General features: G+C 60.2%; 47 protein-coding genes and 1 tRNA gene (2 of these 48 running past the window's edge). 33 read left to right on the top strand and 15 right to left on the bottom strand.

Features of this window, described 5'->3' with window-relative positions:
• A protein-coding gene (locus AD666_RS21405; protein WP_053156369.1) for an aminoglycoside phosphotransferase family protein crosses the window boundary here: on the bottom strand, positions 1-45 show its 5' portion. The gene continues 981 nt to the left of window position 1, outside the view; the window shows 45 of its 1,026 coding nt (coding positions 1-45); the start codon lies at positions 43-45; the stop codon falls past the left edge of the window.
• Positions 46-175: 130 nt separating this feature from the next.
• On the opposite strand from AD666_RS21405, the gene AD666_RS21400 reads away from it, so the two are divergent.
• The 11 genes from AD666_RS21400 (at position 176) to AD666_RS21350 (ending at position 14,234) form a co-directional block, all read left to right on the top strand.
• Complete coding sequence (locus AD666_RS21400; RefSeq protein ID WP_053156366.1) at positions 176-2,941, top strand: LPS-assembly protein LptD; 2,766 nt, start codon at positions 176-178, stop codon at positions 2,939-2,941.
• Positions 2,922-4,238 (top strand): peptidylprolyl isomerase SurA, encoded by a 1,317-nt coding sequence (gene surA, locus AD666_RS21395; protein ID WP_156315972.1) that lies wholly within the window; start codon positions 2,922-2,924, stop codon positions 4,236-4,238. Before AD666_RS21400 ends, surA begins: the two co-directional genes overlap by 20 nt.
• Entirely contained in the window at positions 4,235-5,224 is a 990-nt protein-coding gene (gene pdxA / locus AD666_RS21390; RefSeq protein ID WP_053156364.1) for a 4-hydroxythreonine-4-phosphate dehydrogenase PdxA, read from the top strand. The genes surA and pdxA overlap by 4 nt, the downstream gene beginning before the upstream one ends.
• Positions 5,221-6,039 carry a 16S rRNA (adenine(1518)-N(6)/adenine(1519)-N(6))-dimethyltransferase RsmA gene (gene rsmA, locus AD666_RS21385; protein WP_053156361.1) on the top strand — a complete coding sequence of 273 codons (819 nt, stop codon included), beginning with the start codon at positions 5,221-5,223 and terminating at the stop codon, positions 6,037-6,039. The genes pdxA and rsmA overlap by 4 nt, the downstream gene beginning before the upstream one ends.
• 114 nt (positions 6,040-6,153) lie before the next feature.
• The gene (gene apaG, locus AD666_RS21380) at positions 6,154-6,534 is read left to right on the top strand and encodes a Co2+/Mg2+ efflux protein ApaG (protein ID WP_053156358.1); all 381 of its coding nucleotides are present in this window, start codon (positions 6,154-6,156) and stop codon (positions 6,532-6,534) included.
• Entirely contained in the window at positions 6,534-7,409 is an 876-nt protein-coding gene (locus tag AD666_RS21375) for a symmetrical bis(5'-nucleosyl)-tetraphosphatase (RefSeq protein ID WP_053156355.1), read from the top strand. Before apaG ends, AD666_RS21375 begins: the two co-directional genes overlap by 1 nt.
• Positions 7,410-7,440: 31 nt before the next feature.
• Positions 7,441-7,770, top strand: coding sequence for a thiosulfate sulfurtransferase GlpE (gene glpE / locus AD666_RS21370; protein WP_053156354.1), 330 nt, complete (start codon positions 7,441-7,443; stop codon positions 7,768-7,770).
• A gap of 300 nt (positions 7,771-8,070) precedes the next feature.
• On the top strand, positions 8,071-9,993 hold the full coding sequence (locus AD666_RS21365; protein ID WP_053156351.1) for a PrkA family serine protein kinase: 1,923 nt from the start codon (positions 8,071-8,073) through the stop codon (positions 9,991-9,993).
• A 117-nt stretch (positions 9,994-10,110) separates the two neighbouring features.
• Positions 10,111-11,382: a YeaH/YhbH family protein gene (locus AD666_RS21360; protein WP_053156348.1), complete on the top strand. Its 1,272-nt coding sequence runs from the start codon at positions 10,111-10,113 to the stop codon at positions 11,380-11,382.
• Entirely contained in the window at positions 11,379-12,944 is a 1,566-nt protein-coding gene (locus tag AD666_RS21355; protein ID WP_053156345.1) for a SpoVR family protein, read from the top strand. The genes AD666_RS21360 and AD666_RS21355 overlap by 4 nt, the downstream gene beginning before the upstream one ends.
• A 63-nt stretch (positions 12,945-13,007) precedes the next feature.
• The gene (locus tag AD666_RS21350; RefSeq protein WP_053156342.1) at positions 13,008-14,234 is read left to right on the top strand and encodes a multifunctional CCA addition/repair protein; all 1,227 of its coding nucleotides are present in this window, start codon (positions 13,008-13,010) and stop codon (positions 14,232-14,234) included.
• Positions 14,235-14,373: 139 nt separating this feature from the next.
• Here AD666_RS21350 and folK read toward each other — a convergent pair whose 3' ends face one another.
• A complete protein-coding gene (gene folK, locus AD666_RS21345; protein ID WP_053156339.1) occupies positions 14,374-14,901 on the bottom strand; it encodes a 2-amino-4-hydroxy-6-hydroxymethyldihydropteridine diphosphokinase in 528 nt (175 codons plus the stop codon).
• Positions 14,892-15,245 (bottom strand): dihydroneopterin aldolase, encoded by a 354-nt coding sequence (gene folB, locus AD666_RS21340; protein ID WP_053156336.1) that lies wholly within the window; start codon positions 15,243-15,245, stop codon positions 14,892-14,894. The genes folK and folB overlap by 10 nt, the downstream gene beginning before the upstream one ends.
• Positions 15,246-15,319: 74 nt before the next feature.
• On the opposite strand from folB, the gene plsY reads away from it, so the two are divergent.
• Complete coding sequence (gene plsY, locus AD666_RS21335) at positions 15,320-15,889, top strand: glycerol-3-phosphate 1-O-acyltransferase PlsY (RefSeq protein ID WP_053156333.1); 570 nt, start codon at positions 15,320-15,322, stop codon at positions 15,887-15,889.
• A 7-nt stretch (positions 15,890-15,896) separates the two neighbouring features.
• Here plsY and tsaD read toward each other — a convergent pair whose 3' ends face one another.
• Positions 15,897-16,922, bottom strand: a complete 1,026-nt coding sequence (gene tsaD, locus AD666_RS21330) for a tRNA (adenosine(37)-N6)-threonylcarbamoyltransferase complex transferase subunit TsaD (RefSeq protein WP_053156482.1) — start codon at positions 16,920-16,922, stop codon at positions 15,897-15,899.
• Positions 16,923-17,120: 198 nt separating this feature from the next.
• Here tsaD and rpsU point away from each other — a divergent pair, with 198 nt between their 5' ends.
• The 16 genes from rpsU to AD666_RS21250 all read left to right on the top strand — a co-directional run bounded on the left by rpsU (position 17,121) and on the right by AD666_RS21250 (position 39,232).
• Complete coding sequence (rpsU, locus tag AD666_RS21325) at positions 17,121-17,336, top strand: 30S ribosomal protein S21 (RefSeq protein WP_002551877.1); 216 nt, start codon at positions 17,121-17,123, stop codon at positions 17,334-17,336.
• Between the two features lie 480 nt (positions 17,337-17,816).
• Positions 17,817-19,772, top strand: coding sequence for a DNA primase (gene dnaG, locus AD666_RS21320; protein ID WP_053156330.1), 1,956 nt, complete (start codon positions 17,817-17,819; stop codon positions 19,770-19,772).
• Positions 19,773-19,839: 67 nt separating this feature from the next.
• Positions 19,840-21,687 carry an RNA polymerase sigma factor RpoD gene (gene rpoD, locus AD666_RS21315; protein ID WP_053156327.1) on the top strand — a complete coding sequence of 616 codons (1,848 nt, stop codon included), beginning with the start codon at positions 19,840-19,842 and terminating at the stop codon, positions 21,685-21,687.
• Positions 21,688-21,810: 123 nt separating this feature from the next.
• Positions 21,811-25,554 (top strand): bifunctional diguanylate cyclase/phosphodiesterase, encoded by a 3,744-nt coding sequence (locus AD666_RS21310; protein ID WP_053156324.1) that lies wholly within the window; start codon positions 21,811-21,813, stop codon positions 25,552-25,554.
• A 15-nt stretch (positions 25,555-25,569) separates the two neighbouring features.
• A tRNA-Ile gene (locus AD666_RS21305) sits at positions 25,570-25,646 on the top strand.
• Positions 25,647-25,785: 139 nt separating this feature from the next.
• Positions 25,786-28,176 (top strand): sulfite exporter TauE/SafE family protein, encoded by a 2,391-nt coding sequence (locus AD666_RS21300; protein ID WP_305728964.1) that lies wholly within the window; start codon positions 25,786-25,788, stop codon positions 28,174-28,176.
• A 35-nt stretch (positions 28,177-28,211) separates the two neighbouring features.
• The gene (locus AD666_RS21295; RefSeq protein WP_053156476.1) at positions 28,212-28,673 is read left to right on the top strand and encodes an Lrp/AsnC family transcriptional regulator; all 462 of its coding nucleotides are present in this window, start codon (positions 28,212-28,214) and stop codon (positions 28,671-28,673) included.
• 217 nt (positions 28,674-28,890) lie between these two features.
• Positions 28,891-30,573 carry an NAD(P)/FAD-dependent oxidoreductase gene (locus AD666_RS21290; RefSeq protein WP_053156321.1) on the top strand — a complete coding sequence of 561 codons (1,683 nt, stop codon included), beginning with the start codon at positions 28,891-28,893 and terminating at the stop codon, positions 30,571-30,573.
• Between the two features lie 25 nt (positions 30,574-30,598).
• Positions 30,599-31,393, top strand: a complete 795-nt coding sequence (locus AD666_RS21285) for a carbon-nitrogen hydrolase family protein (RefSeq protein ID WP_053156317.1) — start codon at positions 30,599-30,601, stop codon at positions 31,391-31,393.
• Positions 31,394-31,434: 41 nt separating this feature from the next.
• Positions 31,435-33,888: a pyrroloquinoline quinone biosynthesis protein PqqF gene (gene pqqF, locus AD666_RS21280; RefSeq protein ID WP_053156314.1), complete on the top strand. Its 2,454-nt coding sequence runs from the start codon at positions 31,435-31,437 to the stop codon at positions 33,886-33,888.
• Positions 33,889-34,024: 136 nt separating this feature from the next.
• Positions 34,025-34,099 carry a pyrroloquinoline quinone precursor peptide PqqA gene (pqqA, locus tag AD666_RS21275; protein WP_053156473.1) on the top strand — a complete coding sequence of 25 codons (75 nt, stop codon included), beginning with the start codon at positions 34,025-34,027 and terminating at the stop codon, positions 34,097-34,099.
• A gap of 80 nt (positions 34,100-34,179) precedes the next feature.
• Positions 34,180-35,091 (top strand): pyrroloquinoline quinone biosynthesis protein PqqB, encoded by a 912-nt coding sequence (gene pqqB, locus AD666_RS21270; RefSeq protein WP_053156311.1) that lies wholly within the window; start codon positions 34,180-34,182, stop codon positions 35,089-35,091.
• 198 nt (positions 35,092-35,289) lie between these two features.
• Entirely contained in the window at positions 35,290-36,042 is a 753-nt protein-coding gene (pqqC, locus tag AD666_RS21265; protein WP_053156309.1) for a pyrroloquinoline-quinone synthase PqqC, read from the top strand.
• On the top strand, positions 36,039-36,314 hold the full coding sequence (gene pqqD / locus AD666_RS21260) for a pyrroloquinoline quinone biosynthesis peptide chaperone PqqD (RefSeq protein ID WP_053156306.1): 276 nt from the start codon (positions 36,039-36,041) through the stop codon (positions 36,312-36,314). The genes pqqC and pqqD overlap by 4 nt, the downstream gene beginning before the upstream one ends.
• The gene (pqqE, locus tag AD666_RS21255; protein WP_053156303.1) at positions 36,286-37,437 is read left to right on the top strand and encodes a pyrroloquinoline quinone biosynthesis protein PqqE; all 1,152 of its coding nucleotides are present in this window, start codon (positions 36,286-36,288) and stop codon (positions 37,435-37,437) included. Before pqqD ends, pqqE begins: the two co-directional genes overlap by 29 nt.
• Positions 37,403-39,232, top strand: a complete 1,830-nt coding sequence (locus AD666_RS21250; protein WP_053156301.1) for a S9 family peptidase — start codon at positions 37,403-37,405, stop codon at positions 39,230-39,232. Before pqqE ends, AD666_RS21250 begins: the two co-directional genes overlap by 35 nt.
• Positions 39,233-39,295: 63 nt before the next feature.
• Here the strand turns inward: AD666_RS21250 and AD666_RS26250 are convergent, their stop codons facing one another.
• The 11 genes from AD666_RS26250 to bioB all read right to left on the bottom strand — a co-directional run bounded on the left by AD666_RS26250 (position 39,296) and on the right by bioB (position 52,215).
• On the bottom strand, positions 39,296-39,454 hold the full coding sequence (locus tag AD666_RS26250) for a YqaE/Pmp3 family membrane protein (protein WP_003177654.1): 159 nt from the start codon (positions 39,452-39,454) through the stop codon (positions 39,296-39,298).
• A 331-nt stretch (positions 39,455-39,785) separates the two neighbouring features.
• Positions 39,786-41,564: an acyl-CoA dehydrogenase C-terminal domain-containing protein gene (locus tag AD666_RS21240; protein WP_053156297.1), complete on the bottom strand. Its 1,779-nt coding sequence runs from the start codon at positions 41,562-41,564 to the stop codon at positions 39,786-39,788.
• Positions 41,565-41,755: 191 nt separating this feature from the next.
• Complete coding sequence (locus tag AD666_RS21235; protein ID WP_053156294.1) at positions 41,756-43,552, bottom strand: acyl-CoA dehydrogenase C-terminal domain-containing protein; 1,797 nt, start codon at positions 43,550-43,552, stop codon at positions 41,756-41,758.
• 91 nt (positions 43,553-43,643) lie between these two features.
• Complete coding sequence (locus AD666_RS21230; protein ID WP_053156291.1) at positions 43,644-44,933, bottom strand: GGDEF domain-containing protein; 1,290 nt, start codon at positions 44,931-44,933, stop codon at positions 43,644-43,646.
• Positions 44,934-45,184: 251 nt separating this feature from the next.
• Complete coding sequence (locus AD666_RS21225; RefSeq protein WP_053156288.1) at positions 45,185-46,990, bottom strand: phenylacyl-CoA dehydrogenase; 1,806 nt, start codon at positions 46,988-46,990, stop codon at positions 45,185-45,187.
• Between the two features lie 273 nt (positions 46,991-47,263).
• A complete protein-coding gene (locus AD666_RS21220) occupies positions 47,264-47,560 on the bottom strand; it encodes a hypothetical protein (protein ID WP_053156285.1) in 297 nt (98 codons plus the stop codon).
• Between the two features lie 108 nt (positions 47,561-47,668).
• A complete protein-coding gene (gene bioD / locus AD666_RS21215; protein WP_053156283.1) occupies positions 47,669-48,349 on the bottom strand; it encodes a dethiobiotin synthase in 681 nt (226 codons plus the stop codon).
• Complete coding sequence (gene bioC / locus AD666_RS21210) at positions 48,346-49,158, bottom strand: malonyl-ACP O-methyltransferase BioC (protein WP_053156280.1); 813 nt, start codon at positions 49,156-49,158, stop codon at positions 48,346-48,348. The genes bioD and bioC overlap by 4 nt, the downstream gene beginning before the upstream one ends.
• Positions 49,151-49,882, bottom strand: a complete 732-nt coding sequence (locus AD666_RS21205; RefSeq protein WP_053156277.1) for an alpha/beta fold hydrolase — start codon at positions 49,880-49,882, stop codon at positions 49,151-49,153. Before AD666_RS21205 ends, bioC begins: the two co-directional genes overlap by 8 nt.
• Positions 49,875-51,053, bottom strand: coding sequence for an 8-amino-7-oxononanoate synthase (bioF, locus tag AD666_RS21200; protein ID WP_053156274.1), 1,179 nt, complete (start codon positions 51,051-51,053; stop codon positions 49,875-49,877). The genes AD666_RS21205 and bioF overlap by 8 nt, the downstream gene beginning before the upstream one ends.
• A 106-nt stretch (positions 51,054-51,159) precedes the next feature.
• Positions 51,160-52,215, bottom strand: coding sequence for a biotin synthase BioB (bioB, locus tag AD666_RS21195; protein ID WP_053156271.1), 1,056 nt, complete (start codon positions 52,213-52,215; stop codon positions 51,160-51,162).
• Positions 52,216-52,305: 90 nt separating this feature from the next.
• On the opposite strand from bioB, the gene AD666_RS21190 reads away from it, so the two are divergent.
• From AD666_RS21190 to rarD, 5 genes are all read left to right on the top strand, one after another.
• Positions 52,306-53,046 carry a ComF family protein gene (locus AD666_RS21190; RefSeq protein ID WP_053156269.1) on the top strand — a complete coding sequence of 247 codons (741 nt, stop codon included), beginning with the start codon at positions 52,306-52,308 and terminating at the stop codon, positions 53,044-53,046.
• Between the two features lie 58 nt (positions 53,047-53,104).
• Positions 53,105-53,869, top strand: coding sequence for a TOBE domain-containing protein (locus AD666_RS21185; RefSeq protein WP_053156266.1), 765 nt, complete (start codon positions 53,105-53,107; stop codon positions 53,867-53,869).
• 66 nt (positions 53,870-53,935) lie between these two features.
• On the top strand, positions 53,936-55,843 hold the full coding sequence (locus tag AD666_RS21180) for a PhoX family phosphatase (protein ID WP_053156263.1): 1,908 nt from the start codon (positions 53,936-53,938) through the stop codon (positions 55,841-55,843).
• Between the two features lie 122 nt (positions 55,844-55,965).
• A complete protein-coding gene (locus AD666_RS21175) occupies positions 55,966-56,940 on the top strand; it encodes a serine/threonine protein kinase (protein WP_053156259.1) in 975 nt (324 codons plus the stop codon).
• Positions 56,941-57,074: 134 nt separating this feature from the next.
• On the top strand, positions 57,075-57,671 hold the 5' portion of the coding sequence (rarD, locus tag AD666_RS21170; RefSeq protein ID WP_053156257.1) for an EamA family transporter RarD. The gene runs 291 nt beyond the window's last position; 597 of the gene's 888 nt are visible here — the first part of the coding sequence; its start codon is at positions 57,075-57,077; the stop codon falls past the right edge of the window.

The raw sequence follows: 57,671 nt of genomic DNA, 5'->3' as shown, positions 1-57,671 counted from the left end.
GAGCCAAACTTTAAGGTGTTGCAAGCGTACATCTTGGTCGGGCATTGCAAGGGTCTCCGACGGCGCTAGCCGTCAAGCGGGTCATGCTTTATTATCCAGCATCTTTTTCAGACCATCGAGAGGCGTGCGGCCCACACCGCGGGCAGATGGCACGCAGGAAGCCCGGACTAATAAGATGGCATTGAAATCCCCCGCGTTTCGTAAAAAATTTCCGTTGCTGGTTACCGGCAGTCTGCTGGCCCTTCAACCTCTGGCCTCTTCATTCGTCGTCGCGGCGCAGCAGTATGACTGCTCCGTGTCCGCAACGGGTGCCTGGGACTGTTCGCCCAAGACGCCGGCCGCTGCCTTGCCGCCGCGCCCGGTGCATGAAGGCAGCGCCGTTTCCGACAGCAGTGAAGCCCCGACTGGCAGCAACTCGGTCGAAGAAGCCGGCGACAAGCCGATGCTGGTTACCGAAGCCAAGGGTCGTGGCCTGAAATCCCGCAGTGAAGACTACAGTCACCTTGACTGGGTTCCGCGGGAGAACCTCACCCCCGCGCAATTGGCCGAGACAGGTCCTTACTGCTCCGGTGCCTACATCGAGCCGCCCCGTCCCGGGATGAACGACAAGACGGCCAAGAGCGATGCCCCGACCTTCCTCGGCGCCAAGGCTTCGCGCTATGAGCAGGAACAACAGGTGGCGACCCTGGCTGGCGATGTGGTCATGCGCCAGGGCAGCATGCAGGTCGAAGCCGATGAAGCCAGCCTGTACCAGGCGGAAAATCGTGGCGAGCTGAACGGCAACGTGCGGGTTCGCGACGACGGCGCACTGATTGTCGGCGACCATGCCGATGTTCAGCTGGACACCGGTGAAGCCAAGGTCGACAACGCCGAATACGTCATGCACAAATCGCGTATCCGCGGTAACGCCCTGTATGCCAAGCGTGCCGAAAACGCGATCATCCGTCTCAAGGACGGTACGTACACCACCTGCGAACCGAACAGCAACGCCTGGACACTCAAGGGCAATAACATCACCCTGAACCCGGCGACCGGCTTCGGTACCGCAACCAACGTGACGCTGCGGGTCAAGGACATTCCGATCCTGTACACCCCGTACATCTATTTCCCGATCGACGACCGTCGCCAGTCCGGCTTCCTGCCGCCGACCATCGGCAGCGGCAGCGATACCGGCTTCCTGCTGGTCACCCCGTACTACTTCAACCTGGCACCGAACTACGATGCCACGTTGTACCCGCGCTACATGAGCAAGCGCGGCCTGTTGATGGAAGGCGAGTTCCGCTACCTGACCAAGTCCAGCGAAGGTCAGTTCGGCGCCGCGTACCTCAACGACGAAGAAGACGAACGCGCCAAGCAGTCCGACTACAGCAAGACCCGCTACATGTACAACTGGCAGCACAAGGGCGGTCTGGACTCGCGCGTGTTGACGGAAGTCGACTACACCAAGATCAGCGATCCGTACTACTTCCAGGATCTTCAGACCGACCAGATCGGTGTCGAGTCCAGGGAATTCGTGAACCAGCAGGGCGCGGTCAGCTATCGCGGCGACAACTACGTGGCACGCTTGAATGCCCAGGCGTTCCAGATGGCGACCATTTCGAAAGTCACGCCCTATAACCGCCTGCCTCAGATCACGTTCAACGGGGAGCTGCCGCAGCACCCATATGGTCTGGACTTCGCGTATAAAACAGAGCTGGTTCGATTTGACCGGAACTTGCGGGACGGCCTCTACAGCGATGAGAATGGCATTACCACGTCATGGCTGGATACCAATGTAAGGGGACTGGCCCGGGCAAATGGCAACCGCATGAATCTCGCACCGGTCGTCAGCCTGCCCATGGAAGCGAGCTACGGCTACGTCAAGCCAGCGCTCAAGTACCAATACACCCAGTACGACCTGGATCTGGACAGCACCGGAAGGTCTGTCGTGGGGAATGGATACGACAGCACGCCAAACCGTGCTGTTCCAATCGCCAGCATCGACAGCGGCCTGTACTTCGACCGGGACACCCAATGGTTTGGCTCCAACTATCGCCAGACATTGGAGCCGCGCCTGTTCTACCTCTATGTACCGGAAAAAGATCAGGACGACATTCCTGTCTTCGATACCAGCGAATCCACCTTCAGCTATTCCTCGCTGTTCCGGGACAACCGTTTCACCGGCTCTGACCGTGTCGGCGACGAGAACAAGCTGTCCCTGGGCGTGACCAGCCGCTGGATCGAAGAAAACGGTTTCGAACGCCAGCGCGTCAGCGTTGGCCAGGCGTTCTTCTTCAAGGACCGCAAGGTCCAGTTGCCGGGCATTGACTTCGACACCCGCGAAGATGCCAAGTCGGACGTCTCGCCGTATGCGCTTGAGTACGAATATCGCTGGAACCGCGACTGGCGCACCAGCGCCACCTATAACTGGGACCCGGACACCCACAGCCCTCGCTCGGGCAGTGCGATGTTCCACTACCAGCCGGAAGACAACCCGAACAAGGTCATCAACGCCGGTTATCGCTATCGCAACGACCAGATCCGTTACGACGAGGCCAGTGGCACATGGAAAATGGGCGGCGACTACGGTCGACCAGGCGATGAGAACTACGTGAAGGACTACTACAAGATCAAGCAGCACGACTTCTCGATCATCTGGCCGATCGTGCCGCAATGGAACGCAATCAGCCGCTGGCAGTATGACTACAACCGCAACCGTACCCTGGAAGCCTTCGGTGGTTTCGAATACGACAATTGCTGCTGGAAACTGCGCCTGATCAACCGTTACTGGGTCGACTATGAAGAATTCAGTCAAGCCGCCCCGGAAAACGAAAAAGGCGACCACGGCGTCTTCCTACAAATTGTCCTGAAGGGACTCGGCGGCCTCACCGGCGCCAAGGTAGAGAGCTTCCTCGACAAAGGCATCCAAGGTTATCGTGAACGTGAAGACCAAGCTTTCTGATTGTCTGCGCCCGCTGATGCTGGGCGCGCTGTTCCTGGGTACCGCGGCCAACGCCGCGGTACAGTCCATCGATAAGGTGGTGGCCATCGTCGATAACGATGTGGTCATGCAGAGCCAGCTGGACCAGCGCGTCCATGAAGTGCAGCAAACCATCGCCAAGCGCGGCGGCGGCCTGCCGCCACCGGGCGTGCTGGACCAGCAAGTGCTCGAACGCCTGATTGTCGAGAACCTGCAATTGCAGATCGGCGAACGCTCCGGTATCCGCATTACCGATGAAGAGCTGAACCAGGCCGTCGGCACCATCGCCCAGCGCAACAACATGACCCTCGACCAGTTCCGTGCGGCCCTCGCCCGTGATGGCCTTTCCTACGAGGATGCCAGGGATCAGATCCGTCGCGAGATGATCATCAGCCGCGTGCGTCAGCGTCGGGTGGCCGAGCGTATTCAGGTGTCCGAGCAGGAAGTGAAGAACTTCCTCGCTTCCGACCTGGGCAAGATGCAGCTTTCCGAAGAACTGCATCTGGCCAACATCCTGATTCCTACCCCGGAAAGCGCCAGCTCCGAAGCGATTCAGAGTGCTTATCGCCAGGCCATGGATGTTTACCAGCAACTCAAGCAAGGCGCCGATTTCGGCCAGATGGCCGTCGCCCGCTCCGGCAGCGAAAACGCCCTGGAAGGTGGCGACATGGGTTGGCGTAAAGCCGCTCAACTGCCGCCGCCTTTTGACCGCGAACTGAGTGCCATGGCCGTGGGCGATATCACCCAGCCTGCCCGTACTCCGGGCGGCTTCATCATCCTGAAGCTGCTGGAAAAACGGGGTGGCGGCACCCAGGTACGCGATGAAGTGCATGTTCGCCACATCCTGATCAAGCCAAGCGAAATCCGCAGCGAAGCCGAAACCAAGCGTCTGGCCGAGAAACTCTACGACCGCATCGAAGCGGGCGAAGATTTCGCCGAGCTGGCCAAGAGCTTCTCGGAAGATCCGGGTTCGGCCCTCAACGGCGGCGACCTGAACTGGGTTGATCCAAACGCACTGGTGCCCGAGTTCCGCCAGGTCATGGCGCAGACACCGCAAGGCCAGCTGTCCAAGCCGTTCAAGAGCCCTTATGGCTGGCATGTGCTGGAAGTCCTTGGCCGCCGCGCCACCGACAGCACCACCCAGGCTCGCGAGCAGCAGGCAATGACCGTATTGCGCAACCGTAAGTACGACGAAGAGCTGCAAACCTGGTTGCGCCAGATCCGCGATGAAGCCTACGTCGAAATCAAACTTCCTGGTGCAAGCCAGGCAGCGCAGTGAAACCCAAGCGTTTCGCGCTGACGCCCGGCGAGCCTGCCGGCATCGGTCCCGACCTGTGCCTTCTGCTCGCCGCGCAACCCCAGCCATACCCGCTGATCGCCATCACCAGCCGCGACCTGCTCCTTGAGCGGGCCTCGCAGCTGGGTGTGGCTGTCGACCTGTTAGCGGTATCACCCGACACCTGGCCGGACGTTCCGGCACCCGCCAACAGCCTCTATGTCTGGGACACGCCTTTGGGCGCCCCCGTGGTTACCGGGCAACTGGACAAGGCCAACGCCGGATTCGTTCTGCAAACCCTGACCCGAGCCGGCCAGGGCTGCCTGGATGGAACGTTCGCAGGCATGATCACCGCACCGGTGCACAAGGGCGTGATCAACGAATCGGGCATCGCCTTTTCCGGGCATACCGAGTTCCTTGCAGACCTGACTCACACGGCACAAGTGGTAATGATGCTCGCCACACGAGGCCTGCGCGTGGCCCTGGTGACCACTCACCTGCCCCTGCGGGACATTGCCGACGCCATAACCCCCGAACGCCTGGAGCGAGTGACGCGAATACTGCATGCCGACCTGCAGGAAAAGTTCGGCATCGCCCGGCCTCGCATCCTGGTGTGTGGGCTCAATCCCCATGCCGGTGAAGGCGGCCACCTGGGCCGCGAAGAGATCGACATCATCGAACCTACATTGGAGCGGTTGCGCAGCGAAGGCCTGGACCTGCATGGCCCGCTTCCCGCCGACACTCTGTTTACCCCCAAATATCTGGAGCACTGCGATGCGGTGCTGGCGATGTACCACGACCAGGGCCTGCCTGTGCTGAAGTACAAAGGCTTCGGCGCAGCCGTCAACGTGACCCTGGGCCTGCCGATCATCCGCACCTCCGTGGACCATGGCACAGCCCTGGACCTGGCCGGCAGCGGCCGGATCGATACCGGCAGCCTGCAAGTCGCGCTGGAAACCGCCTACCAGATGGCCGAGACCCATTTATGACTGAGCAATACCAACACCGTGCGCGCAAGCGTTTCGGCCAGAACTTCCTGCATGACGCTGGCGTGATCGATCGTATCCTGCGATCCATCAACGCCAAGCCCGACGACCGGATGCTGGAAATCGGCCCAGGCCAGGGTGCATTGACCGAAGGTCTGCTGGGCAGCGGCGCACAACTGGACGTGGTGGAACTGGACAAGGACCTGGTTCCCATCCTCAACCAGCAATTCGCCGGCAAGAGCAACTTCAACCTGCATCAGGGCGACGCGCTGAAATTCGACTTCAACAGCCTGAATGCCGCACCGAACAGCCTGCGGGTCGTGGGAAACCTGCCATACAACATCTCCACGCCATTGATCTTCCACCTGCTGAACAATGCCGGCCTGATCCGCGACATGCACTTCATGTTGCAGAAAGAAGTGGTCGAGCGCCTTGCCGCCGGTCCTGGCGGAGGCGATTGGGGTCGGCTGTCGATCATGGTCCAGTACCATTGCCGGGTGGAACACCTGTTCAATGTAGGCCCTGGCGCTTTCAATCCGCCGCCGAAGGTCGATTCGGCCATCGTCCGGCTGGTGCCCCATGCCGTCCTGCCCCATCCGGCCAAGGATCATCGGCTGCTCGAACGCGTCGTCCGTGAAGCCTTCAACCAGCGTCGCAAAACCTTGCGTAATACCTTGAAGTTACTGCTCAACAGCGCCGAAATCGAAGCTGCAGGCGTAGACGGCAGCCTGCGACCCGAGCAATTGGATCTGGCGGCATTCGTACGCCTGGCCGACAAACTCAGCGAACAGGCCGCGCCTAAAGCGGACGCCCTCTGACTGAAGAGGACCGCTATCGGGTGGTAAGCCCTCTGGTTTACTACCCGATATTTGGCCTAGACTGACCCGATCAGTCGTACCCGCGTCCCGCTTCGCATTCCAAGGCCCTTTTGCATGTCCGATCCCCGTTATCTGGTCGACGTCAGCGTCACCACCCGCTTCCTGGCGGAACAGTCGCAACCCGAGCACAACCGCTTCGCCTTCGCCTACAGCATTACCGTACGCAACGACGGCTCGCTGCCGGCCCGCCTGCTGTCGCGGCACTGGGTCATCACCGATGGCGATGGGCATATCGAAGAAGTGCGTGGAGAGGGCGTGGTTGGTCAGCAACCGTTGATCGGCCCCGGTAAAAGCCACAGCTATACCAGCGGCACAGTGATGACGACTCTCGTGGGCACCATGCAGGGCACCTACCAGATGCTGGCCGAGGACGGCAAACGCTTCGACGCTGTGATCAAACCCTTCCGCCTCGCGGTGCCCGGAGCTCTGCACTGATGGCCACCTATGCGGTCGGTGATCTCCAGGGCTGCCTCGCCCCGCTCAAATGCTTGCTGGAGCGAGTCGCCTTCGACCCGCAGAAGGACACGCTGTGGCTGGTTGGCGATCTGGTCAACCGTGGCCCGGAGTCTTTGGAAACCCTGCGCTTTCTGTATGGCATCCGTGATTCGCTGGTGTGCGTGCTGGGCAACCATGACCTGCACCTGCTGGCCGCCTGGCAGAACATCGAGCGTTTGAAAAAATCCGACACTTTGAGGGAAATACTCGACGCCCCCGACTGCGTCGAGCTGCTGGAATGGTTACGCCAACAGAAACTCATGCACTACGACGAGCACCGCAACCTGGCGCTGGTTCACGCAGGTCTTCCACCCCAGTGGTCCTTGCGCAAAGCGCTCAAGTGCGCCGGCGAAGTCGAGCAGGCCTTGCGCGACGACAACCTTTTCGCTCCCTACCTGGACGGCATGTACGGCAACGACCCGGCGAAGTGGAACAACGACCTCACCGGCGTCGCCCGTCTTCGAGTCATCACCAACTACTTCACCCGCATGCGCTTCTGCACCCGCGACGGCAAGCTCGACCTCAAGAGCAAGGAAGGCATCGAGACCGCGCCGCCCGGCTACGCCCCCTGGTTCAAACACCCGGAGCGCAAGACCCGTAACGTGAAAATCATCTTCGGTCACTGGGCGTCGCTGGAAGGTCAGTGCGACGAACCCGGGGTCTTTGCCCTCGACACCGGCTGCGTATGGGGAAGTGCCATGACCCTGATGAACGTCGACACCGGCGAGCGACTGCGTTGCGATTGCGATGAGCAGGGCCGCCCCAAATCCCATCCCCCGACCACTAAATCAGCACCGGCCGGCACCGTCGTCTGAGCGGCGCGTAGTTCAGGCCACAGGAGTCCCCATGAGCGAATTCAAACGCATCCCCCCGGAAAAGGCCCAGGCCCTGCGCGAGCAAGGTGCTGTCGTCGTCGATGTCCGTGACCCCGCCACGTTTGCCGCCTCGCATATCAGCGGCTCCAGACACCTGGATAACCACTCCCTGCACGATTTCATCACCCGCGCCGATCTCGACGCTCCCGTGGTTGTCGTTTGCTACCACGGGAACTCCAGCCAGAACGCAGCTGCGCACCTGGTCGGCCAGGGCTTTACCAACGTCTACAGCCTGGACGGCGGTTTTGAACTTTGGCGTACGACGTATCCGTCAGAAACAGCGCAAGGCTCCAACGAATAATTTTTTATGCCGCTCAAAACCCGCGTAATCCGCGGGCTTGAGCGATGGCAGACGAACGGTCTGCCATAACTTATTACGCATTCCACCTGTGCCTCTCCGATTCCGAACTATTCTTAGCCTCAGGCCATCCAAAACAGGGGAGAGCCGGTACACCGGCGCGCGGATCATCGGGAGTCAGCTTTCAAGAACCTGGATTCTTGGAAGCATTCTGGGGGGTAAACGGCAGCTGGGTTCCCAGCGGCTGGCCAGCATCGACTGATTGATCCGACACCGGCTCCACGTATCGAGCGAGGTGACGTCATGAGTATTTTTAGCCACTTCCAGCAACGTTTCGAGTCCACGCGGCAGGAGGAGTACTCGCTGCAGGAATACCTCGAACTCTGCAAGCAGGATCGCAGCGCCTACGCATCGGCTGCGGAACGTCTGTTGCTGGCCATCGGAGAACCGGAACTGCTGGACACCTCGACCAATTCGAGGCTCTCGCGGATCTTTTCCAACAAGGTGATCCGCCGCTATCCGGCCTTTGAAGACTTCCACGGGATGGAAGAATGCATCGACCAGATCGTGTCGTATTTCCGCCACGCCGCCCAAGGCCTGGAGGAGAAGAAACAGATTCTCTATCTGCTCGGCCCGGTAGGTGGCGGTAAGTCGTCCCTGGCCGAGAAGCTCAAGCAATTGATCGAGAAGGTGCCCTTCTATGCCATCAAGGGCTCGCCGGTTTTCGAATCACCCCTGGGGCTGTTCAATGCCACCGAGGACGGTGCGATTCTTGAAGAAGACTTTGGCATACCGCGGCGTTACCTCAACACCATCATGTCGCCATGGGCCACCAAGCGCCTGGCCGAGTTCGGCGGCGACATCAGCCAGTTCCGCGTGGTCAAGCTCTATCCGTCGATCCTCAACCAGATCGGGGTAGCCAAGACCGAACCCGGGGACGAAAACAACCAGGATATTTCGGCACTGGTGGGCAAGGTCGATATCCGCAAGCTGGAAGAATTCCCGCAGAACGACGCCGACGCCTACAGCTACTCGGGGGCATTGTGCCGGGCCAACCAGGGCCTGATGGAATTCGTCGAGATGTTCAAGGCACCGATCAAGGTACTGCACCCCTTGTTGACCGCCACTCAGGAAGGCAACTACAACAGCACCGAGGGCCTGGGGGCGATTCCGTTCAGCGGTATCCTGCTGGCCCACTCCAACGAGTCGGAATGGCATACCTTCCGCAACAACAAGAACAACGAAGCGTTCATCGACCGGATCTACATCGTCAAGGTGCCATACTGCCTGCGGGTCACCGACGAGGTGAAGATCTACGACAAACTGCTGTTCAACAGCTCCCTGTCCAAGGCCCACTGCGCTCCGGACACACTGAAAATGCTGGCCCAGTTCACCGTGCTGTCGCGCCTCAAGGAACCGGAGAACTCCAACATCTATTCCAAGATGCGCGTGTACGATGGCGAGAACCTCAAGGACACCGATCCGAAGGCCAAGTCGATCCAGGAATACCGCGACAATGCGGGTGTCGACGAAGGGATGAACGGACTGTCTACACGTTTCGCGTTCAAGATCCTGTCCAAGGTCTTCAACTTCGATCCCCACGAGATAGCGGCCAACCCGGTCCACCTCCTGTACGTACTGGAACAGCAGATCGAGCAGGAACAATTCCAGGCGGAAACCCGCGAACGCTATCTGCGCTTCCTCAAGGAATACCTCGCGCCACGTTATATCGAGTTCATCGGCAAGGAAATCCAGACCGCGTACCTGGAGTCCTACAGCGAATACGGCCAGAACATCTTCGACCGCTACGTGCTGTACGCAGACTTCTGGATTCAGGACCAGGAATATCGCGATCCGGAAACCGGAGAAATTCTCAATCGCGTAGCGCTTAACGAAGAGCTGGAAAAAATCGAAAAACCGGCTGGCATCAGCAATCCGAAGGACTTCCGCAACGAAATCGTCAACTTCGTATTGCGTGCCCGCGCCAACAACAACGGCAAGAACCCGACCTGGCTCAGCTATGAAAAGCTGCGGGTGGTCATCGAGAAGAAAATGTTCTCCAACACTGAGGATCTGCTGCCGGTCATCAGCTTCAACGCCAAGGCCAGCAAGGAGGATCAGCAAAAACACAACGACTTCGTTACACGCATGGTCGAACGTGGCTACACCGACAAACAGGTACGGCTGCTCTCCGAGTGGTACCTGCGGGTCCGGAAATCGCAGTGAGGCAGCTGCAAGCTATAAGCCGCAGGCCGCAAGAGAAAGGCGAATACCCTCAGTAGTCCGGGTAACGGCTTCTACTTGCTGCTTGCAGCTCACAACTTGAAGCTACCCGGAGGGCCTATGAGCTATGTGATCGACCGACGCCTTAATGGCAAGAACAAGAGCACGGTGAACCGCCAGCGGTTTCTGCGGCGTTATCGTGACCATATCAAGAAGGCCGTTGAAGAGGCGGTCAGTCGCCGTTCCATTACCGATATGGAGCATGGCGAACAGATCAGCATCCCTGGCCGCGACATCGATGAGCCAGTGCTTCACCATGGCCGCGGTGGCAAACAGACCGTCGTGCATCCCGGCAACAAGGAATTCACCAGCGGCGAGCACATTCCCCGTCCACCGGGCGGAGGCGGCGGCAGAGGCCCCGGCAAGGCCGGTAATTCCGGCGAAGGCATGGACGAATTCGTGTTCCAGATCACCCAGGAGGAATTCCTGGAATTCATGTTCGAGGATCTGGAGTTGCCGAACCTGGTCAAACGCAACCTGACCGGTACCGATACCTTCAAGACTGTACGCGCCGGTATCAGCAACGAAGGTAATCCGTCACGCATCAACATCATCCGCACCCTCCGCTCGGCCCATGCCCGGCGCATCGCCCTGTCTGGCAGCAGCCGGGCGAAACTGCGGGAAGTCAAAGAGGAACTGGCCCGTCTGAAACAGGAAGAGCCTGACAATTTTGGCGATATTCAGGACCTGGAAGCCGAGATAGAGAAACTCAGCGCCCGGATTCATCGGGTGCCGTTCCTGGACACCTTCGACCTCAAGTACAACCTGCTGGTCAAGCAGCCCAACCCAAGCTCCAAAGCCGTCATGTTCTGCCTGATGGACGTGTCCGGCTCCATGACCCAGGCAACCAAGGACATCGCCAAGCGGTTCTTCATCTTGCTGTACCTGTTTCTCAAGCGGAACTACGACAAGATCGACGTGGTGTTCATTCGCCACCACACCAGTGCCCGTGAAGTGGATGAGGAAGAGTTCTTCTATTCCAGGGAAACCGGCGGCACCATCGTTTCCAGCGCCTTGAAATTGATGCAGGAAATCATGGCCGAACGCTACCCCGCCAATGAATGGAACATCTACGCAGCCCAGGCATCCGATGGTGACAACTGGAACGACGACTCGCCGATCTGTCGCGACATCCTGATCAACCAGATCATGCCGTTCGTCCAGTACTACACCTATGTGGAAATCACACCGCGGGAACATCAGGCCCTGTGGTATGAATACGAACGCATTGCCGAAGCCTTCTCCGATACGTTCGCTCAACAGCAACTGGTCTCGGCCGGGGATATCTATCCGGTCTTCCGTGAACTCTTCCAGCGCAGGTTAGTGACATGACCGCCAAAAAAGAGCAGAAGCGCCAGCCTATTTCCACCGGCTCCGAATGGACGTTCGAGCTGATCCAGGCCTACGACCGTGAAATCAGCCGTATCGCGGACCGTTATGCCCTCGACACCTATCCCAACCAGATCGAGGTAATCACCGCCGAACAGATGATGGACGCCTATGCGTCGGTCGGCATGCCACTGGGTTACCACCACTGGTCCTACGGCAAGCACTTCCTCAGCACCGAAAAATCCTACACACGTGGCCAGATGGGGCTGGCCTATGAAATCGTGATCAACTCCGACCCTTGCATCGCTTACCTGATGGAAGAAAACACTATCTGCATGCAGGCGCTCGTGGTCGCGCATGCCTGCTATGGCCACAACAGCTTCTTCAAGGGCAACTACCTGTTCCGCACCTGGACCGATGCCAGCTCGATCATCGATTATCTGGTGTTCGCCAAGCAGTACATCATGCAATGCGAGGAGCGCCACGGCATCGACGCGGTGGAGGACCTGCTGGACTCCTGCCATGCGCTGATGAACTACGGGGTCGACCGCTACAAAAGGCCCTACCCGATCTCCGCCGAAGAAGAGCGCCGGCGTCAAAAGGATCGTGAAGAGCATCTGCAAAAGCAGATCAACGATCTGTGGCGGACCATTCCCAAGGGCGCCGACAAGTACAGCGAGAAGGACAATGCGCGCTTTCCCGCCGAACCCCAGGAAAACATCCTTTATTTCATCGAAAAACACGCTCCGCTGCTGGAACCGTGGCAGCGGGAAATCGTGCGTATCGTGCGCAAGATCGCCCAATACTTCTATCCACAACGCCAGACCCAGGTGATGAACGAGGGATGGGCCACGTTCTGGCACTACACGCTGATGAACGACCTGTATGACGAAGGCCTGGTCACCGATGGCTTCATGATGGAGTTCCTGACATCCCACACGAGCGTGGTATTCCAGCCCGGCTTCGATAGCCCTTATTACAGTGGCATCAACCCTTACGCGCTGGGCTTTGCCATGTACCGCGACATTCGGCGCATGTGTGAGAACCCCACCGAGGAAGACCGCCGGTGGTTCCCCGAAATCGCTGGCTCGGACTGGTTATCCACGATCAAATTCGCCATGAGCAGCTTCAAGGACGAGAGCTTCATCCTGCAGTATCTCTCGCCCAAGGTGATCCGGGACTTGAAGTTGTTCAGCATTCTCGACGATGACCAAAAAGATGACCTGCTGGTGCCCGCCATTCACGACGAAAGCGGCTACCGCATCATTCGCGAGACCCTCGCTGCGCAATACAACCTGGGCAATCGCGAGCCCAACGTACAGATCTACAGCATCGATCGCCGTGGGGATCGCTCGCTGACCCTGCGACACCAGGCACATAACCGTAAACCACTGGGCGACTCCACCGATGAGGTGCTCAAGCATCTGCACCGTCTGTGGGGCTTCGACATCCATCTGGAAACCCTACAAGGCGACCAGGTGATGAAAACCCACCATGTGCCCCCCAGAGCCGAGCAAGCAGAAGGAGACTATGGCCGGCTGGACCTGGCTGTCATTCATCTTTGATTTCGCTTTCGCCTCCGAAGGTCCGGTGCAAAGGTTATCCTGTCGGATCAACGGAGGTTTTTTATGCAGATTTACAAAGTCGGCGGTGCCGTTCGTGATCGCCTGCTGGGCATTCCTGTCACCGATATCGACCGGGTTGTGGTGGGCGCTACCGCCGAGGAAATGCTTGCCAAGGGGTTTCGTCCCGTAGGCGCAGACTTTCCTGTGTTTCTTTCCCCGGACACAGGGGAGGAATACGCCCTCGCCCGCACCGAACGCAAAAGCGGTCGGGGTTATGGTGGTTTCGTGTTTCATGCCAGCCCTGAAGTAACGCTTGAAGAAGATCTGGTTCGCAGGGACTTGACCATCAACGCGATGGCCGAGGATGACGAAGGCAATCTCACTGATCCATACCATGGCCAGCGCGATCTCGAAGCACGACTTTTGCGCCACGTTTCCCCGGCATTCGCCGAAGATCCTCTCCGAGTCCTGCGGGTTGCACGCTTTGCCGCTCGCTATGCGCCGCTGGGCTTCAAGGTAGCCGATGAAACCCTTGAACTGATGCGTCAACTAAGTCATTCCGGCGAGCTGGAAGCCTTGACGGCCGAGCGCAGTTGGAAGGAAATCTCCCGCGCCCTGATGGAAAATCAACCACAGGTCTTCATCCAGGTCTTGCGCGACTGTTCGGCCCTCGAGGTCCTGATGCCTGAGGTCGACGCACTGTTCGGTGTCCCCCAACCGGAAGCCCATCATCCGGAAATCGACACCGGAGTGCACACACTGAGCGTATTGGAACAAGCCGCCCTGTACCAGCAACCGCTGACCGTCCGCTGGGCTTGCCTGCTCCATGACTTGGGAAAAGGCCTCACGCCCGAGCATGAGTGGCCGCGACATATCGCTCATGAACACAAGGGATTGAAACCTATCAAAGCGGTGAGCGAGCGCTTCAAGGTGCCTCGCGACTGCCAGGAACTGGCATTACTGGTCGGCCAATACCATACCCATTGTCATCGCGCACTTGAGCTGAAGGCCTCCACGCTGCTCGAACTGTTACAGAGTTTCGACGTGTACCGTCGTCCTCAGCGCTTCGAGGAATTCATTGCGGCATGCGAGATGGATGCGCGCGGACGCAAGGGGCTTGAACAACGAAGTTACCCACAGGCTGACTACTTGCGCGGCGCGGCAGCAGCGGCTCGCGCAGTGGCGGTGCAGCCTTTGCTGGAGAAGGGTTTCAAGGGGCCGGAGCTGGGTGAGGCGATCAAACGCGAGCGGCTGAAGGCATTGAAAGCTTACAAGGGAGCCGCAAACTGACGGAACGTTGTGTCAGTTGGCAGTTGTGGGTTGATGCACCACCGCCATCGCGAGCAGGCTCGCTCCCACAGGGTTTGCGGTGAATGAAGTCCTGAGATCTACCGCAGTCAAGGTGGGAGCGAGCCTGCTCGCGATGGCGTCAGCTGCTTCGCAGAAGATCCAGCGGGGTGAGCTGCTCACCGCGCCACTCAAAAGCTACCGGCGCCAGCACCTGATCGATTTGCGATTCATCCCACAAAGCGGCGAAGCTCTTACCGACGCCCGGGTGCACCCGATCCGGTGCAATCAACGATAAAGGCCACAAGACAAAGGCATTCTTGAGGATTTCTGCGCGAGGCAGGACCAGTCCGTCGAAATTGCCTACTTGCTCGCCATACAGCAGAACGTCGATGTCCAGCGGCAGACCCTTGCGGTCCGGTGCATAGCGACCATTGTCCGCCTCGATGAACTTCAGACGACGATCCAGCTCCATCAATGGCAAGTCCGTGTAGGCCGACACGACGAAGTTGAAGAACGGTCCGCTCTTGATGCCCACCGGTTGGCTTTCGAACACGGCCGAACAGCGGATGTCCACCAGGAAGCCGGCGAGAGCTTCAAGCCCGGCACGCAAATGAGTTTCGCGCTCGATATTACTACCGAGCCCGAGAAAGACCTGTATCAGCGACATCCGCGCTCGATCTCCACGCCAACACCGCGGGCCGCCGGGACGGCGCCAGGCTTGGTCACCTTCAGCCGCAGCCAGGTAATCTTGAACTCGTCCATCAATTCCTGGGCCAGTCGTTCGGCAAATGTCTCGACCAATTGAAACCGGGCCTGCCCGGCAAATGCCTGGATACGCGACGATACGCTGGCATAATCGAGCGCAAGGTTGAGGTCGTCACCGGCGGCGGCCGGGCGGTTATCCCAGGCGAAACTCAGATCAAGCCGCAGGCATTGTCGGATGTCTCGTTCCCAGTCGTAGGCACCGATTACCGTGTCGACTTCCAGGCCTTCGATAAACACTCTGTCCAAGCACTCTTCTCCGCAGCACGACAAGGGCGCAATGCGCCGTTAGAATCAGGGCGTCCTCGCCCGGAATAGTTAGCATGTTTTGGTTACTGGCGGTCCTCGCCTACCTGCTCGGCTCGCTGTCCTTCGCCATTTTGCTCAGCCGCCTGACGGGTCGTCCCGATCCGCGAACGAGTGGCTCAGGCAATGCCGGCGCCACCAACATGCTGCGCCTGGCCGGACGCAAGCTTGCCGTCCTGACCCTGCTCGGTGACCTCTGCAAAGGCCTTGTACCGGTACTGATCGCCAACCTTGCAGGGCTTTCATTGCAGCAACAGGCCTGGATCGGCGTCTGCGCTGTCATCGGTCATCTGTTTCCACTGTACTTTCGCTTTCGGGGCGGCAAAGGGGTCGCTACCGCCGCCGGGATGCTGCTGGGACTCTATCCACCCGCCGCACTGCTGGCCGTCTCGGCCTGGCTACTGATGTTCTATCTGACCCGCACCAGCTCACTGGCCGCACTGATCGCCACGCCGCTGACCTTGCCCTTGCTGGCATGGCAGGAACCGCAGGCTCTGCTGCCGATGACCGCGCTTGTCGCGCTGATCGTCTGGCGTCACCGGGGCAATCTACGCGACCTGTTCGCCGGACGCGAACGGCATTTCTAGATACGTGTCACAGCGGCGATAGCTGCTCCATGGGCCAACGTGCCTGCACACTGATCGCCAGGCTCTCTTGCTGGCCGGCCATGAGCCGCTGACAGCCGGCATAGGCAATCATCGCGCCGTTGTCGGTGCAAAATTGTGGTCGGGCGTAATAAACGCCGCCCTTCATGTCACCGAGCATTTTCTCCAGGGACATTCGCAAAGCCTTGTTCGCACTCACCCCGCCAGCGATCACCAGGCGCTTGAGCCCGGCCTGCTTCAGGGCGCGCTTGCACTTGATGGTCAAAGTCTCCACCACGGCTTGCTGGAACGCCAGAGAGATGTCGCAACGGGCTTGCTCACTGTCGTCCCCGGCGACGATGCATTGCTGCCAGGTATTCAGGGCGAAGGTTTTCAAGCCGCTGAAACTGAAGTCCAGGCCAGGCCGGTCGCACATTGGGCGCGGGAACACGAAGCGCCCCTCAACCCCTTGGGCCGCCAGCCGCGCAATTTCCGGTCCGCCCGGATAGTTGAGCCCCATCATTTTTGCGGTTTTGTCGAATGCTTCCCCGGCGGCGTCATCAAGAGACTCCCCCAACAGCTCGTATCGGCCAATGCCATCGACCCGGACCAATTGCGTGTGCCCGCCGGAAACCAACAAAGCGACGAACGGAAATTCCGGCGGCTGCGACTCCAGCATAGGAGCAAGCAAATGGCCTTCCATGTGGTGCACACCCAACGCCGGAATACCCCAGGCAAAGGCCAGTGCCTGGGCACAGGAAGCCCCGACCAGCAAGGCGCCCACCAGGCCGGGGCCTGCGGTGTAGGCGATGGCATCGATCTCGGTCGGCACACAGCCGGCATCGGCCAGGACCTGGCGGATCAAGGGCAGCATGCGCTTGACGTGATCGCGGGACGCCAACTCCGGCACCACACCGCCATAGGCGCGGTGCAGGTCGATCTGGCTGAACAACGCATCGGCCAACAGGCCGCGTTCGCTGTCGTAAAGCGCGACGCCGGTTTCGTCGCAGGACGTTTCTAATCCCAGTACTAGCATGGCTTGCGCCTTGTGGAGGCTGAATTCGAAGGCGCGCATAATAGTCGCCGCGTTGTGCCCCGACCAGCGGTTTTCGATCAGAGGCTTTGCATTCCGAGCGTTGAGGGGTTAACATCCGCAACCCTTAAAAACCGACGTCTTCAAGCGCTCTTTTGCCGCGAGGATGTTGACCCCGGTAATGAATGAAGGTAGCTCTGGATGCCAGCCGTCAAAGTAAAAGAGAACGAACCCTTCGACGTAGCTCTGCGTCGTTTCAAGCGCTCCTGCGAAAAAGCCGGTGTTCTGGCTGAAGTTCGTAGCCGCGAATTCTACGAGAAGCCGACTTCCGAGCGTAAGCGCAAGGCAGCAGCCGCTGTTAAGCGTCACGCCAAGAAAGTCCAGCGCGAACAGCGCCGCGCCGTACGTCTGTACTGATACACAGACGTTCGTAGCAAGCTTCTGCCAAGCCCGGCCCTCAAGCCGGGCTTATGGCATTTGCGGAATAACGCTTGATGCTTCATCGTCGAAGCCGCAGACGCGACCGAGACAACTGCTTTACCGCGTCAGACCTGGCTCTTCTGCCAGCGGTGCACGTCTCTTCTGACGAGCCTTCCAAGGCTACTGACGAGCACACCCTGATTCCTCTAACGACGATCAGCCCAAGGCACCTGCATGCGTGCCCGCTCCACGAGCTATCCGAGGCCTGACCGGCCGTTACCGGACTCAGCGCAACATTTTCAGACCGTCGAATACTGACAGTAATTAACGTCAGTGGATTATCGGCAGATACACTTCCCGACAGCAATGACGCAGATGACCCGGTCGAGCCACCGCTTCAACAGTGCCTCAAGATCAGGAACCGGTTACGCCTGCTGATTTCGGGGCCCTATTTCACGCAGTGATGACGAGAACGCCATGGCCGGGTTGATTCCCCAGAGCTTTATTGACGACCTCCTGAACCGCACCGACATCGTCGACGTGGTCAGTTCTCGCCTGCAACTGAAGAAAGCCGGCAAGAACTACACGGCCTGCTGCCCGTTCCACAAGGAAAAGACTCCATCTTTCAGCGTCAGCCCCGACAAGCAGTTTTACTATTGCTTCGGCTGTGGCGCTGGCGGCAACGCCCTCGGCTTTATCATGGACCACGACAACCTGGAGTTCCCTCAGGCTGTTGAAGAGCTGGCGAAAGCCGCCGGCATGGAAATCCCCAGAGAGGAAAGCGGGCGGGCACGCAAGCCGCGCCAACCGACCGACTCCCCGCTCTACCCCTTGCTGGCCGCGGCGGCCGACTTTTATCGCCAAGCCCTCAAAAGCCACCCAGCCCGCAAGGCAGCCGTTGACTACCTCAAGGGCCGCGGCCTGACTGGCGAAATAGCCCGAGACTTCGGCCTCGGCTTCGCCCCGCCCGGCTGGGACAACCTTTACAAGCACTTGAGCAGCGATACGCTTCAGCAGCGCGCCATGATCGACGCTGGTCTGCTGATTGAGAATGCCGAGACCGGCAAGCGCTACGACCGCTTCCGCGACCGGGTAATGTTCCCGATCCGTGACACCCGCGGGCGAATCATTGCCTTCGGCGGTCGAGTCCTGGGGGACGACAAACCCAAGTACCTGAACTCACCGGAAACTCCCGTATTCCATAAAGGCCAGGAGCTCTACGGCCTGTACGAGGCGCGCAAGAACAACCGCAACCTTGACGAGATCATCGTCGTCGAAGGCTACATGGACGTTATCGCCCTGGCCCAGCAAGGTCTGCGCAATGCCGTGGCGACCCTGGGCACGGCCACCAGCGAAGAACACATGAAGCGCCTCTTTCGCGTGGTGCCCAGCGTGCTGTTTTGCTTCGACGGCGACCAGGCCGGGCGCAATGCAGCCTGGCGCGCACTGGAGGCGACGTTATCGAGTCTGCAGGATGGCCGCCGGGCGCGCTTTCTATTCCTGCCCGAGGGCGAGGATCCGGACACCTTGGTACGCTCCGAAGGTACCGATGCGTTCCGTGCGCGGATCAACCAGCACGCGCAACCTCTGGCCGATTATTTTTTCCAGCAGTTGACCGAAGAAGCCGACCCACGCTCCCTCGAAGGCAAGGCCCACATGGTCACGCTCGCGGCACCACTGATCGACAAGGTGCCCGGCGCCAACCTGCGCACACTGATGCGCCAGCGCCTGACCGAAATCACCGGGCTCAGCAGCGAGGCCGTCAGTCAGATGGCTCACAGCGCCCCGCAGGAAGCCCCACCGGCTTACGACCCAGGTATCGATTACGACGCGATGCCGGATTTCGCCGACTATCATCAACCTCAACAGGACTACGCGCCGCAGCAGGAATGGACGCCGAAAAAAAACGGCGGCGGCAAGAAATGGGACAAGAAACCCTGGGACAAAAACGGCAAGCGCGGCGATCGCGACCAGCCACGTGCCCCACGCGTGCCGGCCGCCGTCGAACCTCCAACACTGGCCGCCCTGCGGACCTTGCTGCATCACCCGCAACTGGCCGAAAAGGTCGAGGACGCGGGGCACTTCGCCGCCGAGGACCATAGCAATACGCAGTTACTGGTCGCGCTCCTCGAAGCCGTGCAGAAGAACCCCCGGCTAAACTCCTTCCAGCTGATCGCACGGTGGCACGGCACCGAGCAGGGACGCCTGTTGAAGGCCCTGGCCGAAAAGGAGTGGCTGATTGATGGAGACAACCTTGAACAACAGTTTTTCGACACCATTACTAGCTTGTCCGCCCGCCAACGCGAGCGAAACCTTGAACAACTTCTGCGAAAAGCTCGCCAGAGTGAGCTGACCAGCGAAGAGAAAAACCAATTGCGCGACTTACTTAGCCGCAATGTTTGCGCATCAAACCCGACCTCAACTGGCGCGTGAGGTCACAGCTCAGGTATAATCCTCGGCTTGTTTTTTGCCCGCCAAGACCTTCAGTGGATAGGGTGTTATGTCCGGAAAAGCGCAACAGCAGTCTCGTATCAAAGAGTTGATCCTATTGGGTCGTGAGCAGGGCTACCTGACTTACGCGGAGGTCAACGACCACCTGCCGGAGGATATTTCAGATCCGGAACAGGTGGAAGACATCATCCGCATGATCAACGACATGGGGATCAACGTATTCGAGGTTGCGCCAGATAAGGATGCCCTTATGCTGGCCGACGCCGATACCGACGAGGCGGCCGCGGAAGAAGCGGCAGCAGCGTTGGCGGCGGTCGAGACCGACATTGGTCGCACCACCGACCCCGTGCGCATGTACATGCGGGAAATGGGGACGGTAGAACTCCTCACGCGTGAAGGCGAAATCGAAATCGCCAAGCGTATTGAAGAAGGCATCCGTGAAGTGATGAGCGCAATCGCGCACTTCCCTGGCACGGTTGACCATATTCTCTCCGAATACACTCGCGTCACCACCGAAGGTGGTCGCCTGTCCGACGTCCTGAGCGGTTATATCGACCCGGATGACGGCACCACGCCGCCTGCTGCCGAAGTACCGCCGCCTCTGGACACGAAAGCCGACAAGGCTGACGACGACAGCGACGACGAAGACGCAGAAGCCAGCGAAGACGAGGAAGAGGCCGAAAGCGGTCCGGACCCGATCATCGCCGCACAGCGTTTCGGCGCCGTGGCCGAGCAGATGGAAATCACCCGCAAGGCCCTGAAAAAGCACGGACGTGACAACAAGCAGGCGATTGCCGAACTGTTGGCGCTGGCCGAGCTGTTCATGCCGATCAAGCTGGTGCCCAAGCAGTTCGAAGGCTTGGTCGAGCGTGTTCGCAGCGCCCTGGATCGCCTGCGTCAGCAAGAGCGCGCAATCATGCAACTGTGTGTTCGCGACGCCCGTATGCCGCGCGCTGACTTCCTGCGTCAGTTCCCTGGCCACGAAGTCGACGAAAGCTGGAGCGATGCACTGGCCAAGGGCAAGACCAAATACGCTGAAGCCATTGCTCGCCTGCAGCCGGACATCATTCGTTGCCAGCAGAAACTCAGCGCGCTGGAAACCGAGACCGGCCTGAGCATTGCCGAGATCAAGGACATCAACCGTCGCATGTCGATCGGTGAGGCCAAGGCCCGCCGCGCGAAGAAAGAGATGGTCGAAGCGAACCTGCGCCTGGTGATCTCCATCGCCAAGAAATACACCAACCGTGGTCTGCAATTCCTCGACCTGATCCAGGAAGGCAACATCGGCTTGATGAAAGCGGTGGACAAGTTCGAATACCGTCGTGGCTACAAGTTCTCGACCTACGCCACCTGGTGGATCCGTCAGGCAATCACCCGCTCGATCGCCGACCAGGCACGCACCATCCGTATTCCGGTGCACATGATCGAGACGATCAACAAGCTCAACCGCATTTCCCGGCAGATGTTGCAGGAAATGGGTCGCGAACCGACTCCGGAAGAGCTGGGCGAACGCATGGAAATGCCTGAGGACAAGATCCGCAAGGTGTTGAAGATCGCCAAAGAACCGATCTCCATGGAAACGCCAATCGGTGACGACGAAGATTCCCATCTGGGTGACTTCATCGAAGACTCCACCATGCAGTCGCCGATCGATGTCGCCACTGTCGAGAGCCTCAAGGAAGCGACTCGCGAGGTACTTTCCGGCCTCACTGCCCGTGAAGCCAAGGTCTTGCGCATGCGCTTCGGGATCGACATGAACACCGACCACACGCTCGAAGAAGTCGGTAAGCAGTTCGACGTGACCCGTGAACGGATTCGTCAGATCGAAGCAAAGGCGTTACGCAAATTGCGCCACCCGACGCGAAGCGAGCACCTGCGCTCCTTCCTCGACGAGTGACCCTTAAAACCCCCGGCCTGGCCGGGGGTTTCTTTATGTGCAGATAAAATCCCCTTCGCGACGCTCCCGCCCCGTTGCCCGTCTACACTCGAAACATCCTCCCAGATTCATGACGAGACCGTGATGCCCAGACTGACGGCCATGCTCTTGCTGTCATTATTGACCTGGACCGCAACGGCTGGCGCGTTGACGCTCACCGACGAAGAGTTGGGCTGGCTCAAGGCCCATCCCAACCTGCGTCTGGGCGTCGATGCCTCATGGCCGCCATTCGAATTTCGCGACGATCAGGGCCGCTATCAAGGGCTGGCTGCTGATTACGTCGATGTCATTCGCGAACGGCTGGCTATCACGCTGACCCCTATTGAGCCAGTCAGCTGGACCGCGGTGTTGGAACAGGTGGCCCAGGGCAAGATCGATTTGCTGCCGGGTATCATGTCCACCCCCGAACGCCAAAATTACCTGGCGTTCACGCGCCCCTATCTCGACTTCCCGATTGTCATTCTGGCCCACCAAGGCAGAGCCCAACCTCATAATCTTCAAGACCTGTATGGGCTGAAAATCGCTGTCGTGGAGAACTATGCCCCCCATGAGTTGCTACGCAATCATCATCCTGACCTGAACCTGGTGGCACTGCCCAACGTCAGCTCAGCCCTGCAAGCCTTGGCGACTGACCAAGTGGATGCCGTGGTGGGCGACCTGGCATCCAGTGTCTGGAGCCTGCGCCAGCTCAAATTGGAAGGACTCTACGTCAGTGGCGAAACGCCTTATCGCTATCAGCTGGCAATGGCCGTACCTCGCGACGAAAAGATACTCGTCACTATCCTGGATAAAGTCATCGCGGACATGAGCCTGGCCGAGATCAGTGAAATCCAGGAAAAGTGGATCGGCAACGTACGGGATTATCGGCAACTCTGGTCGGATCTTCTGTTCTATGGTCTGCCCGGTTTATTTATCCTGATTGGCATCCTGGCGGTGGTGATTCGCATCAACCGTCGCCTTAGCTCGGAGATTGCCCGCCGGGTCGATTTGGAACAGGAGCTGCGCAGCAGCGAATACCACTACCGCGGACTGGTGGAAAGCCTTTCGGCGATTGCCTGGGAAGCCAGGGTCAGTGATTACACTTACAGCTACGTGTCGCCCCATGCCGAAGACTTGCTCGGCTATCCCTTGGCCCATTGGCTGATTCCGGGCTTCTGGCGCAACATCATTCATCCGGCCGACCTGATCCGCGCCCAGACTTATTGCGATCAGGAAATACACGCCGGCCGTGACCATTGCATTGATTACCGGGTGATTACCGCCGATGGCCGTTGCCTGTGGGTACGTGACATTGTCAGCCTGATCCAGCACGGTCATGAGCCCGTGATGCGCGGGCTGATGATTGACATCAGTGAAGCCAAACGCACCGAGGAAGCGCTGCGTTTCTCGGAGCAGAAATTCGCATCGGTGTTCCGGCAGTGCCCGGACATCCTGGTCATTGCGCGCTTAATGGACGGATGCCTGCTGGAGGTCAACAAAGCCTTTGAGGAACAGATCGGCCTGAGCGCCGAAGACGTCGTGGGCCAGACCGCGACCGAACTGAACATCTGGGGCATCCAGGGCGTCGGGCCGAGCCTGCTGCAGCGCTTGCAAGCCGGTAGTATCCGCAACCTGGAAATGCCCTTTCGCCGCAGCAACGGTCAGGTGTTCACCGGCCTGATCTCTGCCGAACCCTTCGATCTCGACACGACGCCGGCCCTGGTCGTGGTGGTGCGTGACATCAGCCAGCTCAAGCAAACCCAGCAACAACTGCAGATTTCCGAGGAGAAATTCGCCAAGGCCTTCCATGCCTCACCCGACGGCCTGTTGCTGTCCCGCCAGAGCGACGGCCTGCTGATTGAGGTCAATGAAGGTTTCAGTCGTATCACTGGCTTCAACAGCGCGCTATCGGTGGACCGCTCGACTCTGGACCTGGGTATCTGGGTCAACCTCAACGAACGCAAGCAGATGCTCGACCTGCTGCAGCGGGATGGTTTCGTGAGGGATTTCAGTTGCCATATTCGTCGCAACGACGGGCAGATAAGACTGTGTGAGGTGTCCAGCCGTCCACTGCCGATCGGCAATGAGAACTGCATGCTGACCATCGCCCGGGACATCACCGAACGCCACCTGATGCAGGAAAAACTGCAGCAGGCCGCCACGGTGTTCGAAAGCACGGCAGAAGGCGTGTTGATCACCGATACACAGCAACACATCAGCGCCGTGAACCGCGCCTTCACCGAGATCACGGGCTATAGCGAAACCGAGGCCTTGGGCCATACGCCGCGCTTATTGGCTTCTGGCCTGCACGACAGCGCGTTCTATGCCGCGATGTGGCACCAACTGACGGCGGAAGGACACTGGCAGGGGGAGATTTCCAACCGGCGCAAAAACGGCGAACTGTACCCCAGCTGGCTCACCATCAGCGCCGTGCGCAATCGGGAGCAGCAGATCACCCATTTCGTAGCCGTCTTCGCTGATATCTCCAGCCTCAAGCATGCCCAGGCCAAACTCGACTACCAGGCCCACCACGACCCTCTCACCGGCCTGCCAAATCGCACGCTGTTCGAAAGCCGTTTGCTCAGCGCGCTGAACAGCCAGCAGGAAAACGGTGGCCAGGGCGCGGTGCTGTTCCTCGACCTGGACCGCTTCAAGCACATCAATGACAGCCTCGGGCATCCGGTCGGTGATCTACTGCTCAAAGGCATTGCCGTGCGCCTGCGCGAACAGTTGCGCGACATCGACACCGTGGCGCGCCTGGGCGGCGATGAGTTCATCATCCTGCTCCCTGGGCTGCAGCAGCCCAGCGACGCCGAACACATTGCCCAGAAGCTGTTGAACTGCTTCGCCGCCCCCTTCCAGGCCGGCGAGCACGAGTTCTTCATCAGTGCCAGCATCGGCACCAGCCTCTATCCCCAGGACGGCTGCGACGTCGCCACGCTGGTCAAGAACGCCGATGCGGCCATGTACCGCTCCAAGGCCAAGGGTCGCAACCGGGTGGAGAGCTACACCCGCGACCTCACCGCCCAGGCCAGCGAGCGCGTGGCCATGGAGTACGAGCTGCGACGGGCGATCGAGCGTAACGAGCTGTCGCTGTCCTTCCAACCGAAAATCAGCCTCATCGACAACCAACTGGTAGGCGCCGAGGCATTGATTCGCTGGTACCACCCGACCTTTGGCGACGTGCCGCCAGAACACTTCATTCCCCTGGCGGAAGAAAACGGCATGATCCTTCAAATTGGCGATTGGGTCCTCGAACACGCCTGCCGGCAGTTGTGCGAATGGAACAGCACCTACGAAAGCCTCGGCCCGCTCTCCGTCAACCTCGCCGGCGCCCAGCTGCGCCAACCCAACCTGCTGGGGCGTATCGAACAGCTGCTGCGGGAAAACCGTCTCAAGCCCGGCTTGTTGCAACTGGAAATTACCGAAAACTTCATCATGAGCCAGGCCGAAGAAGCCCTGACGGTCTTGCACCAACTGAAAAAACTGGGCGTGCAATTGGCCATCGACGACTTCGGCACGGGCTATTCCTCTCTGAGCTACCTCAAGCGCCTGCCACTGGACATTCTCAAGATCGACCAGTCCTTCGTCCGCGGCCTGCCCGACGACCCCCACGATGTGGCCATCGTACGAGCAATCATTGCCCTGGGCCGCAGCATGCAGTTCTCCATCATCGCTGAAGGCGTCGAAACCCTGGCCCAGCAGCAATTCCTGACCGAGGAAGGCTGCGAACAGATCCAGGGCTACATCGTCAGCCTTCCTCTGTGCGCCGAAGAGTTCGCCGCGACGTTTCTGCGTATGACCGTATCGGATTTTTCGGATAGCACAGCCGAGAAACCGTCGCTATAATCCGCGGCCTACTGAGGGCCTATAGCTCAGTCGGTTAGAGCAGAGGACTCATAATCCTTTGGTCCACGGTTCGAGTCCGTGTGGGCCCACCAACTTGAAAGCCGCGCATTGCGCGGCTTTCGCGTTTCTGAGAGGGTAGCCGCTTCACTTCTTCGATCTGTTGCACCCATCCTCAACGAGACGCCCATCATCGCCAGCCCTACCCCCAGCCTCCCCCGCCTGTTCCTCGACTTGTTCTGGCAGCTCGGCATCCTGCTGGTGCCCGCCTTTTTCGTCACGGTGCTGCCACCCCCGCTGGCTTTACTGACGGTACTGTTCTTCGGCCTGTTGATGGGACTTGCGGCGCGGCTGGGCTTTCTATCGGTGGGACGGGGCTGTGCCCGGTTGATGATCGGCGCTGTGTTTGGCCTGGGATTCAGCCTGGGCAGGGCATTGCCCGAATGGTGGGGCATCCTGGTGGCAATTGTCGCCATTGTTGGCGGGCTCGCATGTGTCAGCAAATGGGAGCGGCGTCTTGGCCTGGTTACGGATCCTGTCAATGGGCCCAGCGCCTGGGGTGGATCCGAGCCGCAACAGACCCCTGAAGGCGAGCCGATCAGAGTGTTCAATCATGGGGAAATCGCAATGGGTGGCCCGACCTATTGCGACTTTCTGTTCCCCGATGGCGTGCTTCTGCAAGGCCTGGGTTCTTCTGCCGTGTTTTCTGATGACGGACGGTATTTCGCCGCGCCTGTGCCGTCCCGACAGAGCTGGGGACTGGTGCTGCTCGATCGCCAACAGCGCCGAGTATACCGCTGCGAAAACAGCGAGTTCTGGGAACTGGATACGCTGGACCTCAACGGGTTGAGCGGCCGCCACAGTCCGCTGGTGGATAACAGCGCACGTCAGGGCCGGCTCGATGAGCTGTTACAAACGGCCAACGTCGTCGATCTGGTGCCGGTCGTCGATCTGTGGCTGGAGCCCGGTTGGTATCCAGAACATATTCCGCAAACTTTCGAACGACGCTCCGCGGATGGCCTGCAATGTCTGCGGGGCGAGCTATCGTTGCCCACGACTTTCCGCGACCTGCCCCAGCCGTTGGAGCCACTGAGTTCACCGCGCTATACGGTCAGCATCAATGAACAGCCGTCCGGCCTGACGATGGCAGCCGATACACCGGTGATATGGAGCACTGACCAGCGCGCCCTGGTGTGTCAGGCCCAGGAGCAAACCGGTCATCCGGAGGGCGACCGCTACTGGTTGTGGCGCGCCGACGGCGGCTGGCGAGCCCTCCCCTCTCCCTGGGTGAAAAGCGACGCGGAGCCCTCTTTCTATTGGCATGAATTGTTGAGCCTTGACGAGCAGCATGTGCGTATCGCCTCGTACCTCGACTATCCACGGCCCAGCAGCGGCCGCCATGGTTATCGCCTCGACAGCATCCACAGCGACACCGAAATCCAGGCAGGCCACGACGCCGAAGGGCGTGTGCAAGTCGCTGAGTTTCAGTTGACCCGCATGAGTATCGCAATGCCCCTGGACAGCCTGGGCCGGCGAGGCGACTCGTTCATCGAGACGCAGCCGATGCAGGACGGTGTCCGTGCCCATCTGGTCTGGCTGGCTGACAACCATGACGGCCTTGGGACCTACCGCTGCGAAATCGGCGACTGGAAATTACCGGGACGCTGGTTGATGGATCATCGCGTCTGCGATTGCGGGCGCTATCTGGCGTTGTTGCCATTCACAGATTCGATGCCTTTAGCCACACGTGCGGTGGTGGTCGACGTGGAACACCAACGCCTGTGGGAGGGCCCTGAAATGTGGACGGCCCGAATCCTCGATTTTCGCGATGGCCGCCTGAGCCTGGCCGTCGTTGCCGGCGCGCTGGACGAGGGCCTGGAAAGCAGCGCACTGCAACGCTTTAACATTCCGGCGCCGCCAATCGGCAGCGACCCTGCGTTCTTTCACCCCAACGGACGCTACCGGCTGTTCTACGACACGGTTGAGCTGCAACTGACCGACTCACAACTCTACCGCGTTGCGCCCTGGCGCCAAGTGGATTGTCCGCAAGTAGCCAACGCCGACGGCGACTTCATCCAGCCCGCCCCCGATCATCAGGACGCCGCCTGGTTGTTCGGCAGCGAGACAGAATATGCAGACAGTTGGGTGCGGCCCAATACGCCGCGACTCGGCGGTTATCTACTGACGGCTTCTGGCTGCGCCTTGAGCGATCTGGCCCCCTCGATGGTCTGGTCAGCGGACGGCCGCTACCTCGCCCTGACCCGTATGGCTACGGATGCGACAGAGCTCTGCGGAAACTACCGGGGCTGGCAGCTGCTGCTACTCGATATCCAGGAACACACGTTACGGGTGCACTCCCAATGGCTGGGCAACCGCCCGCTGTTCGAGGGGTTCGATGAGAAGTACGTGCATGTACGCTGTTTCGAGCGAGACTGGGAAGCCGAAGACGATGATGATCAGGGTTCACTGCACGCGCTCGCCCTGGATCTGTTGCTGAAATTGCCGGCCGAACAACTGATTTGCCAGGACGGTTTGTGGCTCAGGGCTTCGCAAACACACCAGGCTCCTGCCTGGCGAGCGCTGACTTTACCTTCTGTTGGCTATTTCGAGCGGCGGAGCCTGTAACATGCCCGCCACCGATGCCTGCACCGGAGTTCACCTTGTCTGACACCCGCTCTCCCGTCCTTGACGAAATCGACCGCCAATTGATCGCGGCCCTGCAAATAAACGCCCGGGAAAGCGTCGCCATGCTTGCCCGCCAGTTGGGCATCGCCCGTACCACCGTGACCTCGCGCCTGGCACGACTGGAAAAAGCCAAGGTTATTACCGGATATGGCGTGCGCCTGGGACAGCGCGTAATCGATGGTGGTCTGCAGGCCTACGTCGGCATCAAGGTCCAGCCGCGCTCCGGCAAGGACGTGTTGCGCCGGTTGAGCGCCATGGCCCAGGTCCAGCAGTTATGCGCGGTCAGTGGCGAATTCGATTATGTGGCTTGGCTGCGTACCGATTCGCCGGAACAGCTTGACCAGTTGCTGGACCAGATCGGTAGCGTGGACGGCGTGGAGAAGACCACCACCTCGATCATTCTCAGCAGCAAGATTGATCGGGGTCAGCCGGTCTAAAGGCCTATGTTGCAAAACCCCTTGTGGGAGCAAGCCCGCTCGCTCTCACAAAGGTCTGCTTCGTCATTTAGACCTGAGCAATTGTCGAAATGACTTGTATCGAATCAAATCGACGACACATTGCGTCTTATTAACGTGTTTCACGCTCTCTAGAATGACCGGCATCTTTCCTATACTCAGACGCGAATGCCGCGTCGAGTCGCCATCAAGGTCAGCCATGAACAAGAACAATCGCCACCCCGCAAACGGCAAAAAGCCCATCACCATTTTCGGGCCGGATTTTCCTTTCGCCTTTGATGACTGGATCGAGCATCCGGCGGGCCTGGGCACCATTCCGGCTCATAACCATGGTGCCGAAGTGGCGATTGTCGGCGCCGGGATCGCCGGGCTGGTGGCGGCGTACGAATTGATGAAGCTAGGCCTCAAGCCGGTGGTCTACGAGGCGTCGAAGATGGGCGGACGCCTGCGCTCACAGGCGTTCAATGGTGCCGAAGGCATCGTCGCCGAGTTGGGGGGCATGCGCTTTCCGGTGTCGTCCACGGCGTTCTATCACTATGTCGACAAGCTGGGCCTGGAAACCAAGCCCTTTCCCAACCCGTTGACCCCCGCCTCGGGCAGCACTGTCATCGATCTGGAAGGCCAGACCTATTACGCCGAGAAGATGGCGGATCTGCCGGCACTGTTCCAGGAAGTGGCGGATGCCTGGGCCGATGCGCTGGAGGACCGCTCGCGCTTCAGCGAGATCCAGCAGGCGATTCGCGACCGCGACGTGCCTCGCCTCAAGGAACTGTGGAATACCCTCGTCCCCCTGTGGGATGACCGCACTTTCTACGATTTCGTCGCCACCTCCAAGGCGTTTGCCAAACTCTCGTTCCAGCACCGCGAAATATTCGGCCAGGTCGGGTTCGGCACCGGTGGATGGGACTCGGACTTTCCCAACTCGATGCTGGAAATTTTCCGCGTGGTGATGACCAACTGCGACGATCATCAGCATCTGGTGGTCGGCGGCGTCGAACAGGTGCCCCACGGCATCTGGAAACACGTGCCGGAGCGCTGCGCGCACTGGCCGGAAGGCACCAGCCTGAGCTCGCTGCACCTCGGCGCTCCCCGCAGCGGTGTAAAACGCATCGCACGCGCCGACAATGGCCAGTTCAGCGTGACGGACGTATGGGATAACACTCGCGAATATGCCGCGGTGCTGGTCACTTGCCAGAGCTGGCTGCTGACCACCCAGATCGAATGCGAGGAAGCGCTGTTCTCGCAAAAGATGTGGATGGCCCTGGATCGCACCCGCTACATGCAATCGTCCAAGACCTTCGTAATGGTCGACCGCCCGTTCTGGAAGGACAAGGACCCGGAAACCGGTCGCGACCTGATGAGCATGACCCTGACCGACCGCCTGACCCGTGGCACTTACCTGTTCGATAACGGTGATGACAAGCCCGGGGTCATCTGCCTCTCGTACTCGTGGATGAGCGATGCGCTGAAAATGCTGCCGCATCCAGTAGAAAAGCGCGTGAAACTGGCGCTGGATGCCTTGAAGAAGATTTACCCCAAGGTGGACATCGCCGCGCGGATCATCGGCGATCCGATCACCGTATCCTGGGAAGCGGACCCGCATTTCCTTGGCGCATTCAAGGGCGCCCTGCCTGGCCACTATCGCTACAACCAACGCATGTACGCGCATTTCATGCAGGACGACATGCCGGCCGAACAACGAGGGATCTTTATCGCGGGCGATGACGTCTCATGGACACCGGCCTGGGTTGAAGGCGCGGTACAAACCTCGCTCAATGCCGTGTGGGGAATCATGAAACACTTCGGCGGTGAAACTCACCCCGAGAACCCGGGTCCAGGTGATGTGTTCCACGAGATCGGTCCGATCGCACTGCCTGAATAAGCGGCCCGAATAAAAGGAGTTGTCGATGCGCGTAGCCCTTTACCAATGCCCACCGCTGCCACTGGATCCGGCTGCCAATCTGCAACGCCTGCACCGGGTGGCGTTGGAGGCCAGGGGCGCCGATGTGCTGGTACTGCCGGAAATGTTCCTGACCGGCTACAACATCGGCGTCGACGCGGTGAATATATTGGCCGAGGTCTACAACGGCGAATGGGCGCAGCAGATCGGCCGCATTGCCAAGGCGGCCGGCCTGGCGATTCTCTATGGCTATCCCGAACGCAGCGAAGACGGGCAGATCTACAATTCGGTGCAACTGATCGATGCCGAGGGGGAACGCCTCGCCAACTATCGCAAAAGTCATCTGTTTGGCGATCTCGACCACGCGATGTTCAGCGCCGGTGATTCGGCGCTGCCGATCGTGGAGCTCAACGGTTGGAAGCTTGGATTCCTGATCTGCTACGACCTGGAATTCCCGGAAAACGCCCGGCGCCTGGCCCTGGCCGGTGCCGAGTTGATCCTGGTGCCGACCGCCAACATGCAGCCCTACGAGTTCATCGCCGACGTCACCGTGCGCGCCCGGGCCATCGAGAACCAATGTTTCGTGGCATACGCCAATTACTGCGGTCATGAAGGTGAATTGTTGTATTGCGGTCAAAGCAGCATCGCCGCACCGGACGGCAGCCGCCCCGCGCTTGCCGGGCTGGATGAGGCCTTGATCGTGGGCGAGCTGGATCGGCAGTCGATACAAGCCTCCCGCGAGGCCTACAACTACCTCCATGACCGTCGTCCCGAGCTTTATGGCGACTTGCACAAACGTTGACCTTATCCGAGCATGAGCGCTTCTCTGCCCTGGAAGCGCTCATGCCGGCCCCCGACTCCCTCCACCTTCATACTGAAACCCTGGCTAATGGTTTGCAGGTGACGCTGCGTCATGCATCCGATCTCAAGCGTAGCGCCGCCGTGTTGCGAGTGGCGGTCGGTAGTCATGACGCACCGCAGGCCTGGCCGGGAATGGCGCACTTTCTCGAGCATCTTTTCTTCCTCGGTACAGAGCGGTTTCCTGCAAAACAGAACCTGATGGCCTACGTGCAACACCACGGGGGCCAGATCAATGCTCGCACCAGTGAGCGCACCACGGATTTCTTCTTCGAGTTGCCATCCACCGCCTTCGCTGACGGGCTGGATCGGCTGGCGGACATGCTCGCCCATCCGCGCCTGGATGAAGCCGATCAGTTAAGGGAGCGGGAAGTGCTGCAGGCGGAATTCGTTGCCTGGTCTCAGGACGTCACGGCCCAGCGGCAGGTGGCCTTGTACAATGGATTATCGGCATCCCATCCATTGCGAGGCTTCCATGCCGGCAATCGAGACAGCCTCGCCGTGCAACAGCCTGAATTCCAGACAGCACTCAGGGATTTTTACCGACAGTTCTATCAGAGCGGCCAAATGACCCTGAGCCTGGCGGGCCCGCAGAGCTTCGACGAGCTAAAGACGCTGGCTGAACGTTTCGCTGGCAACCTGCCCCGGGGACAAACCGTTGTCAGGCCATCGCCGTCGAAGCTGATGGCCTCGCCAGCAGCCAGTTATCAACAGGTCGGCAAAGCTCGCCTCGACCTGCTGTTCACCTTCGAACAGTTGCCGGTCGCCTCGCCCCAAGCCATGGACTTTCTCTGCACATGGATGAATTCCAGTAAAGCTGGGGGATTGCTCGCCACGTTGCGCCAGCTAGGCCTGGTCGACAACCTAAAGGCCACGCCGCTTTACGCGTTTGCAGGGCAGGCGCTACTGCACATTGAATTCAAGCTGGAAAACGATCAAGCGATGGATCGTATCCGGCCGTTGTTGCACGACTGGCTGGGATTTTTCGCCGCCCAGGATGACTGGGCGCCCTTGCGCAATGAGTTCACAGCCGTGCTGCGTCGCCGACAGGAGATCGCCACGGCCTTGCAACTCGCCCGCCAGGACAACGAAGGGCGAGAAGCATCGCTGTCGGGAAATGACCTCGCGAGGCTCAGGGAGATCCTCAACCAGATGCAACCTGCTGAGCACGTCACGGGAGCCTGGCAACTGCCCGCGCCCAATCCTTTCCTGCAAACATCCGGCGAACCTCCCCGCACCGGGCTGATACGCGGCCAGACCAGCGCCCACCGGGGCCTGCGCACCTTCGCTCAGGACCGCTCCCGCAGTCGTCGCGAACGCTCGCCCATGCAGTTCAGCCAGGCACTGCCCGATCACACCCGTGAAGGAGCGATATACCTGCGCTGGCGTTTGGCGGGGCAAGCGCCGGGCGACCTTCAAACCAGGCTCGAGCGACATTTGCTGGATCTGCATGAGGATGCCAGTCAAGCGGGCGTGGACGTCACGTTCGAAACCGGCAGTGACCAGTGCCTGTTGAAACTGACCGGCTTACAAGCGCCCATGCCGCAGGTTCTTGAACACGTGCTGGCGAAGCTGGAACAGCCGCTGCCCCCGCCCCAAGCGGAAAGCGAAACGTTGTTGATGCCGATTCGACAGTTGCTCAAGGCATTGGCTGATCCCGGCTTACACCGCTCGCATCCAACGACGATGCCAACACCCGACGCATCCCTCTGGACCACGGCCCAGTGGGATGGATTGGCCTTGGGCCTGTCAGCGGCCACCCAGGCGGCCATGGGCCCTGCATTGGCTCGGGTTCCGGGCATTGCAGGGCACCCTGCCGAATCCACGCGGCCAAACATGCAATGCACCTGGAACAGGCTTCAGACCGAGGGTGACGAACAGGCCGTATTGCTGTTTTGTCCGACACCCACGGCGGAACTGTCCGATGAGGCCTCCTGGCGGCTGTTGGCACAGCTCTGTCAGACGCCGTTTTACCAGCGCCTGCGGGTGGAGCTGCAACTGGGCTATGCAGTGTTCAGCGGCTTGAAGCAGATCAATGGACAAACAGGCCTGCTGTTCGGCGTCCAGTCTCCCGATATCCCGGCTCCTCAACTGGTCGCCCACATCGAGCAGTTTCTGGAGGGGCTGACGGATCTGATCCGACAGACCGACGATTCGACTTTGTGCAGTCACCAGCGGGCTCTGGCAGCACAATTCCAGGGCAATGCCCTGGCCTGCGCCCAAGCGGCCGAGCTGCTCTGGCAAGGGAAACTGGCCGGAAGGCCATCTGATTATCTCCAACAGCTGTCCGACGCCATCGGACAGATAAACAGAGAGCAACTGCTGGCCGCCGCCCGGCGTTTGATCGATGCCGAAGGTGGGCGTCATTGCTTGAGCAACGGCCCTTGTCCGGAAGGACGCTGGCAAGCGGCACCACGATCGTTACAACCGCTGCAATGAGCTTTCTCAAAGAATCGCCGCGAACGAAAATGTCAGATTTAGTAACATAGCCGCCTAAGCATCTGAACATCTCCGAATGGAGGTGGACTAAATGTATAGATCTCACCTGTCCCACCCCAACCAAAGGAGTATTTCCATGTCCTGGTCCAAACCCGCATATATCGACCTGCGTATCGGTTTCGAAGTCACCATGTACTTCGCCAACCGTTAATTGCTGCAGGCGGTTGAACGCGCAGCAAACGCCTCGGTCAGCCGGGGCGTTTTTTATTTCGGTTTGCAGATGGAGCGGCCATGTTTGTCCAGATTCTAGGTTCCGCCGCCGGCGGCGGTTTCCCTCAGTGGAACTGCAATTGCGCCAATTGCGCCGGGTTTCGCGACGGCAGCCTGCGGGCCCAGGCCCGTACCCAGTCGTCCATCGCGATCTCCGATGACGGTGTGAGCTGGGTGTTGTGCAACGCCTCCCCGGACATCCGCGCCCAGCTCCAGGGGTTCGCCCCGATGCAACCGGGCCGGGCCCTGAGGGACACCGGGATCGGCGCCATCATCCTGATGGACAGCCAGATCGACCATACCACCGGCCTGCTCAGCCTGCGCGAAGGTTGCCCGCATCAAGTCTGGTGCACCGACATGGTCCATGAAGACCTGAGTACCGGCTTTCCGCTGTTCAACATGTTGACCCACTGGAACGGCGGGCTGAACTGGAACCGCATCGAGCTCGACCAGAGCTTCACCATCCCCGCCTGTCCGGACCTGCGCTTCACCCCACTGCCCCTGCGCAGCGCCGCGCCCCCCTATTCGCCTCACCGTTTCGATCCGCATCCGGGGGATAACATCGGCCTGGTCGTCGAAGACCTGCGCACCGGCGGCAAGCTGTTCTACGCCCCAGGCCTGGGCAAGGTGGACGGGCCGTTGCTGGAGATCATGGCCGGCAGCGACTGCCTGCTGGTGGACGGCACGATGTGGGATGACGATGAAATGCAGCGTCGTGGTGTCGGCACCCGTACTGGCCGGGAGATGGGGCATCTGGCGCAAAACGGCCCCGGCGGCATGCTCGAAGTACTGGAGCAACTGCCCGAGCCACGTAAGGTGCTTATCCACATCAACAACACCAACCCGATCCTGGACGAAAACTCGCCGGAACGCGCGGAGCTGGTACGCCGTAGGATTGAAGTGGCTTACGACGGAATGAGTATTGAGTTGTAGCAAGGGTGGGATGATTGTGGATTTGTGTTGTGTCAGTTGACGCTGGCGCCAGTTGGCAGGACGCCTTCGCGAGCAAGCCCGCTCCCACAATGGTCCGAGTAATACGGAACTTTCATACGCTGCGAAACCCCGTGGGAGCGGGCTTGCTCGCGAAGAGGCCGGTTCAGACAGCCCCAAACCCCATCACGGAGAACCAACATGATTGACACTCCCCTGTCCCCCGCCGAGTTCGAAGCGGCCCTGCGTGCCAAGGGTGCGTATTACCACATCCATCACCCGTATCACGTGGCGATGTATGAAGGCCGCGCCAATCGCGAGCAGATTCAGGGCTGGGTCGCGAACCGCTTTTACTACCAGGTGAACATCCCGCTCAAGGACGCCGCGATCCTGGCCAATTGCCCGGACCGGGAAATCCGCCGGGAGTGGATCCAGCGTCTGCTCGATCACGACGGTGCTCCTGGCGAAGACGGCGGCATCGAGGCCTGGCTGAGGCTGGGCCAGGCGGTTGGGCTGGACCCCGATCAACTGCGCTCCCAGGAACTGGTATTGCCCGGGGTGCGTTTCGCGGTGGATGCCTATGTCAACTTTGCCCGCCGCGCCAGTTGGCAGGAAGCCGCCAGCAGCTCGCTGACCGAGCTGTTCGCCCCGCAGATCCACCAGTCGCGCCTGGACAGCTGGCCGCAGCATTACCCTTGGATCGACCCGGCCGGCTACGAATATTTCCGTACCCGCCTGAGCCAGGCCCGTCGCGATGTGGAGCATGGCCTGGCCATCACCTTGCAGCACTACACCACCCGCGCCGGGCAGGAGCGCATGCTGGAGATTCTCCAGTTCAAACTGGACATTCTCTGGAGCATGCTCGATGCCATGAGCATGGCCTACGAATTGAATCGCCCGCCCTATCACAGCGTGACCGGGGAACGGGTGTGGCACAAAGGGATCAGTTTATGAGCTTCGACCGCAGCAAAACCCCTCGCTGGCGCCCCGGCTATCGCTTCCAGTACGAACCGGCACAGAAGGGCCATGTGTTGCTCTATCCTGAAGGCATGATCAAGCTCAACGACAGCGCTGCGCTGATCGGCGGCCTGATCGATGGCGAACGGGATGTCGCGGCCATCATCGGCGAGTTGGGCAAACAGTTTCCCGACGTGCCGGAACTCGGTGACGACATCGAGCAGTTCATGGAGGTCGCCCGTGCAGAGCACTGGATCACCCTTACCTGAAAAACCGGCGATCGGCCTGCCGCTTTGGCTGCTGGCCGAGTTGACCTATCGCTGCCCGCTGCAATGCCCGTATTGCTCCAACCCGCTGGACTTCGCCGAACAGGGCCAGGAGCTGAACACCGAGCAGTGGTTCAAAGTCTTTCGCGAAGCCCGGGAAATGGGCGCGGCGCAGTTGGGTTTTTCCGGCGGCGAGCCACTGGTGCGCCAGGACCTGGCCGAACTGATCGGTGAAGCGCGCAGACTGGGGTTCTATACCAACCTGATCACCTCCGGCATCGGCTTGACCGAGCAGAAAATCAGCGACTTCAAGAACGCCGGCCTGGATCATATCCAGATCAGCTTCCAGGCCAGCGACGAGCAAGTAAACAACCTGCTGGCCGGCTCGAAGAAAGCCTTTGCGCAGAAGCTGGAAATGGCTCGGGCAGTCAAGGCCCACGGCTATCCGATGGTGCTGAATTTTGTCACCCATCGGCACAACATCGACAAGATCGACCGCATCATCGAGCTGTGCATCGCGCTGGAGGCCGATTTCGTCGAACTCGCTACCTGCCAGTTCTATGGCTGGGCGCAGCTCAACCGCGTCGGGTTGTTGCCCACCCGGGAACAGCTGGAGCGCGCCGAGCGCATCACCAACGAATATCGCGCGCGGTTGGAAGCCGAGGGCAACCCCTGCAAGCTGATCTTCGTGACGCCGGACTACTATGAAGAACGCCCCAAAGCCTGCATGAACGGCTGGGGCAGCCTCTTTCTGACGGTCACGCCGGACGGCACGGCGCTGCCCTGTCACGGTGCCCGACAGATGCCAGTACAATTTCCCAACGTGCGCGACCACAGCATGCAACACATCTGGTACGACTCGTTCGGCTTCAATCGCTTTCGCGGCTATGACTGGATGCCCGAGCCATGCCGCTCCTGCGATGAAAAAGAGCAGGATTTCGGCGGCTGCCGCTGCCAGGCGTTCATGCTCACGGGCGATGCCAGCAACGCCGACCCGGTGTGCAGCAAATCCGAACATCACGCTGTAATTATCCAGGCTCGCGAAGACGCCGAGCACGCCACGCAAACCATTGAGCAACTGGCCTTTCGCAATGAACGAAACTCACGCCTCATCGCCAAGGGTTGAATCGCTCAGCGCCGCCGAGGCCGTTGCCGCGGGCATCGATTTCGCCGAGCTGCACCTTGGCCCGCATGGCCTGTTCTGGAATGAATATCGCCCCGAAGACGGTGCGTGTCGGATCTGGCACTGGAAGGACGGCCAGGCCCGATGCATGACCCCGGACGGGTTCAGCGCCCGCAGTCGGGTCTATGAATATGGCGGAGGATCGTTTTGCCTGAGCGACGACGGCGTCTTGTTCGTCAACGAAACGGATCAGCAGTTGCACCACCAGCCACTGGTTGGTGGTGCGCCTGTCGCGCTCACTTCTGGCACTTGTCGATACGGAGATCTGGGGTATGTCGCCGGCCAGGTACTGGCGGTTGAGGAAGAGGCCGATCAGCATCGCCTGGTGTCGATCAGTCTGGCGGATCATCGCCGGCAGGTGCTGGCCGAAGGCGCCGACTTCTATGCTTCGCCGATCTTGAGCCCGAATGGCCAGCGACTGGCCTGGGTGGAGTGGAGCCGTCCTCATCAGCCATGGACAGCCACGCGGTTGATGCTGGCCGAGCGCAACGCGTCAGGTTGGGGTGAACCGCGTTGTGTGGCGGGCATTGCTGAAGAGGAATCCATCCAGCAGCCGCGTTTCGATCATGCCAATCGTCTGTATTGCCTGACTGACCGGGGAGGTTACTGGCAGCCGTGGATTGAGTCGGGCCACGGCCTGGCACCGCTGCCCTGCGCCGAAGCCGATCACGCGCCTGCGCCCTGGCAACTGGGCGGCCGAACCTGGCTACCATTGGACGCAAACACTTATCTGGCCAGTTGGACCGAAGCGGGCTTCGGACGGCTGGGCCTGCGCCGCAGCGGCACCGACAACGAGGAATTCACCGGCACTTATACCCGGTTTCGCAGCCTGGCGTTGGACGAACGGTTCATCTACGCCATCGCCGCCTCGCCGGTCAGCCCCTCGGCAGTCATTGCGATCAGCCGGCAAAGCCATGAAGCGGTCGTATTGGCCGGTGGAGTGGCGCCGTTATCCGTCGATCGGATCAGCCGCCCCCGAACACTGCGCTATCCCAGCGCTTCGGGTGAAGTCCATGGTTTCTTTTATCCAACCCTGCACTCGGAGGCGAAACCGCCGCTGGTGGTGTTCATTCATGGCGGACCGACCTCGGCCTGCTATCCCCTGTTCGATCCGCGTATCCAGTACTGGACCCAGCGCGGCTTTGCAGTCGCAGATCTCAATTATCGAGGCAGTAGCGGCTACGGACGGGCATATCGCCAGGCGCTGCATTTGAATTGGGGTGTGGTGGATGTCGAGGATGCCTGCGCGGTAGTCGCCTACCTGGATGAGCAGGGCCTGGTCGACGGCCAGTCTGCATTCATCCGCGGCGGCAGTGCTGGCGGGTACACAACCCTTTGCGCCTTGGCGTTCCATGACGTCTTCCGTGCTGGCGCCAGCCTCTATGGCGTCAGCGATCCGGTCGCCCTGGGCCGCGCCACGCATAAATTCGAAGGCGATTACCTCGACTGGTTGATCGGCGATCCGCAGCGGGACGCCGAACGTTACCGCGCCCGCACACCGCTGCTCCACGCCGGGCAAATCCGTTCACCGGTGATTTTTTTCCAGGGAGAGTTGGATGTCGTGGTCGTACCGCAGCAGACCCGCGATATGGTGAAGGCGCTGGAAGAGAACGACGTAACGGTCGAAGCGCATTACTATCCGGACGAACGCCATGGTTTTCGCAAGGCGGTGAACCAGGCCCATGCGCTGGAGCATGAGTGGCTGTTCTATCGCAGGGTGATTGACCACAACCTGTAAGCCAATCCAAAAGCAATGTGGGAGCGAGAGGCTCGCTCCCACAGAGGGGTTCGAGAAAAACTCTCAGCGCTTGGCGATGATGTACACCGCATGCACGATGCCCGGGATGTAACCCAGCAGCGTCAACAGAATATTCAGCCAGAAAGCCCCGCCGAAACCGACTTGCAGAAATACACCCAACGGCGGTAGCAGAATGGCGATGATGATACGAATGAAATCCATGGTGGGCTCCTGATGGGCGATGGCTACATTGCCATATAGCTCATTGACCCATGACCGCTCGTCAGGGTTCAAATCCCGTCAGTGAGTAGAAGAAGCCGATCGAGAAGAAAAAACGCGGGTAAAAGAAAACCCCGCCGAAGCGGGGCTTTGCAGACTGTTTCCCTGACATCCTTTTCACTCTGCCGTCCTGGCAGAATCCTACGTGTCCGTGTTGTTTCTCTTGCGCATCCTGCGCGACGTCCATGTGAAGTAGATTAGCCCTGGATCCAATCTGCCGGTAGAGGGAAAACGGCATCACGTCGTGTAAGCATTCGCTTACAAGCTTCCCTCATCAGAATTGCCCGGCATCCAGCAGAAACAGCGAGTCGCTGCCTGCCTTCACTGAAGCGCTCAAGGAATGGATACGCGGCAGCAGGCGTGCGAAATAGAATCGCGCCGTTCCCAGCTTGCTCGCGTAGAAATCATCCTGGCCTTCCTTGCCCAGCGCTGCTTTGGCCATCAACGCCCACATGTAGGCATACGCGGTGTAACCAAACGCTTGCAGATACTCCACCGACGCTGCGCCGATTTCGTTCGGGTTGCTCTTCGCTCGGTCCAGCAGCCACTCAGTCAGCTCGTCCAGCGTGTCTACGGCATTGCCCAATGGCTGGGTAAACTCCGCCAGATCCACACTCGCTGTGTTGATGAAATGGCGGATTTCCTCAGCGAACAGCTTGTAGAACGCACCGCCATTACCGACGATCTTGCGCCCCACCAGGTCCAGCGCCTGGATACCGTTGGTGCCTTCGTAGATCTGGGTGATGCGGACATCGCGAACCAGTTGTTCCTGTCCCCATTCGCGGATGTAACCATGACCGCCGAAAATCTGCTGGCCGTGGACAGTCGTTTCCAGGCCCAGGTCGGTCAGGAAGGCTTTCGCCACTGGTGTGAGCAAGGCCACCAAGTCTTCGGCACGCTTGCGGGTGGCCGCGTCTTCGCTGAACTTGGCGGTGTCCAGTTGCATTGCAACGTAGGTCGAAAATGCCCGGCCACCTTCGTTCGAGGCTTTCATGGTCAGCAACATCCGGCGCACGTCCGGGTGGACGATGATCGGGTCGGCAACCTTGTCCTTGTTTTGCGCGCCGGTTGGCGAACGGCTTTGCAGGCGGTCGCGGGCGTATTCGATAGCGTTCTGGTACGAGCGCTCACCAGAGGCCAAGCCCTGGATACCCACACCCAGGCGTTCGTAATTCATCATGGTGAACATGGCTGCCAGGCCTTTGTTCGGCTCGCCGACCAGATATCCCACGGCTTCGTCGAAGTTCATCACACAGGTAGCGGACGCCTGGATGCCCATCTTGTGCTCGATCGACCCGCAGTTGGCCGCGTTGCGGGCGCCCAGGCTGCCGTCGGCATTGACCATGAACTTGGGCACGAGGAACAACGAAATGCCTTTCGGGCCAGCCGGCGCGTCCGGCAGTTTCGCCAGCACCAGGTGGATGATGTTCTCGGTGAGATCGTGCTCGCCGCCGGTGATGAAGATCTTGGTCCCGCTGACCTTGTAGGAACCGTCGGCCTGGGGTTCGGCCTTGGTGCGGATGATCCCCAGATCCGTACCGGCATGGGGCTCGGTCAGGCACATGGAACCGGCCCAGATGCCGGCATACATGTTTGGCAGGTACGCCGCCTTGAGTTCTTCGCTGGCGTGGGCATTGATCGACAAGCAGGCCCCGGCGGTCAGCATCGGATAGAGACCAAAGGACAGACTGGCGGAATTGACCATTTCCTCGACCTGGGCCGAAACGGCCTTGGGCATGCCCATGCCTCCGTAGACTGGGTCGCCACCAACCCCCACCCAGCCGCCTTCAGCGTAAGTCTTGTAGGCCTGTGGGAAACCGGCCGGCGTGGTGACGGCTCCGTCAGCCCAGTGGCAACCCTCTTCGTCAGCGGCACGGCTGAGAGGAGCGATGCTCTTGCTGGTCACTTTGCCGGCTTCCTCAAGAATCGCCTCGACGGTTTCAGCGTCCACGGTCTCCGCCAGCGCCGGCAATTCGGCCCAGAGTTTCGCGACCTCGAATACTTCATTGAGGACGAAGCGCATATCGCGCAGGGGCGCTTTGTAGTCAGCCATGGCAAACCTCGCAGGATCTAAACAGTTGGTTCGTAAGAAACGGTTTTGGTATGGCTCGGAGTGTACCTCAACAACTTTTACGACACATAGGGTCAACCAATGACTGTTTTGTTATTTTTAGTCATTCAGAAAGACAACATGAATCACTGCGGCGAGGGGCAAGCTCCCTCGCTGCAACTGGGTTTCTACCGTTAAAGGGCGAACAGCTCTGCTGGCAACTTCATCAAGCAGTCGCTCCCTGCCTCGACAGCGGCCCGATGGGCGGCGGTCCTTGGCAGCAGGCGCTTGAAGTAGAACTCACAAGTCGCCAGTTTCGACCGGCAGAAATCCCCGTCGCCGGAGTCGCTGTCGAGCTGCGACTGAGCCACCAGCGCCATGCGCAACCACAGGTAGGCCAGGATGATGTAGCCGCTGTACATCAGGTAATCCACCGAGGCAGCGCCGACTTCATCCGGATTTTTCATGGCCGCCAGGCCGATCTGAGTCGTCAACGCCCCCCATTGACGATTGAGTTCGTCGAGTTGGGCGACATAACCCTTGAGCTGCGGATGCTCGGCATTCGCGATACAGAATTGATGGACGAGCCGGGTGAAGCCTCGCAACAACTTGCCTTGGCTGCCTAACACCTTGCGTCCCAGCAGGTCCAGCGCCTGGATGCCGTTGGTGCCTTCATAGATCGGAGCGATACGACAATCGCGCACCAACTGCTCCATGCCCCACTCGCGAATAAAACCGTGACCACCGAACACCTGCATGCCGTGGTTGGTCACTTCCAGCCCGGTGTCGGTCATGAAGGCCTTGCAGATTGGCGTGAGGAACGCCAACAGATCTTCGGCGTCCTGACGGGCCGCTTCGTCAGTGCTCAGGTGTGCGGTGTCCAACAGTTGCGCGGTGAAATAGGTCAGCGCCCGGTTACCTTCGTTGAAGGCCTTCATGGTCAGCAACATTCTTCGCACGTCGGGATGAACGATGATCGGGTCGGCAGCTTTTTCCGGAGCCTTGGGGCCAGTCAGCGAACGCATCTGCAAACGCTCGTTGGCGTATCGGATCGCTCCCTGGAAACTGGCCTCTCCCAGGCACAGGCCCTGCATGCCAGTGCCGAGCCGGGCATGGTTCATCATGGTGAACATGCAGTTGAGGCCCTTGTTCGGCTCGCCGATCAGGAACCCCTTGGCTCCGTCGAAATTCAATACGCAAGTGGCCGAAGCCTTGATGCCCATCTTGTGTTCGATCGAGCCGCAACTGACGCCGTTGCGCTGCCCCGCTTCGCCGGTCGCGTCGGGCAGGAACTTGGGCACGATGAACAGCGAAATGCCTTTGGTCCCGGCCGGGGCGTCCGGCAGCTTGGCCAGCACCAGATGAACGATGTTGTCGCTCATGTCGTGCTCGCCTGCGGAGATGAAGATCTTGCTGCCGGAGATCGTATAGCTCCCATCGGCCTGGGGCACGGCGCGGGTCTTGATGATGCCCAGGTCGGTACCGCAATGGGCTTCGGTCAGGCACATGGTGCCTGTCCACTGGCCAGCGGTAAGTTTGCTCAGGTAAGTCTGTTTCTGCTCTTCAGTGCCATGGGCATGGATGGCCGACATCGCGCCGTGGGTCAGGCCCGGGTACATGCCCCAGGACGTGTTGCTGGAACCGATCATTTCGCTGATGACCAGCCCCAGGGAACTGGGCAGACCCTGACCGCCGTAAACCGGGTCCGCCGCCAGGCCATGCCAGCCGCCTTCTACGTATTGTGCGAAAGCTTGCTTGAAACCTGTAGGCGTCGTCACCACGCCGTTATCGAAATGACAGCCTTCTTCGTCGCCGGAACGATTGAGTGGCGCCAGAACGTTCTCACAGAACCGTGCGCCTTCCTCAAGGATCGCGCTGATCATATCCGGGCTCGCGTCAACGGCCCCCAACTCGGCATAACGACCTGGGAAATCGAAGACGTGATCGATCAGAAAACGCATATCGCGCAGGGGGGCTTTGTACTCGGGCATGGTGGTTTTCTCCGGTAGCAGATCGTTCAAACCTACTGCCGGCCACCGGGCCCCACAATCACAGTCCAGACGCTGAATGCGTCATCATCACTCAACCCGCGGCGGCTTCCATGCGCACCGCGCCACGACGATTCTGACCGAAAGCGACCACACAGTTACGCCCGGCCCCTTTGGCGTTGTAGAGCGCCTGGTCGGCGGACTTGAGCACTTCTTCGGGGGTGCGTTGCTCGATGCGTTCGGCAACGCCAATGCTCACTGTCACCGACACACTGGAAGCGCCGGCACCGGAGCGCCGCTGACGTCCTTGCTGATCATCCTTGGGGCGATTTTCCGGATTGCGCAACTGAATGCTGTACGTCTCGATGGATTGACGGATGACTTCCAAGTGAGGCATGCATTCATCGATCGTCTTGCCGGCGAACACCAGCGCAAATTCCTCGCCGCCGTAGCGATAAGCCCTACCGCCACCACCGATTTTCGACAGTTTGCTGGCCACCAGACGCAACACCTGATCGCCGACATCGTGACCATGGGTGTCGTTGAATTTCTTGAAATGGTCCACATCGCTCATCGCCAACACATAATTGCGACCCAGGCGTTGCATGCGTTCGTTCAGCGCACGGCGCCCCGGCAGCCCGGTCAGCTCATCGCGAAACGCCATTTGGTAGGCTTCATGGGCGACCGCCGCCGCGATCATCAGCATCACTTGGCTGCACATGATGTTCAGGGTAAACGGCAGGATGAAGGTTTTGGGCAACATCCAGAATATCCCCAGCAGCCCCACCAGTTGCGCGGCGTGTAGAGGTCGGGGATTGCGCCAGTATTGCCAGGCCAATAACAGGAAGGCGGCAGCGAACACCGGATAGGACAATTGGATCAGGCTCATCCAGGCCCCATGCAGCGCAGGCCAGCGAATCTCCGAAAGCCACAGCAGCAAGGCTTGCGGAAAGCTCTGCTCCAAGGCCAGTGCCACGCCGCCGAAAGCCAGCAATACCGCGAAACGCGCCACCATGTCCTGGAACAGATGGGTGCGCTCCTGCCACGCGGCGAACAGGCCAAACAACAGCGGCAACAGCAGGCAAACAAGATGGAATACCACGGCGGCATCCTCGCGCACCTTGCCGTTGTCACGGTAGAAATCGGTCTGGGTATCCAGCAGAAAATAGGCGATGTACACCGTGACCATCAGAAACAGCTCACGTTGACGTCGGTAAACAGCGCAATACGCACCGCCAAGGAGCAACACCAACGTAGGAAGAACGTTGAAAAGCGAAGTGAAGAAGACGTTGAGATCCTTGACGTAGGCAGCCGCAAGCCCCGCCAGCAACAGCAACAGCGAGGGCAGGAAGTGACTGAAACGTACAGCGGAAGAACGCGACAAGGGTAAAGCTCCGACCCGGCTGATCAAAGATGGCATTGTGCCTGCTATCGCAGCAGTAAGGCACGAAAGATGTGACAGATGTCACACTGCCATTGCTGTAACGGCAGCAAGGAAGGTTTTCTTAGGGTCTGGCTGGATGAATATTGTTTCAACATCATCCTCACCCCTTTTGTGAGAGCCCGGCGCAAGCAACAAAAAAGCCGCTGCATCCCGAAGGAAGCAGCGGCTTTTCCAGAAGCACCGCGTAGGGCTTAGTAACCCAGCGCGAAGTCTTCCTCTTTCATGTCCATCAGGTTGTTGGCGCCCGACAGCATGGCCGCCACGTGAGTGCGGGTACGCGGCAGGATGCGCTGGAAGTAGAAGCGCGCAGTTTGCAGCTTGGCGGTGTAGAAAGCTTCTTCGGTGGTGCCGGCCGCGAGTTTTTCTGCTGCCAGGCGCGCCATGTCAGCCCAGAAATAGGCCAGGCAGGCGTAACCGGAGTACATCAGGTAATCCACCGAGGCTGCGCCGACTTCTTCGCGATCCTTCATGGCCGCCATACCGACCTTCATGGTCAGCTCGCCCCATTCCTTGTTCAGCGCAGCCAATGGTCCGATGAATTCCTTGACCGCCTCGTTGCCTTCATTGCCCTGGCAGAACTTGTGGACGATCTTGGTGAAGCCTTTGAGCGCTTCGCCCTGGGTCATCAGCACTTTGCGGCCCAGCAGGTCGAGGGCCTGGATGCCAGTGGTGCCTTCGTACAGCATCGAGATACGGCTATCGCGAACGTTCTGCTCCATGCCCCACTCGGCGATGAAGCCATGGCCGCCGTAGATCTGTACGCCGTGGTTGGCCGATTCGAAGCCGACTTCGGTCATGAAGGCCTTGGCGATCGGCGTCATGAACGCCAGCAGCGCATCGGCTTTCTTCTTCTCTTCTTCATCCACGCCATACTTGACGATATCGACCTGCTTGGCGGTGAAGTAGACCATCGCACGGTTGCCTTCGGCAAAGGCCTTCATGGTCAGCAGCATGCGGCGCACGTCCGGGTGGACAATGATCGGGTCAGCCGCCTTGTCCGGCGCTTTCGGGCCAGTCAAGGAACGCATCTGCAGGCGGTCGCGGGCGTATTTCAGGCCACCCTGGAAGCCGATCTCGGCATGGGCCAGCCCCTGCAACGCGGTGCCCAGGCGTGCAGTGTTCATGAAGGTGAACATGCAGTTCAGGCCTTTGTTCGCCGGGCCGATCAGGAAACCGGTGGCCGCGTCGAAGTTCATCACGCAAGTGGCGTTGCCGTGAATGCCCATCTTGTGCTCGATCGAGCCGCAGCTCACGGCGTTGCGCTGGCCGATCGTACCGTCGGCGTTGGGCAGGAACTTCGGAACGATGAACAGCGAAATGCCCTTGGTACCGGCCGGTGCGTCCGGCAGACGCGCCAGGACGATATGGACGATGTTGTCGGCCATGTCGTGTTCACCGGCGGAAATGAAGATCTTGGTACCGGTTACCTTGTAGGAACCGTCAGCCTGGGGCTCGGCCTTGGTGCGCAACATGCCCAGGTCGGTGCCGCAATGGGGTTCGGTCAGGCACATGGTGCCGGTCCATTCACCGGACACCAGCTTGGTCAGATAAGCCTCTTGCTGCTCGGGCGTACCGTGCTCGGAGATGGTGTTCATCGCACCGTGGGACAGGCCCGGGTACATGCCCCACGACCAGTTGGCCTCACCAACCATTTCGCTGACCGCCAGGCCCAGGGACTCCGGCAGCCCCTGACCACCATGCGCCACGTCGTGAGCCAGGCTTGGCCAGCCGCCTTCGACGAATTGCTTGTAGGCTTCCTTGAAGCCGGTCGGGGTTTTCACGCCGGACTCGCTCCAAGTGCAGCCTTCGAGGTCACCCACGCGGTTCAGCGGTGCCAGCACCTGCTCACAAAACTTGGCGCCTTCTTCGAGAATGGCGTCAACCATGTCCGGCGTTGCGTCCTGGCAAGCCGGAAGGCTCTGATAATGCGCTTCATAGCCAAGCAGTTCGTCACGAACGAAGCGAATATCACGCAAGGGGGCCTTGTAGTCAGGCATAGCGATAAACCTCTGCTGATGTAACCGGGAATGAACGACCGCGTGGATTTTGTTGTGACGGTCAAACAGTTGTTTGAAACATACGTTTACGCCCAAATCTTGTCAAGCGTCGATCCTTGGCCGTTCGTCATCAGCTTGTAGACTTATCGGGCAGGTACATCCCGCGCGCAAAGAAATACGCGACGCGTGTGGGAAAAGACTAGTTGAGTCAGAGGTAGCCAGAGACGAAAACGCCGCGAATATTCGCGGCGTTCGGACAATGGACAGGCAGGATCAGGCAAAAGTATCGATCAGCGTGCCCAACATCTCGTCGGACGCCTTGGCGACATTAACACCCACCTGGAGCTGGAACTTGCCTTGGGACAGTTCAACCATGTTGCTGGCCAAGTCTGACTGCTGACTACGATCCACTGATCGCAGGCGATCGACCTGGATTTCGGACGATTGACTGGTGACCGCACGCTCGATCGTATTGTTGGCGATCTCGGCCGAGGCTTGATCGACGCGGTTCTGCCCTGTCTGAATCGTGCTCAGACCGGCATAAAACGCGGTATTTCCTGAGATTTCCATGGCAGGGCTCGTCTTCTTGAAGGGTCGACAGAAGCCATTGAACCAGAACCCCTGGGAAAACACCCGACAAAAACACTAATGGCACAGTGCCGCTTCATAGAGAAAAACCTAATCCAGCAGGTCCAGGTGCAGGTAGCCGGCCACGCCTTCGGCCGTTACGTCCTTGATGCGCGGAACCCGGCCCAGGCAGGGCGCCGGCAAGCGTTCTGCCAGGGTCGCGAGGTTTTCTTCCAGTCGCGATGTCTTGGGGTCGATGATGTTGGCTACCCAACCGGCCAATTGCAGGCCATCCCGGGCTATGGCTTCGGCAGTCAACAGCGCATGGCTGATGCAACCCAGGCGCACCCCCACCACCAGGATAACGGGCAAGCCCAACGCCATCGCCAGATCCGAAAGGTTGTCCTGGTCCGCCAATGGTACGCGCCAGCCGCCAGCACCTTCGATCAAAGTGAAATCGGCCTGCATCCCGAGCACATCTCGCATCGGCCCCACCAGCGATTGCACTGTCAGCGCCACCCCTGCTTCCCGTGCCGCCAGGTGAGGCGCAATCGGTGGCTCAAACGCCACTGGATTGACCTGTGCATACGTCAGTGGCACCGAGCATTCGGCCAACAGCGCCAGGGCATCGGCATTGCGCAGGCCCTTGGGTGTCACTTCGCAACCGGAAGCCACCGGCTTGCCGGCCGCAGTGCTCATGCCGGTCTGTCGAGCGGCATGCAGCAGGCCTGCGGCGACGGTGGTCTTGCCGACATCAGTGTCGGTGCCGGTGATGAAATAGGCCTGTCTCATAGCGGTTTCTCCAACACGGCGTAGACCACCTGGTAGGTTGCAGGCAGCCCCTTGGCCTGGCGAAACCGCTCATAGGCTTCCACCAGCGCCAGGATTCTCGCCCTGCCCGTCAACCCACCGGGTCGACCGGGGTTCAGATTATGGGCACCCAACGCTTTCAATTCATGAGTCAACCCGCGCACGTCCGGGTAATGCAAAACATGGGGACGGGTCTCGAGACTGACGACCTTCAGTCCACTGGCTTCACACAGCTGCCGATAGATCTCGAATTCGCGGAAACGGTTGACATGCACCAGGCCGTCCACCTGACGCCAACTGTCGCGCAATTCGTACAAGGTACCGACACAGAGGCTCGTGAAGGCAAATACCCCGCCCGGCTTCAGGACACGGTGCGCCTCACTCAGCACCGAGGCAAAATCCGCGCACCACTGCACCGCCAGGCTGGAAAACACCAAGTCGCATGTCGTGCCCTGTAAAGGCAAGCGCTCAGCGTCACCGGCCAGGAAATACGCAGCCCCTCCCTGGGGACGCGCATGGTTGAGCATGCCTTCGGCAATATCCAGCGCCAGACCGCCTGTTGCGCCAAAGCGCGCACCCAGCGCCCGGGTGAAATAGCCGGTTCCACAGCCCAAGTCCATCCAACGCCGCGGTGCGAACGATACAGGCAATCGCGCCAGCAATTGCCGTCCCACTTCGCGCTGCAACTCGGCCACGCTGTCGTAGCTGGCCGCCGCCCGGGAAAACGAAGCTGCCACCTGGCGTTTATCAGGCAGGACACTGGGCCATCTTGGAAGAGACAAATCAGTCATCCCCGGACTCATGCAAAAAGACCTGGATGGCCCCCGCGATGCCGTGCGGGTCATCCAGCAGGAAACCATGGCCGGCCTGTTCGATCAGACCGATTTCGACATCCGGCAGCAGGGTCAGCAATTCGCTTGCCGCTTCGGCCGGCACCAATGCATCGAGCCCAGCGAACAGATGCAACTGCGGCCCGCGAAAACGCTGTAGCGCGGCACGGGTATCCAGTCGAGCCAACAGTTCCAGCCCGGCCAGCAATACCTCAGTTGAGGTGGTTGGCGCCCCGGCCAGCAGCAACCGCGACAGCCCGCGTGGATCACCGCAGCCCTGGGCACACAGCAAACTGAAGCGCTTGAGGGTCTGGCGTGGATCGGCGGTGCATCCGGCGAGAAAACCGTCGAACGTCTCGCCGGCCATCGCGGCCGGCCATTGTTCGTGGGAGACAAACGAAGCATTGCTCGCCAGGGTCAGTAAGCCACAGCAGTGCTCGCCCCGCCGCGCGGCCAACTCCGCCGCCAGCATGCCGCCCAAGGACCAGCCACCCAGCCAGGCATCCTGGGGCACATTGGCATCCAGTTCATCGAGCCACTCATCGAGGTTGCTTGACGTCAGGGCCGGCAACGGCTCGATTTCAACTCGCAAATGTTCATCCAGCCCTTGCAACGCAGCGGCCAGGGGCTCCAGCGGAGAAATACCCAGGCCCCAACCGGGCAGCAGTATCAATCGATCACGCATGGTTTGGCTCCGGTCCCAATAGTGCAAAACACTCGGCCAGTGCGCTTAACAATAGTTGCACCTGGGCTTCGCTGTGGGCGGCGGTCAGGGTCACCCGCAAACGGGCACTGCCCACCGGTACGGTGGGTGGCCGGATCGCGCCGACCATCAACCCGCGCTCTCGCAGCATTTGCGACAGCCGCATCGCCCGCCCCGCATCGCCGATCAGGATTGGCTGGATCGGCGTGAAACTGTCCATCAGTTGCAGGCCGATCCGCCCCGCGCCCTCGCGGAACTGACGGATCAGTAACTGCAGATGCTCGCGCCGCCAATGCTCGCTGCGCAGCAGTTCGAGGCTCTTGAGGGTCGCACAGGCCAGGGCCGGCGGCTGACTGGTGGTGTAAATGTACGGACGCGCGAACTGGATCAGGCTCTCGATCAGCGCCTCGCTGCCCGCCACAAAGGCGCCGGCAGTGCCGAAGGCTTTACCCAGGGTCCCCACCAATACCGGCACGTCCTCCTGGCTCAAGCCGAAATGCTCGACGATACCGCCCCCATGGGTGCCCAGCGGACCGAAACCGTGGGCATCATCGACCATCAACCAAGCGCCCTTGGCCCTGGCTTCATGCGCCAGTGCCGGCAGATCGGCGATGTCACCGTCCATGCTGAACACACCATCGGTCACCACCAGAGTATTGCCGGTAGCTTTTTCCAGGCGCTTGGCCAGACTTTGAGCATCGTTATGCAAGTAACGGTTGAAACGCGCCCCCGATAACAGTCCGGCATCGAGCAATGAGGCATGGTTGAGCCGGTCCTCAAGCACTGTATCGCCTTGTCCCACCAGCGCGGTGACGGCGCCGAGGTTCGCCATGTAGCCGGTGGTGAACAGTAATGCCCGTGGGCGGCCGGTGAATTCGGCGAGGGCTTCTTCCAGTGCATGATGAGGAGTGCTATGACCGATCACCAGATGCGAAGCGCCGCCGCCCACGCCCCAACGGGCCGCCCCGGCGCGCCAGGCTTCGATCACCTGTGGGTGATTGGCCAAGCCCAGGTAATCGTTGTTGCAGAACGCCAGCAACGGCTGGCCGTCCACCCTTACTTCCGGCCCCTGGGGACTTTCCAGCAGCGGGCGTTGGCGGTAGAGGTTTTCGGCACGACGGGCAGCCAGGCGTGCGGCGAGATCGAAGGGCATGCAGGCCTCGGGAGAAACGCCATTTAAAGACTGAATGGGTTCCCCTGTGGGAGCGAGCAGGTTCGCTCCCACAGGGGTCCGCATTTCAAACAAGCAATCGGGTTGATCAGACGGCAGCGTTGTAGAACTGCTCGCTGCTCTTCTGCTCCACCAGCGCCTGCTCGATCGCCGCCTGATGCACTTCGTCGGCATGCTCTTCACGGGCTTCGGGCTGGATGCCCAAGCGTGCGAACAATTGCATGTCCTTGTCAGCCTGTGGGTTGGCGGTGGTCAGCAGTTTGTCGCCGTAGAAGATGGAGTTCGCACCCGCCAGGAACGCCAGGGCCTGCATCTGCTCGTTCATCGCTTCACGACCGGCAGACAAGCGCACGTGGGACTTTGGCATCAGGATCCGCGCCACGGCGAGCATGCGGATGAAATCGAACGGATCGACGTCCTCGGCATTCTCCAGCGGCGTGCCGGCGACTTTTACCAGCATGTTGATCGGAACCGATTCCGGATGCTCCGGCAGGTTCGCCAGTTGGATCAGCAGGTTGGCGCGGTCGTCCAGGGATTCGCCCATGCCCAGGATGCCGCCGGAGCAGATCTTCATCCCGGAGTCACGGACGTAGGCCAGTGTTTGAAGGCGCTCGCTGTAGGTGCGGGTGGTGATGATGTTGCCGTAGAACTCCGGCGAGGTGTCGAGGTTATGGTTGTAGTAGTCCAGGCCGGCCTTGGCCAATGCCTCGGTTTGCTCCTGGTCGAGTCGGCCCAGGGTCATGCAGGTTTCCAGGCCCATGGCCTTCACGCCTTTGACCATTTCCAGTACGTAAGGCATGTCCTTGGCCGATGGATGTTTCCACGCCGCGCCCATGCAGAAACGGGTCGAACCAATGGCTTTGGCGCGCGCGGCCTCCTCCAGGACTTTTTGCACTTCCAGCAGCTTTTCCTTGTCCAGCCCGGTGTTGTAGTGGCCGGATTGCGGACAATATTTGCAATCTTCCGGGCAAGCGCCCGTCTTGATCGACAGCAGCGTGGAAACCTGGACGCGGTTGGCATCGAAGTGCGCGCGGTGCACGGTCTGCGCCTGGAACAACAAGTCATTGAAGGGCTGGACGAAGAGTGCTTTGACTTCGGCCAAAGACCAGTCATGACGCAGGTTGGCAGTGGTGCTGGCGCTCATGGGCAATTCCTTGATTATGCTTGGCTGGCGCCTGGGCAATGCAATACCCACAGGCGCGACACGGATGTTCGGCATATTTAAGGAAGAGTCATGAGCTGTCAACCGCAACACGAAGGATCGGTTTACATCTGGCTAAAAAATAAACAATTCTGCCTCTTATGCGGCGAAACCACCGATACAGCACTCCCTCTGTGCACACCTTGCGAAAGTGAATTGCCCTGGCTGGGCGATCAATGCAGTCGCTGCGCCCTGCCGCTGCCCATGGCCGGCCTGCGGTGCGGACAGTGCGTCGTGCAGCCACCGGCCTACGAACGGGTCCTCGCGCCCTGGGTCTATGATTTCCCGGTGGACAGCTTGATTACCCGATTCAAGCACCAGGCCAAATGGCCCCTCGGCCGCTTGCTGGGCGAACTGCTGGCGCAGTCGCTGCAACATCATTTCAATGAAGGCCTGGAACGGCCCGACGCGTTGGTACCGGTGCCGTTGGCTGCGCGGCGCTTGCGCCAGCGGGGATTCAACCAGGCCGCACTGTTGGCTCGCTGGCTCAGCGGTTCGTTGCAGATGCCTTGCGAGGAACATCTGCTGCGGCGCATCCACGACACCCCGGCGCAACAGGCGCTCGACGCCAGGGCCCGACGCCGGAACCTGCGTCACGCCTTCGCCATGATGCCCGGCGCCCAGGTACGCGACCGTCACCTGGCGCTGGTGGACGATGTGCTGACTACCGGCGCCACTGCCCAGACCCTGGCCCGATTGCTGCTCGACGCCGGCGCAGCACGAGTGGATGTTTATTGCCTGGCCCGCACGCCAAAACCCGGCGAAGCGACTTGACGCACAGCGGCCGAGGCGCCAAGTTCCATTCACTCATTCCCGTGCATATTTCTACGCCATGTCACTACCCACGCTTCTGACCCAGCACATCGTCCGGCGCCCTCAACGCATCGCTTTGCTGCAACACATCGCCGAACAAGGTTCGATCACTCGAGCAGCCAAGAGTGCGGGCCTGAGCTACAAGGCCGCGTGGGATGCCATCGACGAGCTGAACAATCTCGCGGACCAACCGCTGGTGGAACGCAGCATCGGTGGCAAGGGCGGTGGCGGCGCCCGGTTGTCGGAAGAAGGCCAGCGCGTACTGCGCCTGTACCAGCGTTTACAAACTCTGCAAGCGCAGTTGCTGCAGGCGAGCGAAGACGCCGGCGACCTCGGCCTGCTGAGCCGCCTGATGCTGCGCACCAGCGCCCGTAATCAGCTGCATGGCAAAGTCCTGTGCATCGAGGCCCAGGGCCACAACGACCGGATACGCCTGGAATTGGCGCGAGGGCTGATGGTCGATGCGCAGATCACCCACGACAGCACCGTGCGCCTGGAACTGGACATTGGCACCGAGGTGGTTGCCCTGATCAAGGCCGGCTGGCTGGAATTGTTTCCCGTCGGGCAAACGCCGGAATCGGGAAATAACGTGCTGCCAGGTGTGATCGAGCACATCGCCAATGCCAGCGGCGGTCCCAGTGAAGTACGCATCGGCCTGCCCAATGGCCAGACCCTCTGCGCCCTGGCCGAGCCGCTTCAGTTGCAGACCCGGCACCTGGACGCCGGGTCGCCAGTACACGTGGCGTTTTCGCCGACGAATGTGCTGCTCGGCACACCGTTGTAGCGGGTTGCAACAATAGTTTCATCGACCCCCTTTAAGGTGACTGCCAAAACCAGCAGGGAGCCTGAGATGAGCCTATTAGAAGAAAACCAATCCACCGACCTGGAAAAAATCGTTGGTCTGAGCCGACGCAGCTTCATCAGCGCCGGCGCCCTGTGCGGCGCGGCGATGTTCCTGGGTGGCAACCTGTTGAGCCGAAGCGTCCTGGCCGCCGCCGTGAGCGAAGGCAACAGCCGCCTGCTGGGCTTCGACAGCATTGCCGCCACCACCACCGATACCATCACCTTGCCGCCGGGCTATAAATCCTCGGTGCTGATCAGTTGGGGCCAGCCGCTGCAAAAAAATGCACCGGCCTTCGACCCCAGCGGTAATGGCACCGCCCGGGCCCAGGAAATGCAGTTCGGCGACAACAACGATGGCATGAGCCTGTTCCCCTTCCCTGGTGACAACAACCGGGCGCTCATGGCGATCAACAACGAGTACACCAACTATCGCTACCTCTTTGCCCACGGCGGCCAGCCGCAGTCGGCCGAAGACGTGCGCAAGGCCCAGGCCAGCGAAGGCGTGTCGGTGATCGAGATCCAGCGTCGTCGCGGCGGCCAGTGGCAGTTCGTCCAGGAGTCGCGCTACAACCGGCGGATCCACGGCAACACGCCGATCCGCCTGCGCGGCCCGGCTGCCGGACACGAACTGATGAAAACCAGCGCCGACAAGAGCGGCAAGAAGGTCCTCGGCACCTTCCAGAACTGCGCCAACGGCATGACACCGTGGGGCACCTACCTGACCTGCGAAGAAAACTTCACCGACTGCTTCGGCAGCAGCAAAGCCGATCTGCAGTTCGATGAAGCTCAGAAGCGCTACGGCGCCACCGTTGCCAGTCGCGAGATCAACTGGCACCTGCACGACCCACGCTTCGACCTGGCGAAGAACCCCAACGAACTCAACCGTCATGGCTGGGTCGTGGAGATCGATCCGTTCGATCCGGACTCCACGCCGGTCAAACGCACCGCCCTGGGCCGCTTCAAGCACGAGAACGCCGCCCTGGCCCAGACCAACGACGGTCGCGCCGTGGTGTACATGGGCGACGATGAGCGTGGCGAGTTCATCTACAAGTTCGTCAGCCGTGAACGTATCAACCACCGCAATGCCAAAGCCAACCGCAATCTGCTGGACCATGGCACCTTGTACGTGGCGCGCTTCGATGCCGGCGACGGCAATCCGGATCATCCGAAGGGCAAGGGCCAGTGGATCGAGCTGACCCATGGCAAGAATGGCCTCGATGCCAGCAGCGGTTTCGCCGATCAGGCCGAGGTGTTGATTCATGCACGTCTGGCTGCCAGCGCGGTCGGCGCCACGCGCATGGATCGTCCCGAGTGGATCGTGGTCAGTCCGAAAGATGGCCAGGTCTATTGCACCCTGACCAACAACTCCAAGCGCGGCGAAGACGGTCAGCCGGTCGGTGGGCCGAACCCTCGGGCCAAGAACGTCTATGGCCAGATCCTGCGCTGGCGCACCGACCGCGACGATCATGCGTCCAAGACGTTCTCCTGGGACCTGTTCGTGGTCGCCGGCAACCCGACCGTCCATGCCGGTACGCCAAAGGCCGGTTCGTCCAACATCAACCCGCAGAACATGTTCAACAGCCCCGATGGCCTGGGTTTCGACAAGGGCGGACGGCTTTGGATTCAAACCGACGGCGACTCCAGCAACACCGGGGACTTCGCCGGCATGGGCAACAACCAGATGCTTTGCGCCGATCCGGACAGCGGCGAAATTCGCCGTTTCATGGTCGGGCCAGTGGGTTGTGAGGTGACCGGCATCAGTTTCTCGCCGGACTACAAGGCCATGTTCGTCGGGATTCAGCACCCTGGGGAAAACGGCGGTTCGACATTCCCAGAGCACCAGCCCAATGGCAAGCCACGCTCCTCGGTGATGGTGATTACCCGGGAAGACGGCGGAGTCATCGGCGCCCGTTGAACCTTTTGATCGTTCCCACGCTCGGCGTGGGAACGATCATCAGTCTCGCCAATCAATCCTGTCTGCTTTGCGCTACCATGCTGGGTCGGACGCGGCAGCCCTGCCGCTGAGCAGGAGTCAGCATGTCCCATCCCTTCGATACCCTCACACCCGACCTCGTACTCGATGCCGTTGAAAGCATCGGCTTTCTCAGCGACGCCCGGGTGCTGGCCCTCAACAGTTATGAAAACCGTGTCTATCAGGTTGGCATCGAAGACGGCGAGCCGCTGATCGCCAAGTTCTACCGCCCTCAACGCTGGACCAACGAGGCGATTCTCGAAGAGCACCGCTTCACCTTCGAACTGGCCGACTGCGAGGTGCCGGTGGTTGCGCCACTGGTCCACAATGGCGCCAGCCTCCATGAACACGCCGGGTTCCGCTTCACTCTGTTCCCCCGTCGCGGCGGTCGTGCACCGGAGCCGGGCAACCTCGACCAGCTCTATCGTCTCGGGCAGTTACTCGGGCGCTTGCACGCCGTGGGCGCCAGTCGTCCGTTCGAGCATCGCGAAGCACTGGGAGTGAAAAACTTCGGCCATGATTCATTGGCTACGGTGTTGGGGAGCGGATTCGTCCCCAGCAGTCTGCTACCGGCCTACGAGTCGGTCGCCCGGGATCTGCTCAAGCGCGTCGAAGAGATCTATGCCGCCACGCCCCATAAGAACATCCGCATGCACGGCGATTGCCACCCCGGCAACATGATGTGCCGCGACGAAATCTTCCACATCGTCGATCTGGACGATTGCCGTATGGGCCCCGCAGTGCAGGACCTGTGGATGATGCTGGCCGGCGATCGCCAGGCATGCCTGGGACAGTTGTCGGAATTGATGGACGGTTACCAGGAATTCCATGACTTCGACCCACGGGAACTGGCCTTGATCGAGCCCCTGCGGGCCCTGCGCCTGATGCATTACAGCGCCTGGCTGGCGCGCCGCTGGGACGACCCGGCCTTTCCTCGCAGCTTCCCGTGGTTCGGTAGCGAACGCTACTGGGGCGACCAGGTGTTGGCGTTGCGCGAGCAACTGGCGGCGCTCAATGAGGAGCCGTTGAAGCTGTTCTGAAAACCACCACAGCCCCTTGCGGGAGCGAGCAGCCTACAGTTTTTTTCATCGCTCCCTTCAATAACCCTCACCCCACAACCCGACAATTCTCCTTACAATCACTCTTTTGTTAGCTGCCTAAGCAAGGATTCTGCATGCAAGCCGCCAACCCGCGTCGCGGTTATATCCTGGGCCTGAGTGCCTACATCATCTGGGGACTGTTCCCCATTTATTTCAAAGCCATCGCCAGCGTGCCCGCCGTGGAGATCATTATCCACCGGGTGCTGTGGTCGGCCCTGTTCGGCGCGGCGCTGCTGATGGTCTGGAAGCATCCGGGCTGGTGGCGTGAACTGCGCGACAACCCGCGCCGCCTGGCCATCCTGGCCCTGAGCGGTACGCTGATCGCGGCCAACTGGCTGACGTATGTATGGGCGGTGAACAATGGAAGGATGCTCGAAGCGAGCCTGGGGTATTACATCAACCCCCTGGTAAACGTATTGCTGGGGATGTTGATCCTGGGCGAACGGCTGCGACGCATGCAGTGGGTGGCCGTGGGGCTGGCGGCGGTCGGCGTGGCGCAGCAAGTCTGGCAAGTGGGCAGCCTGCCCTGGGTGTCGCTGGCGCTGGCGCTGAGCTTTGGCTTCTACGGGCTGATCCGCAAGCAGGCGCCAGTCAAGGCCTTGCCTGGGCTGGTGGTGGAAACCTGGATGCTGGTGCCGATTGCCATCGCGTGGTTGCTGTTCAACCCGACG

Source organism: Pseudomonas sp. Pf153 (assembly GCF_001269775.1).
Taxonomy (GTDB): Bacteria; Pseudomonadota; Gammaproteobacteria; order Pseudomonadales; family Pseudomonadaceae; genus Aquipseudomonas; species Aquipseudomonas uvaldensis.
This window is presented reverse-complemented; position numbering and strand designations above follow the sequence as displayed.

Excerpts from the sequence above, each read along its gene's own strand:
- AD666_RS21400 (WP_053156366.1), top strand. The coding sequence starts at position 176 with ATGGCATTGAAATCCCCCGCGTTTCGTAAAAAATTTCCGTTGCTGGTT.
- rsmA (WP_053156361.1), top strand. The coding sequence starts at position 5,221 with ATGACTGAGCAATACCAACACCGTGCGCGCAAGCGTTTCGGCCAGAAC.
- apaG (WP_053156358.1), top strand. The coding sequence starts at position 6,154 with ATGTCCGATCCCCGTTATCTGGTCGACGTCAGCGTCACCACCCGCTTC.
- AD666_RS21375 (WP_053156355.1), top strand. The coding sequence starts at position 6,534 with ATGGCCACCTATGCGGTCGGTGATCTCCAGGGCTGCCTCGCCCCGCTC.
- glpE (WP_053156354.1), top strand. The coding sequence starts at position 7,441 with ATGAGCGAATTCAAACGCATCCCCCCGGAAAAGGCCCAGGCCCTGCGC.
- AD666_RS21365 (WP_053156351.1), top strand. The coding sequence starts at position 8,071 with ATGAGTATTTTTAGCCACTTCCAGCAACGTTTCGAGTCCACGCGGCAG.
- AD666_RS21360 (WP_053156348.1), top strand. The coding sequence starts at position 10,111 with ATGAGCTATGTGATCGACCGACGCCTTAATGGCAAGAACAAGAGCACG.
- AD666_RS21355 (WP_053156345.1), top strand. The coding sequence starts at position 11,379 with ATGACCGCCAAAAAAGAGCAGAAGCGCCAGCCTATTTCCACCGGCTCC.
- AD666_RS21350 (WP_053156342.1), top strand. The coding sequence starts at position 13,008 with ATGCAGATTTACAAAGTCGGCGGTGCCGTTCGTGATCGCCTGCTGGGC.
- folK (WP_053156339.1), bottom strand. The coding sequence starts at position 14,901 with ATGTCGCTGATACAGGTCTTTCTCGGGCTCGGTAGTAATATCGAGCGC.
- plsY (WP_053156333.1), top strand. The coding sequence starts at position 15,320 with ATGTTTTGGTTACTGGCGGTCCTCGCCTACCTGCTCGGCTCGCTGTCC.
- tsaD (WP_053156482.1), bottom strand. The coding sequence starts at position 16,922 with ATGCTAGTACTGGGATTAGAAACGTCCTGCGACGAAACCGGCGTCGCG.
- rpsU (WP_002551877.1), top strand. The coding sequence starts at position 17,121 with ATGCCAGCCGTCAAAGTAAAAGAGAACGAACCCTTCGACGTAGCTCTG.
- dnaG (WP_053156330.1), top strand. The coding sequence starts at position 17,817 with ATGGCCGGGTTGATTCCCCAGAGCTTTATTGACGACCTCCTGAACCGC.
- rpoD (WP_053156327.1), top strand. The coding sequence starts at position 19,840 with ATGTCCGGAAAAGCGCAACAGCAGTCTCGTATCAAAGAGTTGATCCTA.
- AD666_RS21310 (WP_053156324.1), top strand. The coding sequence starts at position 21,811 with ATGCCCAGACTGACGGCCATGCTCTTGCTGTCATTATTGACCTGGACC.
- AD666_RS21290 (WP_053156321.1), top strand. The coding sequence starts at position 28,891 with ATGAACAAGAACAATCGCCACCCCGCAAACGGCAAAAAGCCCATCACC.
- AD666_RS21285 (WP_053156317.1), top strand. The coding sequence starts at position 30,599 with ATGCGCGTAGCCCTTTACCAATGCCCACCGCTGCCACTGGATCCGGCT.
- pqqF (WP_053156314.1), top strand. The coding sequence starts at position 31,435 with ATGCCGGCCCCCGACTCCCTCCACCTTCATACTGAAACCCTGGCTAAT.
- pqqB (WP_053156311.1), top strand. The coding sequence starts at position 34,180 with ATGTTTGTCCAGATTCTAGGTTCCGCCGCCGGCGGCGGTTTCCCTCAG.
- pqqC (WP_053156309.1), top strand. The coding sequence starts at position 35,290 with ATGATTGACACTCCCCTGTCCCCCGCCGAGTTCGAAGCGGCCCTGCGT.
- pqqD (WP_053156306.1), top strand. The coding sequence starts at position 36,039 with ATGAGCTTCGACCGCAGCAAAACCCCTCGCTGGCGCCCCGGCTATCGC.
- AD666_RS21250 (WP_053156301.1), top strand. The coding sequence starts at position 37,403 with ATGAACGAAACTCACGCCTCATCGCCAAGGGTTGAATCGCTCAGCGCC.
- AD666_RS26250 (WP_003177654.1), bottom strand. The coding sequence starts at position 39,454 with ATGGATTTCATTCGTATCATCATCGCCATTCTGCTACCGCCGTTGGGT.
- AD666_RS21240 (WP_053156297.1), bottom strand. The coding sequence starts at position 41,564 with ATGGCTGACTACAAAGCGCCCCTGCGCGATATGCGCTTCGTCCTCAAT.
- AD666_RS21235 (WP_053156294.1), bottom strand. The coding sequence starts at position 43,552 with ATGCCCGAGTACAAAGCCCCCCTGCGCGATATGCGTTTTCTGATCGAT.
- AD666_RS21225 (WP_053156288.1), bottom strand. The coding sequence starts at position 46,990 with ATGCCTGACTACAAGGCCCCCTTGCGTGATATTCGCTTCGTTCGTGAC.
- AD666_RS21220 (WP_053156285.1), bottom strand. The coding sequence starts at position 47,560 with ATGGAAATCTCAGGAAATACCGCGTTTTATGCCGGTCTGAGCACGATT.
- bioD (WP_053156283.1), bottom strand. The coding sequence starts at position 48,349 with ATGAGACAGGCCTATTTCATCACCGGCACCGACACTGATGTCGGCAAG.
- bioC (WP_053156280.1), bottom strand. The coding sequence starts at position 49,158 with ATGACTGATTTGTCTCTTCCAAGATGGCCCAGTGTCCTGCCTGATAAA.
- AD666_RS21205 (WP_053156277.1), bottom strand. The coding sequence starts at position 49,882 with ATGCGTGATCGATTGATACTGCTGCCCGGTTGGGGCCTGGGTATTTCT.
- bioF (WP_053156274.1), bottom strand. The coding sequence starts at position 51,053 with ATGCCCTTCGATCTCGCCGCACGCCTGGCTGCCCGTCGTGCCGAAAAC.
- bioB (WP_053156271.1), bottom strand. The coding sequence starts at position 52,215 with ATGAGCGCCAGCACCACTGCCAACCTGCGTCATGACTGGTCTTTGGCC.
- AD666_RS21190 (WP_053156269.1), top strand. The coding sequence starts at position 52,306 with ATGAGCTGTCAACCGCAACACGAAGGATCGGTTTACATCTGGCTAAAA.
- AD666_RS21185 (WP_053156266.1), top strand. The coding sequence starts at position 53,105 with ATGTCACTACCCACGCTTCTGACCCAGCACATCGTCCGGCGCCCTCAA.
- AD666_RS21180 (WP_053156263.1), top strand. The coding sequence starts at position 53,936 with ATGAGCCTATTAGAAGAAAACCAATCCACCGACCTGGAAAAAATCGTT.
- AD666_RS21175 (WP_053156259.1), top strand. The coding sequence starts at position 55,966 with ATGTCCCATCCCTTCGATACCCTCACACCCGACCTCGTACTCGATGCC.